The organism is Streptomyces sp. JL2001 (assembly GCF_050917515.1).
In the GTDB taxonomy this organism is placed as follows: Bacteria; Actinomycetota; Actinomycetes; order Streptomycetales; family Streptomycetaceae; genus Streptomyces.
Window position 1 is genome coordinate 558,652 of sequence record NZ_CP169421.1, and the last position, 56,005, is coordinate 614,656.

Consider the following 56,005-nt stretch of genomic DNA (forward strand, 5'->3'; position numbering starts at 1 on the left):
CCCTGATCTCGGACCACGTCCTCGCCCAGGGCTTCGCCTACGCCGCCACCGACAAGGGCAACACCGGACCGGACTTCTTCACCGACGGCAGGCAGCCGGGTGACGCGGTCGCCGAGTGGAACCACCGGGTGACCGAGCTGACCAGGGCCGCCAAGCAGGCCGTCCGGCAGCGCTACGGCCACGCCCCGCGCCGCACCTACATGACCGGGATCTCCAACGCCGGCTACCTGACCCGCTGGCAGCTGGAGAACCGCCCCGAGCTGTACGACGGGGGCGTGGACTGGGAGGGCGTCCTGTGGACGACCCGGGGCCCGAACCTGCTGACGAGCCTGCCGGTGACGGTGGCGCGCTCCTTCGGGCAGGCGACCGACGACGATCTGGTCGAGGCCGGTTTCGCGCCGGGCTCGGCGTTCCTGTGGCCGTACCACGAGAAGGCGTACTGGGGGCTGACCCAGAAGATCTTCCGGGCGGAGTTCGACCCGTCGTACGACCCGGGCTGCCCGGGCACCACCGCCGGGACCACCGTCGAGCAGATCCTGGCGCCCTGCGCGTCGGACGCCGCCTACGACTACGCCACGCGTCCGCGCGCGGTCCAGCGGGCCGTGGCGAAGGTGGCGCTCACCGGACGGATCGGCAAGCCGCTCATCACCCTGCACGGCGACCTGGACACGCTGCTGCCGATCGCGACCGACTCGGACGTGTACGAGGAGATGATCGACGCGCGCGGCCGGGACCGCCTCCACCGGTACTACACGGTGCAGGGCGGCACCCACACGGACGGCCTGTACGACACGTACCCGGACCGGCTGCGGCCCATCCTGCCCTGCTACCGCTCGGCGTTCGCGGCGCTGACCCGGTGGGTGGAGGCGGGCACGGCACCGCCCGCCGACCGCACGATCGCGCGGCCCGCGGGCGGTGACCCGGTCAACTCCTGCGCGCTGCAGGAGTAGGGAGCGGGTTCAGACCATCTCCAGGGGACGGTGCGGCTCGGCCGGGAGCTCGATCGTGATCGGGTCGCCGGGCCGCACCTCCCCGCCGGTCAGCACGATGCTCATGATCCCGGCCTTGCGGACGATCCGACCGTCCTCGTCGCGGCCGAGGACCTGCTTGAGGAGTCCGTGGCGGTAGGTGTCGATCTGCGCGCACGGGTTGCGGAGCCCGGTGACCTCGACCACGGCGTCGGCGCCGAGCCGCAGGCGGGTACCGGTGGGCAGGCCGAGCAGGTCGATCCCCCGCGTCGTGACGTTCTCGCCGAGCGCGCCGGGCGCCACCTCGAAGCCGGCGCCGGCGACCTCGTCGAGGAGTTCGGCGTGGATGAGGTGCACCTGGCGCAGGTTCGGCACGGTCGGGTCCTTCGCGACCCGCGAGCGGTGCTTGACCGTCACACCCGCGTGGACGTCCCCTTCCACGCCGAGCCCGGCCAGCAGCGTGATGCTGTCCCGGTTCGGCTTGGTGAACGCGTACTCGCCGTTGCTGCTGACCGTCGTGACCGTGCCGCTCATGACGCGAAGCTCCCCTCTCCCGAACAGATGATCACTTCTGACCCTACGGGAGGGCCTCCGGCATCAGCGACGGAGTTCCTTGCGGGAGATCCGGCGGAGCCGGCGCCGCTGGCCGGGGTCGAGGGCCAGGTAGGCCACGGCGGGGACGCCGAGGATCACGAGCAGCGACATCCAGAATCCGATGAGGGGGATGAGGAGCAGGCCGACGGCCACTCCCCCGATCACGATCTTCGTGCGTGTCGTCATGGTTCCGACGCCTCCTTCTCAGGCCGCCGCCGACAGCGTTCAGGCTGCCGTGCGAAGCGGCTCGCCGACCTCGTGGAGATGACCGAGCGCCTGCCGGTAGGACTCGACGAAACCGGTCTCCGTGTAGGGGATACCCAGTGTGCGGCAATGGGCACGCACGGCGGGCTGGGCGAGGCGGAGATGCGGCCGGGGCATGCTCGGGAAGAGGTGGTGCTCGATCTGGTAGTTCAGTCCGCCGAGGAACCAGTCGGTGACGGCGCCGCCGCGGATGTTGCGCGAGGTGAGCACCTGCCGGCGCAGATGGCCCCAGCTGTCGCCGTCAGGGTGGGCGTCCGGCCTCTCCATGCCCTTGTGGTTCGGGGCGAAGGCCATGCCGAGGTGGAGGCCGAGGAGCATCTGGTGGATCAGGGCGAAGACCAGGGCCTGGCCGAGGGTGAGGCTGGTCAGGAGCAGCGTGGCGTAGCCGGCGACGTGGGCGCAGAGGAGGGCGCCTTCGACGAGCCGGTCGCGCCGGGTCCGGTAGGGACCGTCCGCGGAGAACAGGGCCTGGAAGCCGTACACCTTGAGGGCGATGCCCTCCAGGGTGGTCAGCGGGAAGAACAGCCAGGCCTGGTGGCGGGTGAGCCAGCCGCGCAGGCCGGTCCGGCCCGCCGTCTGGTGCTGGGCGAAGACGAGGATGTCGGCGGCGACGTCCGGATCCTTCTCCAGGTGGTTGGGGTGGGCGTGGTGGCGGTTGTGCTTGTCGTTCCACCACTCCTGGCTCATGCCGAGCAGGAGGTTGGCGTGGACGAGCTGGACGGCCCGGTTGCGCCTGCGGTGCGCGCTGATCTGGGAGTGTCCGGCGTCGTGTCCGACGAAGGCGGCCCGGGCGGAGAAGAGGGCGAGCGGGACGGCCAGCGGCAGGGCCCACCAGGTCGGGCCGAGCAGGACCAGCCCGACGGCCACCGCGGCGAGGGCGAGGAGGTTGACGGTGATCCCGCGGGCGTACCAGCCGGCCCGGCGGTCGAGCAGCCCCTGCTCCTTGACCGTGCGCAGCAGGGGGCCGAACTCGCTGCCCCCGGCGCCGCGCCGGGAGGCTGCGGCTGGGGCCCTCTCGGGGGCCGTGAGCGTGGCGGTGGCCTGGGGCATGGAGGTCTCCGGTGTCCGTGGCGGGGCCTGGGCGCTGGCTGCGCGGCCTGAGTCGAACGTACGGATCGGCGATCGACCGCGGCCATGGCGGCATCCCCCGGAATCCCGGGGGGATGCCCGGGTGCGGGTAGTAGGGCTGGCCCCACCGTCGGGGGCGGCGGCCGCAGGGGGCGGGCGGGGGTGCTCCGGGAACGGGCGATGTGAGCCGGATCACGGCGTTTCCGTTCCCGGTTCGTCCGTCGGTTCGGGTACCCTCGGCCGCTCTACCCCGGTAGTCAAATTTGAGGAATGCGTTGACGCTGTCGCAGAGCCCCGATGAACTCGCCCGCCGTTCCGCCGTCTTCCTGCCCGCCGACCCCCCGCGCGAAGGCCGGATCGCCTTCTGGTCGCCGGAGGGGAACGAGAACACGCGGGCGGATCGGGAGGCTCAGGGGGCGCAGGAGACGCAGGAGGACCGGAAGGACACGGACCCACGGGTGACCGAGGGCGGGCCGACCGGGGTGACCGAGGTGACTGTGGTCACCGAGGGTCTCGACACCCGCACGGTGCCGGCACTGGTCCTGCCCGTTCGGGAGGCCCTGCCGCTGCTGACCCGGGCCCGGCGGCACGACCACGCCTCGCCGTCCACCGCCTTCTGGGGCGCCGCCGCCCTGCTCGCCCTCGGGTTCGTCGCCCGGGGGCTCGTCCTGCCCGGTCTCACCCCGACCGACCGCGACGCCTGGCGGGCCGGCCCCCTCGGCCCCGAGGAGGTCTCGGCCCTGCGCACGCTGGCCGCCTCGATGCCGCCGTCCGCCCACGCGGTACCGCTGCCCGGGCCGGTGCACACGACGGTGCCGGCGGACGGCCCGGACGCCCTGCGGCTGCCCGAGCCGGAGGGTCTGCTGCGTGCGTTCGTCGACGCCGTCGCCGACACGCTGCCCCGTACGCCGGCCGCGCCGCTCGCCGCCGGCGGCCCCGCCTTCGCCGCTCCCGAGCCGCAGACGCTGCCCGGTCAGCGGGCGTGGGCGGCCGACGTGGCCGCCGGCCACGACGCGGGCGTACGCCTCTCCCTGCGCATCGAACTGCCCGGGCTCGGCGCGCCGGTGGAGGGCTCCGACGCGTCCGACGGCTCGCCGTCCGAGGGGCCGGAGGCGCCGGCCTTCCGGGCGGTGCTGCAGATCCACAGCGTCGCCGATCCCGCGCTCGCCGCCGACGCGGCCGAGATCTGGGCCGGATCGGGCTCGTCCGGCGCCGCGTTCGGCCCGCGCGCCCGGCTGGACGCCCTCCTCGCCCTGCGCCGCGCCGCCCGCGCCTGGCCTCCGCTGGCCCCGCTGCTCTCAGCGGCGGTCCCGGACGCCGTGGAACTGGCGGACGAGGAGGTCACGGAACTCCTCGGTCCGGCCGCCCGGGCCCTCGCCGCCACCGGCGTACGGATCCACTGGCCGCGCGAACTGGCCCACCGGCTCACGACGACCGCGGTGATCGGGCCACCGGACGACCCGGCCCGCGAGGCCGGCCAGGACGCCGCGGGCACGAACGGCGGCGAGCCGGGGGCCGGACTCTCCGGACTCCCGTCGTTCCTGTCCGCCGACGCCCTGCTCGCCTTCAACTGGCGCTTCGCGCTGGGCGACCGGGAGCTGTCCCGCGCGGAGCTGGACCGGCTGGCCGAGTCCGCCCGCCCACTGGTCAGGCTGCGGGACCGGTGGGTCCTGATCGACCCCGCCGAACTCCGGCGTGCGCGCGCCGCGCAGGACCACAAGATCACCCCGGTCGACGCGCTCGGCGCCGTCCTGACCGGCACCACCGAGGTCGCCGGCCGCCGCGTCGAGGTCCGGGCGACCGGCGCGCTGGAACAGCTGCGCGCCCGGCTGGCCGATCCGGAGGGCGGCCGGCAGGAGGTCGCCCAGCCCGCGGCGCTCGCCGCGACGCTCCGCGACTACCAGCTGCGCGGCCTGAACTGGCTCCACCGGATGACCTCCCTGGGTCTCGGCGGCTGCCTCGCCGACGACATGGGACTCGGCAAGACGATCACCCTCATCGCCCTCCACCTGCACCGGCAGACCGACCCTTCCGCCGCCGGACCCACGCTCGTCGTCTGCCCGACCTCGCTCATGGGCAACTGGCAGCGCGAGATCGAACGGTTCGCGCCGGGCACCCCCGTACGCCGCTTCCACGGCGCGGCCCGCGGTCTGGAGGGGCTCGCGGACGGCGAGTTCGTCCTCACCACCTACGGCACCATGCGGCTGGACACGGCGCGACTCGCCGCCCCTGCCTGGGGTCTGGTCGTGGCGGACGAGGCCCAGCACGTCAAGAACCCGTACTCCGCCACCGCGAAGCAGCTCCGCACGATCGGCACCAAGGCGCGCGTCGCACTGTCCGGAACGCCCGTGGAGAACAACCTCTCCGAGCTGTGGGCGATCCTCGACTGGACGACACCCGGCCTCCTCGGCCGGCTCGGCGCCTTCCGGTCCCGGTACGCCTCCGCCGTCGAGGGCGGCCGGGACCCGGCCGCCGCGGAACGGCTCGCTTCGCTGGTCCGCCCGTTCCTGCTGCGCCGGCGGAAGTCGGACCCCGGCATCGCCCCCGAGCTGCCGCCGAAGACCGAGACCGACCGCGCCGTCTCCCTGACGAAGGAACAGGCGGGCCTGTACGAGGCGGTGGTGCGCGAGACCCTCGCGGCGATCGCCCAGGCCGACGGCATGGAACGGCGCGGTCTGGTCGTGAAACTGCTGACCGGCCTCAAACAGATCTGCAACCACCCGGCCCAGTACCTGAAGGAGGAGCGTCCCCTGATCGAGGGCCGCTCGGGGAAGCTGGAGCTGCTGGACGAGCTGCTGGACACGATCCTCGCCGAGGACGCGAGCGTGCTGGTCTTCACCCAGTACGTGCAGATGGCGCGGCTGCTCGAACGGCACCTGGCGGCCCGGGGCGTGCGGACGCAGTTCCTGCACGGCGGAACACCGGTCGCCGAGCGTGAGGCGATGGTCGCCCGCTTCCAGGACGGCGAGGTGCCCGTGTTCCTGCTGTCGCTGAAGGCCGCGGGCACCGGTCTCAACCTCACCCGGGCCGGTCACGTCGTGCACTACGACCGCTGGTGGAATCCCGCGGTGGAGGCGCAGGCGACCGACCGGGCCTACCGCATCGGGCAGACCCAGCCGGTCCAGGTCCACCGGCTGATCGCCGAGGGCACCATCGAGGACCGCATCGCCGACATGCTGGTCCGCAAGCGGGAGTTGGCCGACGCCGTGCTCGGCGCCGGCGAGGCGGCACTGACCGAGCTGACGGACGCCGAACTGGCGGACCTGGTCCAGCTGCGAGGGGACGGACGATGAGCGGGTACGGGACCGACGGCACGGCAGGCCGGCACGACGAGGAGCGGACCTTCGCGGCGCTGCCGCCGGCGCGCGGTTCCGCGTTCGCCCGGACGTGGTGGGGCCGGGCGTGGCTGAAGGCGCTGGAGGACACCGCGCTCGACAACCAGCAGCTGAAGCAGGGGCGCCGCCACGCGCGCGAGGGCGCGGTGGGCGCCGTGTCGGTGCGCCCGGGCCGGATCACCGCGGTGGTCAAGGACCGGGACGGCACCGCCTACCGCAGTGACGTGCTGCTGCAGGAGCTGTCGGAGGAGGGCTGGGACCGGTTGCTGGACCTGGCGGTGGACAGCGCGGGGCACATCGCGGCGCTGCTCGACCGTGACATGCCTCCGCACCTGGTCGAGGACGCGGCGGCGGCCGGGCTCGAACTCCTCCCGGGCATCGGCGACCTGGAGCCGGAGTGCGGCTGCGAGGCCTGGGACCACTGCCCGCACACGGCCGCGCTGTGCTACCAGGTGGCGCGGCTGCTGGACGAGGACCCCTTCGTCCTGCTGCTGATGCGGGGGCGGGGCGAGCGGGCGGTGCTGGACGAGCTCCAGGAGCGCAGCGCGTCACGTGCGACGGGGACGGGGGCCGGGACGGACGGGCCGGATGACCCCTCCGCGGGGGTGTCCGCGCGTGAGGCGTTCGCCGCGCGGGACATCCTGCCGCCGTTGCCGGCGCCGCCCACGCTGCCGTCGGACCCGGGCGAGCCGCCGTCGCTCGACACCGAGACGGACCCGGAACCGGGTGTCGACGCGGCGGCGCTGGAGTTCCTGGCGGCCGACGCGGCCTCCCGGGCCCACCGGATGCTGGCGGCGGCGCTGACGCCGGGGCACGAACGGCAGCCCGTGGAGCCGAACCTGACGCTTGGTCAGGACGCGGTGCGGCTGGTCGCGACCGGGACGCCGACGTCGTCGATCGCGGCTCGGCTGGCCGCCGGGTCCGGGCGCCGGCGGACCGATCTGGAGCCCGCCGCGCGGGCGTGGCGGGTGGGCGGCGCTCCCGCCCTGGCCGCCCTGGAGGAGGAGTGGGAGCCGGAACCGGAGGTGCTCGCCCGGGCGAAGGCGCAGCTCGCGCAGGCGTGGGAGGGTGCCGGACCGAGGCCGGTGCTGCGCCCGGCCGGGGCCGGCCGCTGGACGGTGGTCGGCGCGGAGGCCCAGCTGCGACTCGCCCAGGACGGCCGCTGGTGGGCGTGCCGCAAGGAACGGGACCGGTGGGTTCCGGCGGGTCCGTCGGACTCCGACCCGGCGGCGGCGCTGGCCGCGGTGCTCGCGGCGGGTGACGACTGAGACCGGCGGGCGCCGGCGGCGGGTGAGGGGCGGGGATCAGGGGCGGGCCGTCACAGGAGCGGCGCCGTCAGCTTGCGTACGGCCGCCGTGGCGTCGTCCCCGGTGTCGGTCTCGTCGCCCGTCCCGGACCCGGTACCGGCGTTCACCGCGAGGCTGCAGGTCACGGTGTCGGTGCCGAGCAGGTAGCTGGTGCGGAACGGGTACTGGACGAAGGTGGTCCAGCGGGTGCCGCGCGGCTGGTCGGCGGCCTTGCGGCGCAGGAGGTCGCGGCAGAGCGCCGCGGCCGCGTCGCGCACGGCCTCGTCGGAGTCGTGGTCCCCGGTCAGCCGGAGTACGGCCACGACCTGGGCGTCGTGGGGCCGGACGCAGGAGCGCCGGGTGACGGTGCCGGGCGCGGACCGGTCGATGTCGAAGCACTCCCCCGCCCGGAGCCGGTCGAAGGGCACGGGCGACGCCGCCGGCGACGGGCTGCGGGAGGGCCGCGGGGTGGGCGTGGTGCCGCGCGGCCGGGTTCGTGCCGGTGCGGGTGTGGTGGCGGGGACGCGGGAGGGGCTCCGGGAGGTCGCGATCCCGCCCTGGGGTGCGGGCCGGCGTCCGGCGGCCTGGGTGGTCCGGGCCTCGCCGGGCGCACCGAGCCGGGTGGCGTCCCCCGGTCGCGCGTCACGGCCTCCGTCACGGCTCGCGACCAGGGCCGCCGCCACGAGGGCGACGGCCGACAGGACCAGGAGCGGGACGAGGAGGTACCGGAGGGGTGACGACCGGTCGGCGGAGAGCGGGACCATGGTGACCAGCGTCACCTCCTTTCCGTCATCTCACGCTCATTGAAGGCGAGTTGAAGCACGGCCCGTACGGAACCGTGACAATCCGCGGTTCCGTACGGGCTGTTCGCCGTGGCGGCAAGTGTGCGGGAGGGTGTCCCGTCGATCAAGCCCGGCGGTCCCGGGGATCGGCCCGGGCGGGACCTACAGGCCCAGCTGCCGCTCCGCCGCCTCGACGGTCTGGGCGAGCAGCACGGCGATCGTCATCGGGCCGACGCCGCCCGGTACCGGGGTGATGAGGGAGGCGCGCTCGGCGGCCGACGCGAAGTCGACGTCCCCGACGTTGCCGGGGTTGTAGCCGGCGTCGACCACGACCGCGCCCGGCTTGATGTCCTCGCCCTTGATGAAGTTCGGCTTGCCGACGGCCGCCACGAGGACGTCGGCCTCGCGGACGACCGACGAGAGGTCGGTGGTGCGGGAGTGGCAGTACGTGACGGTGGCATCCCGGCCGAGCAGCAGGAGGCCCGCCGGCTTGCCGAGGATCGCCGAACGGCCGACGACGACCGCCCGCTTGCCGCTGAGGGCCACCTCGTACGCGTCGAGGAGGCGCATGATGCCGCCGGGGGTGCAGGAGACGAAGCCGGGCAGTCCGAAGCCCATCGCGGCGAAGGACGCCATGGTCACGCCGTCCACGTCCTTCTCCGGGGCGATGGCCTCGAAGGCGGCGCGCTCGTCGATGTGCGGCCCGACGGGGTGCTGCAGCAGGATGCCGTGGACCTCGGGGTCGTCGGAGAGCGCGGTGATCGCGGCGACGAGTTCCCCGGTCGTCGTCTCGGCGGGCAGCTCGACGTGGCGGGAGCGGATTCCGGCCTTCGCGCAGCGGTTCTGCTTCATCTTCACGTAGGTGACGGAGGCGGGATCGGCGCCGACGAGCACGGTGGCGAGGCAGGGCGTGACCCCGGTGCGGCGGGTGACCTCCGCGGCACGTGCCGCGGTCTCCTCGACCGTGCGGCGGGCGAGCGTGGTGCCGTCCATGAGGGAGGCGGTGCTGGTGGACATGGGCCACTCCTGGGCGTCGTCGATGACCGGTGTTCGCCCAGGCGCACGGCAGCGCGGTCCGCGCGGGTGCGCGGTGTCCACGGGACCGCTCCCCGGTGGTGATCCACCTCAAGCGCCAGTCACGGCCCGCGCACCACTGTACGTGAGGCCATGGGCCGGGATACGGGGACCGGGGAGGCGGACGGTGCGAGGCACCGGAGGGCGCGGTCCGGTCAGGGCGCATATGCCGGGGCGTCGGGACGCTTGTGGGCGGCCCGCGCACGGACCACGATGACGGCACGGGACCGACGACCTCACCGGGGAGGCCGAGTTGAGCGATGCGTGGGTGGCGGCGGAACCGGACGCCGGAGCGGTGCGCCGGGCGCACGAGGCGTTCACGACGCGCGGCCGGATGGAGCTCCCGCCGGTACGGCCGCTGGTCGCCGAGTCCTGGCGCCGCTCGGCACGGGCCCGGGTCAGTCCGGACGGACTCGCCGGCGTCGAGCTGGACGACGAGGAGCTCGCCGGACACCGGGAGGGCCATCCGCTGGCCGCCGCGATGCCGGTGATCCGGGAGCTGATGGGTGCGTACGCGACGGACGGGGAGCACCTGCTGGCCGTCTGCGACGCGTCGGGCCGGATGCTGTGGGTGGAGGGGCACCCGGGGACGCTGCGCCGGGCCCGGGCGATGAACTTCGTCGCGGGCGCCCGCTGGTCGGAGTCGGCGGCCGGGACGAACGCGCCGGGGACCGCGATCGCCGTGGACCGTCCGGTGCAGGTGTTCACCGCCGAGCACTTCCAGCGGCCGGTGCAGGCCTGGACCTGCGCCGCCGCTCCCGTGCACGATCCGCACACCGGGCGCCTGCTGGGCGCGGTGGACATCACCGGTGGGGACCGGCTGGGCCATCCGCACAGCCTGGCGTTCGTGCAGGCGGTGGCGCGGGCCGCGGAGTCCCAGCTGGCGCTGGCGGGGCCCGCTCCCGCGGCGGACCGGATCCGGCTCGCCGCGCTCGGCCGGGACGAGGCGGTGCTGACGGCGGCGGGCCGCAGGCTGCGGCTGAGCCGCCGCCACAGCGAAATCCTGGTGGTGCTCGCCCACCACCCGGAGGGAGTGAGCGGAGACGAACTCCTGGTGCGGCTGTACGAGGACGAGTCCATCACCCCGGTCACGCTGCGCGCCGAACTGTCGCGGCTGCGCGGACTGCTCGGCCCGGAGCTGCTGCGTTCCCGCCCGTACCGGCTGGCGGCGGCGGTGGACGCGGACTTCGCGACGGTGGACCGGCGGCTGCGTTCGGGCGCGCTCGCGGCGGCGCTCGGCGAGTACGCGGGGCCGCTGCTGCCCGGCTCCCACGCGCCGGGGGTCGTACGGCTGCGGGAGCGGCTGACGGACCGGCTGCGGGCGGCGCTGCTGGACCGGGGCGACCCGGCGCTGCTCGCCGACTGGACGTACAGCGCCTGGGGCGAGGACGACGTGGAGATGTGGCGGGCCCTGTCGGCGGCGGTTCCGGCGGCTCAGCGGCCGCCCGTGCTGGCCCGGCTGACCGCGCTGGACGAGGAACTCTCCCGGGGAGCGGACGGCCTGGCGGGCCCGGCCGGTCTCGCGGGCGGGCCCGTCGGGGGCGCAACGCGGTTGCAACGTCGGGGTCCGCAGACTCGGCGGTGAGCGCCGGCCAGGGACGGCCGGCGCGGTCCGAGGGAGGCCCTGTCCATGACCCGTTACGCCGCACCCGGTACCGAGGGCGCGATCATGTCGTACCAGTCCCGCTACGACCACTGGATCGGCGGTGAGTTCGTCGCCCCGGCCCTCGGCCGGTACTTCGAGAACCCGAGCCCGGTCGACGGCCGTCCCTTCACCGAGGTCGCCCGCGGCACCGCCGAGGACGTCGAGCGGGCCCTGGACGCGGCCCACGCGGCGGCCCCGGCGTGGGGCCGCACGTCCCCGACCGAGCGGTCCAACGTCCTGCTGCGGATCGCCGACCGGATGGAGTCGCACCTGGAGGAACTGGCGGTCGCCGAGAGCTGGGAGAACGGCAAGCCGGTGCGCGAGACGCTGGCGGCGGACATCCCGCTGGCCGTCGACCACTTCCGCTACTTCGCGGGGGCGCTGCGGGGCCAGGAGGGCGCGCTCAGCGAGATCGACGACGACACCGTCGCCTACCACTTCCACGAACCGCTCGGCGTGGTCGCGCAGATCATCCCGTGGAACTTCCCGATCCTGATGGCGGTCTGGAAGCTGGCCCCGGCGCTCGCGGCCGGCAACGCGGTGGTCCTGAAGCCGGCCGAACAGACCCCGGTGTCCGTCCACTTCTGGATGAGCCTGATCGCGGACCTGCTGCCGCCGGGCGTGGTCAACATCGTCAACGGCTTCGGCGCGGAGGCGGGCAAGCCGCTGGCGTCCTCGCCGCGCGTCGCGAAGATCGCCTTCACCGGGGAGACCACGACGGGGCGGCTGATCATGCAGTACGCCTCGGAGAACATCAAGCCGGTGACGCTGGAGCTGGGCGGCAAGTCGCCGAACATCTTCTTCGACGACGTGTGGGCGGCGGACGACGACTTCCGCGACAAGGCCCTCGAAGGGTTCACCATGTTCGCCCTCAACCAGGGCGAGGTGTGCACCTGCCCGTCCCGGGCCCTGGTCCAGCGCGGCCACTACGGGGAGTTCCTGGAGGCGGCGGTCGTCCGCACGGAGAAGATCGTGCCGGGCCACCCCCTGGACACCGACACGATGATCGGCGCCCAGGCCTCCAACGACCAGCTCCAGAAGATCCTCTCGTACCTGGACATCGGCCAGCAGGAGGGCGCCAAGATCCTGACCGGCGGCAGCCGCGTCGAGTACGACGGCGAGCTGGCGGGCGGCTACTACGTGCAGCCGACGATCTTCGAGGGCGACAACCGGATGCGGGTCTTCCAGGAGGAGATCTTCGGCCCGGTCGTCGCGGTCACCTCCTTCACCGACTTCGACGACGCGATCGCCACGGCGAACGACACGCTCTACGGCCTCGGCGCCGGCGTGTGGACGCGCGACGCCAACACCGCGTACCGCGCGGGGCGCGCGATCCAGGCGGGCCGCGTCTGGACGAACTGCTACCACGCCTATCCGGCGCACGCGGCGTTCGGCGGCTACAAGCAGTCGGGCATCGGGCGCGAGACGCACAAGATGATGCTCGACCACTACCAGCAGACGAAGAACCTGCTGGTGAGCTACTCGCCGAAGAAGCTCGGCTTCTTCTAGGGGTACAAGAAAGGGCGCCTGACCTGGGCTTTTACCCAGGCAGGCGCCCACCGGTCCCGTCGGCCAGCGCGAGATGGGTCATGCGGTGCAACTCCCAGTCTTTCCCACCGCCATCCCACTCCTGACCAGCTCTTCCGGTCTATTTCCGGTCCAAGTCCGGTCCGGCTGAGGGGGTGGCACCCCGACTGACACGGTCGGACAAGCCATGACCGAAGCGGCATGCGCGGGCGCTCGGCGAAGCCCTTCGGACGCTCCGCCGTCCCTTGTCGCCGTCCCGTCGCTGAACGCGACTCACAGCAATGTCGTGCTGGCAGACGAAACCCGCAAGGTGGGCTCCCTGCGCCGGCATTGTCCGGATCAGGTGATGGAGGTCGTCTTCCGGTCTCACAGACCTTCCAGCCTCTCAGCCCGACCGTCGACGAACGCCCCGCGCGGAGCCTCCGCCCGTCACCCGGGGCCATCCGGTCGAACTCCCTCGCTTGCCCTGCAGGCCAATTTCCACGGTACTCCCGCCCCCACCCGGCACCAAGGCCGAACGGCCCCGTCGCTGCCCCGACGACCAGGCTGAATCCGCCTCGGCGAATCCGCCATGTCCCCGACTGCCCACTCCCGGTGGCCGCTGTCCCACCGTTCCTTCGCGAGCGGGCGGAACGGGACGGGAGCGCCACTGCCGGGCCACAGCGGACGGCGGCGACCGAGTCGACGGCGCACACGGACCGCGTCCGACCGCCGCCCCGCATTGGGCCGGGCGGCCCATGTCCAACAGTCTCGGCCTCGTTCACGCTGGAGATACGGACCCCGGACGAAGAAGGTGGTTCCCGTCCCCACCAGAGGTCACCGCACCGACGGGCCCTGACAGCGGGCGGCTGTTCCGGCATGACTCGGCCATCCCCCCGGGACGAAAACCTCACCGTCCCCCTCAGAGGACAGGACTGGACATGAACGATGAGACGACGAACACGCCGACGCGTACCAAGACGTGGACCCTGCGCGTGGACCTCTTCGAGGAAGGCGACGTCACGAAGGTGCACGCCGTCCTCGACACCGGTGACAACCGGCTGGAGAGCCGCACCGAAGCCCACCGCAACCCGCACGACCCTCCCGCGCCCGAAATCGGCGACGAATACGCGGCAGGACGCGCCCTGGTCGACCTCGGCCACCAACTGCTGCGCTTCGGCACGGCCGATGCCGCCGCCAACGAACCGCCGCTGCAAGGATGACCGTCATGGCTGCGCCCCTCGGCGGCCGGCTGTCCGCTCATCGCGGCGGCGTCCGGCCCTCAGGGAGGGGAGGGTGCTCATAAAGCACGCAGGCGGCGGGGACTGCCATCACCGCCGGGCCCGGCTCGGAGACATCGGCCGACGAGTGGCCCGGCGCAGGCAACCGCCCGGTCCTACTCGCAGGGACCCGGCAGACCGGGCAGCCATGGCGCCAAGGTGCGTGGAGTCGTCGTCCCGTGCCGTCGACGCCGTGACTCTCGCCCGGCTCTGTCAGGTCATGGGCACCTCCCACGCCTTCCTGTTGGCACTGTTCACCGAGACATACGGCATCCCACTCCGTGTCTCCGCTGGGCAGCCGGCTCGGGCTCCCCGGGCCGGGGGTGGGCCGCCACCCACGACAACCCGCACGGAACACGATCAAGCTGCCGGGGCGGTGAAGCACCCGGACAATGGAAGAGGCGCGTTCCGGTGGTTGACCCGCGGCATCGAGGAAGGCGGTCGCCATGACCAGCATCACCCAACGCATCGCCACCCTGTTCCGGATCAAGGCGAACAAGGCGCTGGACAAGGCCGAGGACCCCCGCGAGGTTCTGGACGACTCCTACGAGCAGCAGCGCGAGATGCTGCAGAGAGTGCGACGTGGCGTGGCCGATGTGGCGACCAGCCGCAAGCGGGTCGAGCTGCAGGTGAACCAGTTGCGGCAGTCCACGGGCAAGCTCCAGGGCCAGGCGGAACAGGCACTTGCCATGGGGCGTGAGGATCTGGCCCGTGAGGCGCTGACCCGGCGTACGGCAGTGGACTCGCAGATCACCGATCTGGAGGGACAGCAGGCGTCGCTGAAGGACCAGGAGGAGAAGCTGACGCTGGCGGCGCAGCGTCTGGAGGCGAAGGTGGAGGCGTTCCGTACCCGTAAGGAGACGATCAAGGCCACCTACACCGCCGCCGAGGCCCAGACCAGCATCACCGAGGCGGTCACCGGCATCGGCGAGGAGATGGGCGATGTGGGCCTGGCAATGCAACGCGCGCAGGACAAGACCGAGCAGCTTCAGGCGCGAGCCGGTGCGCTGGACGAGCTGATCGCCTCCGGCGCGCTGGACGACGCCACGCTGCCGGCCGGCCGTGACGACATCCAGGCCGAACTCGAGCGCGTCAGCGCGGGAAGCGACGTGGAGACCGAGCTGGCCCGGATGAAGGCGGCGCTCCCGGCGTCCACCGGCCCCGCGGCGGTGGAGGGCCCCGAGGGGAAGGAGAGGTCATGATCACGCGGATTCTCGGCGAGGGCCAGTACGAGATCGCCGAAGAACACCTCGATCACCTCAATGAACTGGACTCCGCCCTGCAGGCGGCCGCTACCGCGGGCGACGAGGCGGCGTTCGCCTCCGCCCTGTCGGCCCTGCTGGACGCGGTGCGCAGCCTCGGCACACGGGTGCCGGACGAGCGGATCACTCCGTCGGAACTCGTACTTCCCGATGAGGGCACCAGTCTCGCGCGGGTGAGCGAGTTGCTCTCCGACGAGGGCCTGATCCCGGGATGAGTGTGTGATGCGCAGCCGCTTCGAGCCCGACCGGCAGCTGACCGCCCGCATGGTGGTCACGATGTTCCTGCTCGGGCTGGTGTACGTGGCGTTCATCGCCGCGCTGATCGTGCTGCTCAAGTCCGTCGTCCTGGTGGTCATCATCGCCGCGGCGCTGCTGGGCGTGCAGTTCTGGTACTCCGACCGGATCGCCCTGTACGCCATGCACGGCCGCCTCGTCACACCCGAGGAGCAGCCGCGGTTGCACGGGGTCATCGACCGGCTGTGCGCCACCGCGGACATGCCCAAACCCCGGGTCGCCGTCTCCGACATGGACCTGCCCAACGCGTTCGCCACCGGCCGCAACGCCGACAACGCCGTCGTCTGCGTGACCACCGGCCTCATGCGCCGTCTCGAGACCGAGGAACTCGAAGGCGTCCTCGCCCACGAGCTCTCCCACGTCGCACACCGCGATGTCGCCGTGATCACCATCGCCTCGTTCCTGGGCGTGATCGCCGGACTCGTCGTCCGCTTCGCCTTCTACTCCCAGCTGTTCGGAGGACGCGACCAGCGCGACCAGAACACCGCCGTCGTCTTCATGGCCGTGATGACGGTCTCCGCCCTCGTCTACGCCATCAGCTTCCTGCTCATCCGGGCCCTGTCCCGGTATCGCGAACTGGCCGCCGACCGCGCCGCGGCCAGGCTGACCGGAAAGCCGTCCGTCCTGGCGTCGGCGCTGACCAAGGTCAGCGGCGACATCGCCCGTATCCCCACCCGGGACCTGCGCACCGCGCAGGCGTTCAACGCGTTCTTCTTCACCCCCGCCCTCGGGCCCGGCACGACCGTGGCGCACCTGTTCTCCACCCACCCCACCCTGGAACGCCGTATCGAGGCACTCGCGGACATCTCCGCGCGGCTGGGCGAGGCAGGCGGCGAACCGCACGCCGGGGCGTGAGGAGAAGGAGCTGGTACCCATGGGATTCCTGGACGTCCTGTTCGGCCGGAGCAAGCCAGTGAAGCCTGACCTGGACCAGCTCTTCGGTCTCCCCTCAGCGGCGATCACCCTTCAGGCAGCCGTCGGCTTCACCCCGACCGGAGCGGGCTCGGTCTGCTTCGCCGCCATCGAGGGCGGGGCGTTCGCACAGGTCCAGCAGGAGGTACGTGCCCTCCTCGGTGCGGACTTCGAACGCGGTGACGCGCCGGTGGAGTTCAGCCGCGACACCTACGGATATTCGTGGCTGCTCTCCCGCCGCGACCCCGGCAACCTGACCAGCCTGGTCAACGACCTGCACGCGGTGAACACCGCCCTTCAGGACAGCGGCTTCGGTCCACAGCTGCTCTGCTCCCTGGTCACCTTCCACGACGCCGAGCTGCGTTCCCTCGCGCTCGTCTATCTCTACAAGCGCGGCACCTTCTACCCGTTCGCTCCGCTGCCCGGAGACAGGCGCGACAATCCGCTGGAACTCCAGGTCAAGGCTGTGATCGAGGACGATCTACGGATCGAGCAGGACCTGACCCGCTGGTTCCCGCTCTGGGGCGCCCCCGGCCTATGAGGGGCGAGCCTGTCCGATCGAGGAAGGTTCCCACGTGACAGAGGCCGATGCCCGTCCTGAGGGCTGGCCGCACCCCGACGGTGCAGTGCTGACGGCCGATGTCGCGGACACCACACGACGGCCATGGCTCCGGCCCGGTTCAGGTACGTCAACGGTGGGTCCACAGTGGTTCCACGACGGCCCATTCGCTGTCCCATTCGTCCAGGGTGGCGGCCTCGGTGCGCCGCAGGCGCAGGCCGACCACGCCGGCGGCGGTCAGGGCGAGCGTCCCGGCGACGAGGGTGCCGCCGGCAACGGCGCCGAACTGTCCTTCGGCCGTGCTGCGCGGGGCGCGGGTGGCCGCCCCGGCGTCGTCGACCCAGATCGTCTTCGTGGAGCCTTCGGCGGTATGGGGCTGGACGGGAACCTTGCCGGTGCGCAGTGTGCCGTCGGGGGCGCGCCAGGAGGCGTCGACGAGTACGGGGGGTGTGGCGAAGCGGGCCGCCGTCGACGAGCCGTTGGCGCGGGCGAGGGTGGTCTCGTGGCGGTGGCCTGCCTCGTCGCGGGCGGTTCGTGCCGCGTCGCTCCACATGCGGGCACCCGCAATCACGCCGCAGATCAAGGCGATGAGCGTGGCGAGGGCGAGGCCGACGTGCCAGCGGGTGCGGGTCCGGTCGCAGGGGCGGCGCAGGGAGTTGGCGTCCGGACCGGCAGGGTCGCCGTTGCGGCCGTCGTGCCAGGGCCGCTGCGGCTGCCCGGGGGGCGGTGTCGCTCCGTCGCGCATGACGGGCCTCCAGGTGGGACGGCTCCCACCGGGCCCGCACGGGCTCAGCGGGGTGCGGTGGTTTCGGCCCCGAGGGGTGGATCCGGGACCTGGCCGGGCTTCATGAGGCGGATTCCGCTTCGTCGGCTCCCCTTGCACGGGTCACGGGAACGGTGCGGGAGCGGCTCTCCTGGGGCTGCCGGAGGGCGAGGCTGACGGTGAGGACGCCGTCGGCGTACTCGGCCTTCACGTCCTCGGGGTCGATCACCTCCGGCAGGCGCACCGCGCGCTCGAAGGAGCCGTAGTGGATCTCGGAGTGGTCCTTCGTCTCGCTGCTCTCCTCGTGCTCGGCGCTGACCCTGAGCACGTCGCCGTCCACCGTGATCGTGATGTCCTCGTCCGGGTCCACGCCGGGCAGCTCCGCCTTGAGCACGTACCGTCCCTCGCCGCTCGTCACCTCGGTAGGGATGGCGTGCCATCGTTCGCTCCTTGCGTCGTGGATCCACCTGTCATCCCCACCCTGGCGCCCGTCGGCGCGCTCTCCGAGTGCCGGACGGGCCCGAGATGGGGCCGAACGGGCACGGCTTCCAGGGACCTACCGGCCCCTCCGGCGCACAGCTGCAACGTCACAGCGTTCCCGAGTCGGGTCACGTCGCGGCCCACATGCGCGGCAGGACGATCTGGGGTACTCCTCGAAGGAGAGGAAGGGGCGTGCTTCGGCCCTCGGTCGCCGACGCTTGCGCGTCCCTTCCTGCCGCGTCGTTCGAGAGAGTGAGGCAGTTGCCATGGAGCCAGTCGTCACGGTCGGCCTGGACGGCTCGCCCGAGAGCATGGCGGCCGCTCATTGGGCCGCCGACGAGGCGGAGCGGCGCAAGGTCACTCTGCGCCTGATGCATGCCTGGCCCATGCTCGCGCCCGAGCCGGTCCGCGCCGCATCAGAGATTGATCAGAACTACTGGGCGAAGCGGCTCGTGCACCAGGCGCAGGCGGAACTCCAGGCCCGCCACCCGGGCCTCCTGATCGTCGGCAACCTGGTCGCCGACGACGCGCAGGACGCCCTGCTGAAGGCGGCGGCCGAGTCCGAGCTGACTGTGCTGGGTTCGCGCGGCCTGACTTCCTCCGAGAGCTACTTCCTCGGCTCCGTCAGCATGGCCGTCGTGGCCCGGGCCACGCGGCCCGTTGTCCTGGTCCGTCCCGAGGCCCGCGAGCGGGGCTCGTCCCCCGACCCTCGTAGCGTCGTGGTCGCGCTGAAGCTGCACGGCCCCTGCGACGACCTGCTCGCCTTCGCCTTCGAGGCCGCCGCGGCCCGCGGGGTGCCCCTCCAGGTCGTCCACGGCCGAAGTCTGCCGCTCCACGCGCACACCCCTTGGGGCGTGGATCATGACGTCGCCAAGGAGATCACGGAGGAAGCGCGGAAGCAGCTGGCTCAGGTCCTTCGCCGCTGGCGCGAGAAGTTCCCCGGCGTGGAGCCGGTCGACGCGATCCGCCTCGCAAGCCCTGCCGAGGCTGTCGTGCGCGCTGCCGAGGGAGCCGATCTGCTGGTCGTCGGCCGGCGCACGCACCGTCCCGCCCTCGCACCACGCCTCGGTCCTGTAGCCCATGCCGCCCTGCACCACGCGCGCTGCCCTGTCGCCGTCGTCCCCCATGACTGAGCCGACCCCGCTGAAGGAGCTGATCGCGACGGTGCGCCAAGAGCACACTGCCACGCTCCGGCCCGGCGCCTCTGAGCCCGGCGTACTCCCACGGGCGGAGGTGCGCGAGACCCATACCGCGGTCGTGCTGTTCGTCGGCGATCATGCCTACAAGCTCAAGAAGCCGGTCGACCTGAAGTTCCTGGACTACACCACCGTGGAGGCCCGGCGGGAGGCGTGCGAGCGGGAAGTCGCTCTCAACCGCCGCTTCGCCCCGGACGTCTACCTGGGCGTGGGCGAGATCCGGGTCCCGGACACCGAGGCGCCCGAGCCGCTGGTGGCGATGCGCCGCATGCCGGCCGAGCGTTGCCTGTCACGGCTCGTACGGGAGGGCGCGGCTGTCGACGATGCCCTGCGGGCCGTCGCCCGACTGCTCGCCACCCGCCATGCGAGCGCCCCCCACACGCCGGAGGTGGACGCGCAGGGCACCCGGGGCGCCCTGTCCTCACGCTGGGAAGCGAGCTTCGCGCAGGTCCGTGCGATGGCCGGAGAAGGCCGCGTGCCCGAGGGTGTGGAGGAGGTCGAGCGGCTGGTCCGCCGCTATCTCGCCGGACGTGAGCGGTTGTTCGACATGCGCATCGAGCAGGGCCGGATCGTCGACGGCCACGGCGACCTGCTCGCCGAGGACATCTTCTGCCTCGACGACGGCCCCCGCGTCCTGGACTGCCTGGAGTTCGACGACCAGCTGCGCTTCGTCGACGGTATCGACGACGCCGCCTTCCTCGCCATGGACCTGGAACAACTCGACGCCCCGGAGCAGGCGGCATTCTTCCTCGCCCGGTACAGCGAGTACTCCGGCGATCCCGCACCCCCCTCTCTGCGGCACCACTACGTCGCCTACCGCGCCTTCGTCCGCGCCAAGGTCTCCCTGATCCAGGCCCACCAGGGCGCGCCCGACGCCGACCTCGCCGCACGGCGGCTGATCACGTCGACCCTGCGGCACCTGCGCGCCTCCGCCATCGGACTCACTCTGGTGGGTGGACTCCCCGGCAGCGGGAAGTCCACGCTCTCCGGTGCGCTGGCCGATCGTCTGGGCGTCACCCTGCTCAGCAGCGACCGGCTCCGCAAGGAACTCGCCGGCATCCCGGCGGACCGGCCCGCTGCCGCCCCCTACGGCGAGGGCCTGTACACACCCGAGTGGACCGCCACGACCTACGCGGCCCTGCTGGAACGCGCAGCCACCCTGCTGTCCCGCGGCGAGTCCGTCGTCCTGGACGCCACCTGGTCGAGCGCCGAACAGCGCGAAGCCGCCCGGCGCGTGGCTGAACGCACCAGCGCAGACCTCGTGGCCCTGCATTGCCGGGTCCCGGACGAGATGACGGCGGCTCGCCTGGAACACCGCGCCGCCGGACCGTCCGACGCCGACCTCGACGTGGCCACCGCCATCGCGGCGCGAGAGCCTCCGTGGACAGAAGCCGTCGTGATCGACACCAGCGGTCCCCTGGAGGCCACGGTCTCCCGAGCGCTGACAGCCGTACGCCCGCACGACACCGGCCCCCTCGTCTTCCGGCGCCCCTACATGGAGCCGGGCTAGCAGCGGAAGACACCGATGGGACCGACCCAGCACGAGTCACCCCATCGACCGGGAGAGCCCGCTCCCGTTCACCGCAAGAAGGAGACGTCATGACCGAGAACATCACCCCGAACGAGCACGGGAGGCTGCGCACCCTGGAGGCCCAGGTGCAGGTCCTGGCTCAGGCCGTCAAAGCGCTCGCGGAAGGGCTGGAGGAGATCCCCTCGGAGGACACCGACAGGGAGAAGCAGGCGGCTCGCGGCGCCCGGCTGGCACACGAGCTGCTCCTGTCCCAGGGACTGTAGGAACCAGGCCGATGAAGGTCTCCGAAGCGATGAGCCATCCGGCGGTGTCCGTGCCCACAAGGACACCGCTGAGACAGGTCGCCCGAGAGATGGCCGAGTACGGGGTCGGTTCCGTGATCGTCACCGAGGGCGACACCCTCCGAGGCATCGTCACCGACCGCGACCTCGCGCTGGCCGCTCTCGCAAGAAGTCTCGACGCGGACGAGATGATCGATTCGGTGATGACCTCGCCCGTGATCACGGTTGACGTCACCGAGGACATCCACGTGGCCTACCGAACCTTCCGCAGGTCCGGGTTCCGTCGCCTCCCCGTCCTGGACGGTCACCGGGTCGTGGGCGTCCTGACTGTGGACGACATGCTCATCGACGTCTTCCAACGGTTGGCCGACCTCCTGGGCCCGGTCGCCTGGAGCGTCCTGGAGGAACCACCCGGGCCGCCCTCCGCGGACCCCCGCTCGCGCGGGGCCTGACAGCGGGACGCCTGGTTGCTCATCCCTTGACGACCCCGAGCGGTACCAACCGGGCGACCAGCCGGGCGAGCCCCGCGCCCTCCGTGGCGACGGCCACGGTGTCGACGTCCTTGGAGGCGTCAGGCGCCTCCTCGGCAAGCGCACGCCGGCTTCGGCCGTACAGCGATGCCGTGCGATTCCAGCTCCTCGTGCAGTTGCTCGCCGCGGACGCGGCGCAGCGCCCGGTGGCGGCTCCAGACGCTGCCGGCACCGTGGGCGGAGGACCAGAAGGCGGCGTTGCCGACGACGCCGGCCATCACGTACGAGGCCGTGCCCATGGTGCCGGGCACAAGCACGGGCTGCCCCACCTCCGCCAGGTCGTCCGGCAGCTCCGGGTGTCCGGGCGGCAGAGCCCGGGTGGCACCCTTGCGGTGGACGCACAACCGGCGCCGTACCCCGTCCACATCGTGCGTCTCGATCTTCGCCATGGTGCGGGAGACGTCGTGGACGAGGTCGTGGCGCGCCCCTGCGACGACGGTGAAGGCGTGGCGCGCGGCCTCGGTGAGCAACTGGCGGTTGGCGCGTCCGTAGTTGGCGGCGGCCATCGCCCCCAGATAGGCGCTGCCCGGCGTGGAGACGGCGGGCGCGCAGGCCAACTGCCGGTCCGGCAGCTCGATGCCGAAGGAGCGCAGGGACCGGTCCATGGCATGGACGTGGTCGCTGCACACCTGGTGCCCCAGGCCGCGTGAACGGCAGTGGATCATGACGGACACCTTCAGGAGCCGCATCCGTGGGGCCAGCGGGCCGCGGTCGATGCCGGCGGCGAGCAGCCGTACGCCGCACGAGATGTCGAAGCCGACGCCGCCGGGCGAGATCACCCCGTCGGCATCCATGTCCGGGGCGGCCACCCCGCCGATCGGGAAGCCGTACCCCCAGTGCACATCGGGCATGGCGTACGACGCGCGGACAATGCCCGGCAGCGTCGCCACGTTCACGACCTGTTCCAGAGCCTTGTCCCCCGCCGCCTGCGGCAGCAGCTCCCGCGTCGCGAAGACGACCCCGGGCACGCGCATCGGTACCTGCCGCTCGATGCGGAACCGGAACGGGGTCTCCTCGACCAGGGTGATGTCCATGCCCGCCACCTTCTCTTCGCGCCACGCGGGCGGCCCCGGACGCCGCCCCTGAGTGCGCATCCACACGTCGAGCGTCACCGAGCAGGTCCAGCCGTCCTGCCCCCGGTTCAGCGCCGGTCCCTGCAGCGTGACGGCCTTCGGGGCGGCACCCGTCACCGGAAGCGACCCGGCGTCGGCCATCTGGAAGACGCCCTTCACGCCGCCGTCGACGGGGGCGAGTTCCACGTCGACCGGGACCTCGCCCTCCGTGTCCAGCCGGTAGACGGCCTCGTCCAAGAGCGCGACCAGCACGTCCTCGTCCCGCTCCGCCCGTATTTCCACGTCCCGCCGGCGGACTCCCGCCGCCCCCGTCAAGTCCGGGAATGACGCGCAGACGCCTCGTACGGCCTGCACCAGGCACTCCTCCCGGGTGGGGGCCCGTGCCTCCACCCGGGAATCCGCCGTATGCGGCACATCGCGAAACCCACTGCGGCCAGCTGCGGGGTCCGGTCCCTTCACGCGCCTGTCTCCCTCGCGCGTCGCGTCCAGCAGTCAGGGAAAGGCCGTGCCACGGTAGCCCCGCCGGGGCGGCAGCCCGGGCAACACCGTGCCGGCCTGGGGACGCCGGTCCGCCGGCTCCTCCCGCACCGGGTGACCGGCCAGGGCCGCGACGATGTCGGCCGCCGTCAGCACCCCGGCAAGATGCCCGTCCTCGGCCAGCACCGGAAGGGCATCCGCGCCGGTGTACGTCATCATGTCGACCGCGTGGCGTACGGTCTGCTCCACGTGCACGAGCACCGGCCCGTGGCCCCGAAGGAGTTCATCCACCCGCGCCTCCGACAGCGAAACGGCGGGAGCACCACACGCGACCGCCACATCAGCCCTCTCCAGCAAACCGGCACAGCGACCGTCCGGACGCACCACCGGAAGGCGACGGCACCCCGACCGTTCCAACAGCTCCCACGCCACGAGCACCGTCTCACCGACGTCGACCGTGACCACGGCGGAGCGCATCACCGCGCCCACCGTCCGCGCCAGGACCTCCTCCTGCTCTTCCACGATCGCCTCCTCGGTCACAGGGGCCGGACTGCGGCTGCCCGCCTCCGCAGGGCTCGCCCGGAGGCGGGCAAGTCACCCCGAGTGGGGTTCAAGCGGTTCGGACTTCCGCACAGTTGACGCCATGCCAGCAGGCGCGACCCCGCAGCACCGATCAGCCGGTCGGCTGGAGAAAAATTGCTTGGATGTCGTGTGGGAGTCGCTCCTGTGCAGCCTCCAGGTGTCCGGGCGAGACGTGCTCGCGTACGACGCCGGTGACGACAGGAGCGATCCGGGGCACTTCCTCGGCAGTGACCTTGACCTCCTGGACGGAGCGGTAGACGCAGCCTTCGCGGTCGTACTTGACCGGTACGGTGCTGGGATCCCAGCCGTCGTAGTACGCGCCCCGCAACAGGTCGGGGAGCTGGGCGGCGAAGTGGGCGGCCACGTCGCCGGTGAGTCGGTCGCGGAGCGTGTGCAGCACGGGTCGAACTCGGCGGCCTTCCTCTGCCTGCCTACGGGCTCCATGCTATGGCGGCCGGAACGGGTCGGCAGCCGCAGCACCACACGGCGGCGCAGGCGCCTGGGTGCATCGGGGCCGGTGGGCGAGGCGGGGCTGGGTGGCGCCGCCCGAGCATGGTCTTGTGCCTGTCCCTATGGACGGACGACCTCCTGATGGTCCGTGCTCGGTGGCCCGTACCGCACACGGCGGGGTCACCCCACGGTGCAGGGAGGGAGAACCGCGCGCGGCGAACCGGACGTGCGGGTGATGACGGCCCTCCCGATGCAGAGCTTCGCCGGGCCGTTCATCCGGCTGCGTACGGACCGGCACCTGGGGCGCGGCCGGATCGTGCTGCTGGCCGGAGGCACCGGACAGCCGTAAGTCACGGCCGACTACGCAACGGTGCATCGATCCCTGGAGCTGTCGGCCGATGCGCTGCTGGTCGCCAAGCGCGGCGCCGAAGGCGTCCACGACAGCGATCCGAAGACGCATCCGGACGCGAAACGGTCGGCGAGGGCTCCGACGGCCTGGGCGGCTCACGCAGCGGGCCGATCGGCCCTTCCCGGGGGCTGACAGGTCCGCCTAGTGGATCGGCGCGACGACGCAGCATGAGCAGTCCTGAGAATCATCGTTTCGCGGAGGTGAACCGCGACCCGCACATCGCTGGTCCGCCGGCGGGGAAGGCGTGCGGCGGCGGTCCGGCGCATCGAAAGCGGCAGCGCCGGACCACGCCGTACGCCACCGATGTACAGCGCCCCTGTCGAGTCCGCGTACAGGCAGGGGGCGAACAGAAGAGCCGGAGCGAACCGCATTGCCACCGCCGGGGTGGTTCGCCTCCGGAGGAGTGCGGTCAGGGCATCATGCTGTTGGTCGCGGCCCGGCCCGAGCCGCCCGTATAGCAGCACGACGACCGGGGCCGGATACGTGCCGACGAGGTCGTCATCATCGGAACAGTGAGGTGGAGAGAATGCCGTACGACCGCACCGTCAAGCCGGCGGGGACCTTCGAGGCGACCGTGGAGGCCGTTCGCCGTGCGCTGGCGGAGCAGGGCTTCGGCATCCTGACCGAGATCGACGTCCAGGCCACGCTCAAGGCGAAGCTCGACCACGACATGGAGCCCTACCTGATCCTCGGGGCGTGCAATCCCCCGCTCGCCCGACAGGCGCTGGACGCCGACCGCTCGGTCGGGCTGCTCCTGCCCTGCAATGTCGTGGTCCGCACCGACGGCGACCAGGTGGTCGTGCAGGCGATCGACCCCTCCACCATGGTCGCTCTCACCGGCGTCGACGCCATGACCCCGGTCGCGGACGAGGCTACCCGCCGCCTCGACGCCGCACTCGCCTCCCTCGCGGAAGGCGGTGCGTGAGCGGGCGAACACCGTGCCGGCCGACCTGCCCCCCCGAGGGCCGGTCGGCCGTGGGAGGCCTTCAGTCTGCGGGGCCGCGTGCGGGCAGGGCCGTGAGCTGCCTTGCGATGTCGTCCGCCCATGCCTCGACCGCCGCCCAGTCCCGGTGGTCTCCGTAACGACAGCCGAGCAGACGGAAGAGCACAGCCCCCTTGCGGTCCAGGTGTTCGCGCCGGATCACGCCCGAGAAGCGCCGATGCTCCCGGGGACGGACGACGTCGACGAGCGCGGCGACACGCGGCTGTCGCCGCGAAGGTGGCGGCACCAAGCGGAAGAAGTAGGACTCGGGAAGTCCTCTCCGGAGGGCCGCGCAGGCGGCCGCCGCAAATCAGACCGGACTGCCTGCGGCTCTTCCGTGATCGCCTCCTAGGTCGCATGAGTCCGGACACGCAGAGGCGGACGTCCCACGTGCAGGATCGGCGTTTCCTGATCCATCGGCAGGACAGTGCATGCGTTCGCCGGACCTCTGCACGCCGACGTAGGGGCATTACGCACCCCGGCCTCCACCGCGGCCGCGGTGGACGCTCGTCATCAGCCACGTGACCGTGCGGCTGACGTCCGACGCGGAGACGATGCCGACCAGCCTCTTCCGGTCGAGCACCCCAGGCACTGAGTACGGCGCCGAGCAGGCGCCGGTGGGTCGCGATCCAGCCGGCCGGTAGGTCCATCGGCACCCGAACGGTCACCATAGAGACGAGATCGTCTACAACCACCACCTCAGGACAGTCACGCTCGCCGCTGAGGTGGATGAAGATGGACGGTCCACGCTGGACGTACAACCAGGCGATGTCCTCGCCGGCCTCAAGACGATCCAGGGCCTCGCCCCACGAAGTCAGCCGTGACCGCCACAGCGAGAGATTCACGCGTCCGGCGACGAACGGCGTGTCAACGACAATCTCCGCGGCAAGCCCTCCAGCCACACTCTGCAGAGCGCCGAGCACCGTGATGCGAACGCTGTTGCCCTCGTCATCACAGAACAGAGCCAGATTGAGCTGCACTGCTGATTCCAAGTCGCCTCCCGCGAGCATGAGGTTCGGACCTGCGCCAACTCATTTCGTTAGGAGTTCTAAGAGGGCATCTGATCAACGTTCACGCCGGTGTGGGTGGCATGTCCGTTTCGATTCGCCAGGTTGGTGCGGATTCTCCGGTTATTTCGCGGCTCATTTTGTTAGCCATGGCCCAATGGATCATCGTTCGGGATCTCTGCGGCAGGGCTTCGTAGTCACGTGCCAGGCGGCGGTGCTGCATCAGCCAGCCGAAGGTCCGCTCGATCACCCACCGTTTGGGCAGCGGCTGGAAGCCCTTCTCTTTCGGTCGCTGCACTACCTCCACATCGATCCCGAGGCTGGCGCCGTGCTGGATGACGCTGGTCTGGTAGCCGCCGTCGGCCCACACCTTGGTCACACTCGGATGGGTCGCCGCCAGTTCGGTCAGTGCCTGCTTGCCGCCGGCGGAGTCGTGGACGGAGGCGGCGGTGACGAGGACGGTCAGGACCAGGCCGAGGGTGTCGGTGATCAGGTGGCGCTTGCGCCCTTTGATCTTCTTGCCGGCGTCGATGCCCTGACTGGCCTCGGCGACATTGCCCGAGGTCTTCACACTCTGCGCGTCCACCACGGCGGCGGACGGCTCCCCATTTCGGGCGTTCGCCCGACGGGTCCTGTCCCGCAACAGGTCGTGGACCTGCTCGGTGGTTCCGTCCTCTTCCCACTTGGCGTAATAGTCGTAGACGGTCTTGAACGGCGGGAAGTCGTGTGGCAGGTACTCCCACGGGATCCCGGTGCGGTTGACGTAGAGGATCGCGTTCACGATCTCTCTCAACTCATGCACCCGCGCTGCTGTCCCGGGCCCCGAGCGGGCGTCTCGCCAGGCGGTGAACACGGGTTCGATCAACGCCCAGCGGGCATCGGAGACGTCACTGCGATACGCCCGTCGAGAGGTCATGCCCCGGACAACGAGCACTGCGGCCTACAGTCACAAAACCATCCCAAACACCAGCTACCTAGATCAGATGCCCTCTAAGACGGCCCCTTACGGCCCCCAGATCGTCGCCCTGCTCGCCACCCAGGAAGCCGCCCGCCCCACGGTCACCAACCGCGTCACCGACATCGCCCCGCTCAGACGTCTCCAATGAGCTTCGGCTGACCGTCACCCGATCACCGGGCCCGCCGACCTGACGGTCGGCGGGCCCGAAGCGTCAGACCACCGAGCGCAGGCGGTCCAGTTCGCCGCTGATCGCATCCCGCAGCACGTCATGCTGCGGACCGAGCCTGGACTTCTCGTCGCTCCACCGCTCACACGGATAGAGCCACACCGGCTTGCCCACCACATCGGCAGGCTCCCACTCGAACCGCGGCCAGACATGCGCATGCAAGAACGGGTCCGTGTTCCCCAGGATCTCCAGGTTGACCCGCCGGAAGGCCGGGTCCAGCCGCCGACAGACACGCTCGACCGCTTCGCCGAGTTGGTCCATGTCAGACAGGAACGACAGCCGCTTCGCCCTCGGCAGGTCCGACAGCCGCTGCACATCCGGCTCATCCACGAGCAGAACCGAGTAGCCAGGCAGGAACTGAACGTCCCCGATCACCGCGAACCCCGACGTGAGCCGACGCAGCACAGTCGGGTTCTCGCCTCTCAGCGCAGTCCCGATCCGGTCCATCCGCCAGTCACCAGTCATGGCCAAAACCTACATTCCGGTGATCAAGGACCGCTCTTCGATCCCCATCCTCCTCACACAGTTCAAAGACCAAGGAAGTGAGGCGAGGAGCGACCCCGGCCGTTCTCAAAGATTCCCATCAATGGCAGCAAGAGCGTCCAGGAACGGGCCGCCCAACTGACCGACGCTGCTGAGTGGCGAGAACAGGCCTTGAGCTGGATCGACGAGTACCGCAACTCGCACCAGCACGGTCCAAGCTGGCGGACGTTCTGGCGCACGCCGTCCCTGTGGCCAGCCGACACCACGCTGTCCGTGAAGCAAGTAGTGATGTGTCAGCTCAGCAAGGCGGGTCATCTCGACGGGGCTCGCACTCCGTTCGGCCTGTCCCGACGGGAGACCTCGCGCTGAGGTGCGAACACCGTCGGTTCCCTGCACGCTGAGAGCGGAGCCCGCCCGGGAGCCCTTCGCACGTCAACCGGGCGGGCCGTACAGACCCGATGCCTAGTCGATGCCGTACACGTCGAGAACAGGATCCGCGGACTGCGACATCAGGTAGTGGTAGTTAGCCGGGGGCGTCGCCGGGACGTTGTTCCGCGAAGCCCTGGGCGAGGATGATGTCGGCCGGAATCTCCGCCGTGACGTACACCAGCAGACCGTTCCGGCGGCGCGCGCACCAGCCTCTCCTGCGCCATCGCGTCGAGAACCGGGTCCGCCTCGCCGAGCGTGCGGCAGAAGGGGATCATGACGACGACGTCGCTCAGCCCCGCCGTCTCGCGCACTCGGCGTGACGCCCGGCATAAGAGGGCGAATCCCTCGCGACAGCCCTCGTCGTAGTAGCGGCTCGCCCCGCGCCGGCCGATCATCGGGTTCGTCACCCGTGTACGGGGGGGGTGGCGGGGTCTCCAGGTCCGTCTCCGACTCCGTACGGGAGTAGGCCGCCGCAGACACAGCCCCGCTCTCCCGGCGCACGAGACCGTCACCTCACGCACGCAGGACGCGGCTGGCGTCTCCGGTGCCGGCGACGGCGGGAACACCGAGCTCACGGACGACGACCGCGGCGTGCGAGGTGCGTCCGCCGTGGTCGGTGGCGATAGCGGCGGCCGGCTTCATCTCGATGTCGTTCAGGAACCGCTGGTCGCGCTCGTTGTCGAGGGTGTCGGCAGGTCAGACCGGTGTCCGCCTACACGCTCTTGATGTGCTTGTTGCCGATCCGGACGTCGATCATGGGGCCCGGTGCTGGATCCTTCATGCTCGGCTTGAAGACCATGTACTCGTCGGGTCCACCCGCCGCTGACGACGGTCTCGCCCAGGCCCCAGGCGGCACTCACCACGATCACGTCAGGGAAGTCGGCCTCGGGATCGAGGATGAAGATCACTCCGGCGCCGGCGAGGTCGGCGCGGACCATGAACCGGACGCCGACGGACAGGGCGACCGTGGTGGTCGACGCCCGTACGCTGCCGGTAGTCGATGGCGCGATCGGTGAAAGGGGACGCGTGGCAGCACCTGCACGCGTCGAGAAGCTGGTCGGGGCCGCTGTCATCGGCGCCCGGTCGCATACGGCCGCAGCCAAGGTTGCCGAGGGAGAGTGCAGGCGCCGCCACGAGGAGCACCGCCACTCCTCCCGCCGTACAGACGATGCCGGTCACCTCGGAACGGCTCAGGCGTTCCCCCCGCGGCGCAGGCCAGGGCGGCAGGGCGACATTCCATTCGGGGAAGCCGTCGAGCGGCTCTGCGCGAACGGCCGGTGGCCTCTGCCCACGGACAGCCCCATCCTGCCGCTCGGCGCAGCGGTGAGCGAGGTCGACTCTCTCGGCATCTGGCTCGGCAAGGAGCCCGAAGGCGAGGAGGACATCGAGGCCGTGCGTGAGCCGCCATCGCCCTCTCCACCGTCTGCTACCCGCCCCGTACCAGTGACGTCGGCGACGCGGATGAGGAAGACGTCGAGCGAGTGGGAACGCCACCGCGCCCGTGACGTCCGCTCCGGACGCCACTCACACCGGCGCCGACTGCACTCCCACCTGACACGGAGCGACGAAGCGCTTCCTCGGCGCGTTCGCGGGTGGGGTAGGCACCTTCGTAGCGCACGCGTTCCAGCATCCGTTCGAACGTCATGGCGGGCTGTGCCCGGTGCGGTCGAGGCTGGTCGTACATGGTGCTGCGGTTGCCTCTCTCGTCGTTGGTTCGGTGTCCGGCCGGTGGTGCCGGCCGGTCAGGTGGGCTGGGTTTGACCGAAGAGGAGGTCGTAGCCGGGCGGGAGCCGGAGCAGGGCTTCGCGGGTGAGGACGTCTCCGGCTGCGGCGGCCACGGTGGACAGGACCGCTCCGATGTCCCACAGGGCCGTTTTCTCGGTGGCGCCTTCGATCCAGGCCGGGGTGGCCCGGACGAAGCGTTCGGGGGAGAGCGGCTCCGCGGCCTGCAGGGGGTTGAGCAGGATCAGGGCGCAGGTCTCGGGGAGCCGGGGGGCGAGCTCGGCCCGCACGGTGCCGATCAGGTGTGCGCCCAGCAGGGCCAGGACGACGCGGGCCGCACGTTCGGCTTCCTCCTGGGTCTGGTAGTCGCCACGTTCCTGGACATGAGCCAGGAACGACTCCCGGCGCATCGACATCTCACGTCACCTCCATGGAGGGGCGAAAGCGGCGAGGAATGCGGAGGAGGGGGTACCGGAGGGGGGATCGCGTTCCCCGTCCCCTGCCGCTGCCGGTTGGGCCGACCTCGCAGGCCCTCTCGGAGTCGCCAGCCGCCCGGTCGCGGAACGCCGCTACCTGCGTCTGCGGCCGGGGAAGGCAGGAGCACGGGCGAGGAACGCGTCCAGGCCACCCGCGATACCCGCGCCGCCGACCGCAGCGTGGACGCCTGGGCCCGCGACAACGCCGCCGACCTGCGACGTCCCGCCGGCCAGATCACCGCCCTGGCCGGCCTGCCTGCCGACGCCGAGGGCGCCATCGCGACCTGAACCAGGCCCTCGCCGACAACGACACCGCCCGCCTCGTGGGCCCGCCGGCCGACACCCGGCCCCACCTCCGCAATCGATACGGCGTGGCCCCGGCCCTGACGTGAGTCACCGCCCGCTCTCCGTGCGCCTGCTCTGCCCTTGCGCGGCGGTCGCGACGGCCACAGGCTGCTGGTAGGAGCCCTGGCCGAGTGGACCCGCTGTCGGATCGGGGAGGTGAACGGGCATGCGGCACCCGCGGAAGCCCGAGCCGCGCGACGGGGGAAAGGAGCGCAGCACGGTGGTCCTGGACGTGCGGGGCATGATCCGGGCCACTCAGCAGAACACTGTCGCTGCTGTGCTGGGCCGCCGGGCGGGTGTGCTGGACGTCGAGGTGAACGCGGTCGCGCAGTCGGCCACGGTCGTCTTCGACCCCCGCCGGACCTCCCTGGCCGAGCTGCGAGGCTGGGTCACCGAGTGCGGCTACCACTGCACGGGCCAGTCGGTGCCGTCCCACATCTGCGACCCGATGGACGAGCCGGATCCGCCCGGAGTGGTGGAAGCGGCCGAAGTCGTACCGCCGTCGCACGCGGGGCACGTGCCGGAGAGCGGGGAGCCGTCGCCCGACGAGGAGGCGGGCCACGGTGGCCATGCGGGGATGTCGATGGCAGCCATGGTGGCCGACATGCGCAACCGCTTCCTCGTCGCGGCGGTCTTCTCGATTCCGATCGTGGTCTGGTCCCCGATCGGCGAGGAGGTCTTCGGATGGCACGCACCCGTGCCGTTCGGACTCCGGCAGGACGTGTGGGCGCTCTTGCTGAGCCTGCCGGTGATCTTCTACTCGTGCTCGATCTTCTTCGTCGGCGCCGTCCGGGCCCTGCGCGCCCGGACCCTGGACATGATGGTGCTGGTCGCGGTCGCCATCGGCGCGGGCTGGCTGTACTCCCTGGTCATCACCCTCACGGGCGGCGGAGAGGTGTTCTACGAGGCCGCCACTGTGCTGGCTTCCTTCGTGCTGCTCGGCCACTGGTTCGAGATGCGCGCCCGCGGCGGCGCCAACGACGCCGTACGTGCCCTGCTGGACCTCGCCCCGCCCAAGGCGCTCGTCCTGCGCGACGGGGAAGCGGTCGAAGTCGCTACCTCCGAGGTGGTCGTCGGGGACCTGCTGCTCGTCCGCCCAGGGGCGAAGATCGCCGCGGACGGGGTCGTGGAGGACGGCGAGAGCGAGGTCGACGAGTCGACGGTGACCGGGGAGAGCCTGCCGGCGCACAAGGCCCCGGGCGCCGCCGTGGTCGGTGCCACCCTCAATACGAACGGGACGCTGCGGGTACGGGCGGCCAAGGTGGGTGCGGACACCGCGCTGGCCCAGATCGTCAAGCTGGTCCAGGAGGCTCAGAACTCCAAGGCCCCCGGCCAGCGGCTCGCCGACCGTGCCGCGTTCTGGCTGGTCTTCGTCGCCCTCGTCGGCGGCGGACTCACGCTTGCCGTCTGGCTGCTGGCCACCGACCGGCCCTTCAGCAGCGCGATGCTGTTCGCGATCACCGTGGTCGTCATCACCTGCCCCGACGCGCTCGGCCTGGCCACTCCCACCGCGATCATGGTCGGCACCGGCCTGGGGGCCAAGCGTGGGGTCCTGTTCAAGAATGCTATGGCTCTGGAAGCGTCCGCCGGGATTCAGACCGTGGTCATGGACAAGACCGGCACCCTCACCAAGGGCGAACCGGAGGTCACCGAGATCATCATCGCACCCGACCGCCACGAGGACGAGGTCCTGCGGCTGGTCGCGGCGGTCGAGCGGGAATCCGAGCACCCGCTGGCCGAGGCGGTCGTACGCTACGCCGATTCGCGCGGCGTGAGCCCGGTGCTTGCCCGTCAGTTCGAGAACGTGCCCGGCCACGGGGCGACCGCGGTGGTGGACGGCCACCGGGTCGCCGTGGGCAACCGCCGGCTGGCCGAACGCGAGGGCGTGTACCTCGGTCCGCTCGCCGTCCGGCGGGACGAGCTGGCCGCCACCGGCCGTACCGTGGTCGTCGCCGCCGTCGACGGCCTGGTCGCCGCGCTCATCGCCATCGCTGACGCGCCGCGGGAGACCTCCGCGGCCGCCGTACGCGAACTCCACGCACTCGGTGTCGAGGTCGTCATGCTCACCGGCGACAACCGGGCCACCGCCGAGCGGATCGCACAACGCCTGGGCATCGACACCGTCATCGCAGAGGTCCTCCCCGGCGACAAGGCAGCCACCGTCGCCGAACTCCAGCGCGGAGGCCGCAAGGTCGCCATGGTCGGCGACGGAGTCAACGATGCACCCGCCCTCGCCCAGGCCGACCTCGGGATCGCCATCGGCGCCGGCACCGACGTCGCCATCGAGACCGCCGACCTCGTCCTGATGCGCTCCGACCCCCTGGACGTCCCCACCGCCCTGCGTATCGGCCGGGGCACCCTGCGCAAGATGCGCCAGAACCTCGGCTGGGCCATCGGCTACAACGCCATCGCCCTGCCCATCGCCGCCGGCGTCTTCGAGCCCGCCACGGGCCTGATCCTCCGCCCCGAGATCGCCGCCCTGTCCATGTCCGGATCCAGCGTGATCGTCGCCGTCAACGCCCTCGCCCTCAAGCGCCTCCGCCTGCCCGGCCCGGTCCCTGCGGTCTCCGGGGACGGAGACGACGGCCATGGCGGGTGAGCGTGCCGAGGCCGTGGTGCCCCACGCGCAGGTGCGTCCTACGGTGGCAGATGTGGCCGGTCACGATCCCCGCACGCAGCCGCAGCCCTTCGGCTGACACGGGCTGTGCCCGGGGTCGTGGACGCGGCCGCGGAGTTCACGACCGCGTAGCGGCCTTCGTGTCATGCGGCGGAAAATGCTGGACCCGCGCGTCCGGGCCCGGGAACACCAGAGTGACCCGGCCCGTGTCCGACCACCGGACGTCGAAGGGGGGAGTGCCGTCCGCGTGGTGCAGCGCGACGATCTCACCGTCACGTCCCTCGTCCCCGACCGTGGCACCGCCCACGATCAGCCGGTCGCCGACGCGGGCCCACAACCCGGCGCGGGGCTTCTCCTGGCCTTGCCGAGTTCCGGTCGCAGTCATTGTTCTCGCCTCCCGGCCCGCGCGCCCGGCCGCGGCCCTCCCGAGACCGGCGCTCTCACCTTCCACCGTGCGTCCCGGTCGGCCGACGGTCATAGGGGCGAACAGTCCCGGAAGGGGACCATTCGGCACTGCCCGCGGGTGGGCTTCTCGCAGCAGGGTGAGATCCACCGGGGCCGCCGCGCCCCGTGAAGGAGGACCGTCATGCAGCACCGCACGGTTTTCGAGGTGATGACCCACGACGTGGTCACTGCCGCCCCAGAGACCTCGTTCAAGGGGATCGCCCGTCTCCTCGCCGAGAACGACGTCTCGGCGGTCCCCGTCGTCGACCCGGACCGAAGTCTGCTCGGCGTGGTCTCGGAGGCCGACCTGCTGCGGACCACCGCCGAGCTCCCCGATCTGGAGGGCCGCCCGGCGGGCGTCCGATTGCTGTCCCAGGAGCGACGGCTGCCCGATGCGGAGACGGCCGCCCAGCTGATGACCTCGCCCGCCATCGCGGCACAGCCGAACTGGAATCTCGTCGAGACGGCCCGGACGATGCACCGCGAGGGGGTGAAGCGGCTTCCCGTCACCGACGAGACCGGTCGGCTTGTCGGGATCATCAGCCGCAGCGACCTGCTCCGGCCTTTCCTGCGCGGTGACACCGCGATCCGTGACGAGATCGAGCACGACGTCCTGGCCGGCACTCTGCGCCTCGCCCCCGACACGATCCGTGTGACCGTCGACGACGGAGTCGTCAGGCTGACGGGCCGGGTCGACGAGCGCGCCGACATCCCCGTGATCGTGCGGCTCTGCCGCTCGGTCGACGGAGTCGTCGCCCTGCACGAATCGATCGAATACTCCTACGACAACCTCGCGCTCGACGCGGAGCCACCGCGATGAACGCCCTGTGGGTGGCACCTGTCATGCCCGACTACGACAGCGCCCGGGCCACGTTCTCCTGGCGACGCGAGCGGTCCCGGCTCGCCGGGCTGCCGGACGGCGGCATCAACATCGGGTACGAGGCGGTCGATCGGCACCTGCACGAGGGCCACGGCGAACGCGTCGCGCTGCGCTGCATTGCCCGCGACGGATCGATGCAGACGGTGACTTTCACCCGGCTCGCGGCCGAGAGCTCCCGCTTCGCGCACGTGCTGGAGATGCTGGGCACGGAACGCGGCGGGCGGGTGTTCACCCTGCTCGGCCGTCGGTTCGAGCTGTACAGCACCGTCCTCGGGACGCTGCGTGCCGGAAGAGTCCTGTGCCCTCTGTTCACCGCCTTCGGACCCGAACCCGTCGCACTGCGCATGGAACTTGGCAACGCCAGGGCTCTGGTCACGACCCGGGAGCTGTACGAGCGCAAGGTGGCCCCGGTACGGTCCCGTCTTCCGCACCTGCGCCACGTACTGCTTCTCGACCCCGGGACCGACCCGCCCCCGGACACGCTCTCCTTCCCCGCTCTCACGTCCGCCGCGCCGGACGAGTACACCGTGGGACCGACCGATCCGGCAGAGCCGGCCCTGCTGCACTTCACCAGCGGCACGACGGGCACGCCCAAGGGCGCGATACACGTGCACGAGGCAGTCCTCGCCCATCGCGTCACCGCCGCCTACGCCCTCGACCTGCATGAGGGCGACGTGTTCTGGTGCACGGCCGACCCCGGCTGGGTCACCGGCATGTCTTACGGCATCATCGCCCCGCTCACCCACGGGGTGACGACCGTCGTCGACGAAGGGGACTTCGCCCCCGCTCGCTGGTACGGGACCCTCGCCGACCAGCACGTTACCGTCTGGTACACGGCTCCCACCGCGCTGCGTATGCTCATGCGGGCCGCACCGCGCAGCGGCGACCCGACGCCTGCCGCGCGCCACGACCTCTCCGCGCTCCGGTTCGTCGCGAGCGTCGGCGAGCCGCTCAATCCCGAGGCCGTGCACTGGGGCCGGGAGGCACTCGGGCTACCGGTCCACGACACCTGGTGGCAGACCGAGACGGGGGCGATCATGATCGCCAACTTCGCGGCCGATCCCGTGCGGCCCGGTTCGATGGGCCGACCGCTTCCCGGTGTCGAGGCCGCCGTGTTGGCGTGCGGCGAGGACGGCCGGGCCGCGGTCGCCGGCGGGCACGTCCGGATCCTCCACGATCCGGGTGCTCAGGGCGAGCTCGCCTTGCGGGCGGGTTGGCCGTCGATGTTCCGCGGCTACCTCCACGAGCCGCGCCGTTACGAGGCGTGCTTCGCAGACGGGTGGTACATGACCGGCGACCTGGTCAGCCGCGACGCCGACGGCTGGTACTGGTTCGTGGGCCGGGCCGACGACGTCATCAAGTCCGCGGGGCACCTCGTCGGGCCGTTCGAGGTGGAGAGCGCGCTCATGGAGCATCCGGCCGTCGCCGAGGCCGGTGTCATCGGACGCCCCGACCCGCTGGCCGGGACGATCGTCAAGGCGTTCGTGCTGCCGCGCCCCGAGTATCCGCCCGACACCGAACTGCGGCGCGACGTGATGGCGTTCGCCCGTCGGCGCCTCGGCCCGGCCATCGCCCCCCGGGAGATCGAGTTCGTCGAGGATCTGCCCCACACCCGCAGCGGAAAAGTGATGCGCCGCCTGCTCCGGGCCCGCGAACTGGGCCTGCCCGAGGGCGATGTGTCGACGCTGGAGTCACCCGAACCGGCCGACATGTCCGGGAAGGAGCCGTGATGGCCACCGCACACGGCGGCACGTCCGCCAAGGCATCGCCAACAAAGCGCCCCCGTCGCTCCCGCACTCCTGCGGCGGCCCACGACCTGGACCTCCTGCGGCAGATGCTGCTCATCCGGAGGTTCGAGGAACGGTGCGTCGAGCTGTACAGCACGGCGGCGATCCGGGGCTTCGTCCACCTGTACATCGGCGAGGAGGCGGTGGCGGTCGGCGTCCACCAGGCGCTCGATGAGGCGGACGCGGTCGTCTCCACGTACCGCGAACACGGCCACGCGCTGGCCCGAGGGGTACCGCCCGAAGCCGTGATGGCGGAGATGTACGGGAAGACCACCGGCTGCAGTCACGGCCGCGGTGGCTCCATGCACCTCTTCGACGCGGGCCGTCGCTTCTACGGCGGCAACGCGATCGTCGGAGGCGGGCTGCCGCTCGCGGCCGGTCTGGCGCTCGCCGACCGGATGCGCGGCGAGTCACGGGTGACCTGCTGCTTCTTCGGTGACGGGGCCTTCGCCGAGGGCGAGTTCCACGAGACCGCCAACCTGGCGGCGCTCTGGGGACTGCCCGTGCTTTTCGTCTGTGAGAACAACCTGTACGCGATGGGGACGGCTCTCGCCCGCGAGCACGCCCAGACGGACCTCGCGATGCGGGCCGCCTCGTACGGCATGGCGGCCTGGGCCGTGGACGGCATGGACGTACACGCCGTGGAGAAGGCGGCGCGCGGGGCGGTCGAGTCCATCCGCGCCGGCAACGGACCGCACTTCCTGGAGATGCGGACGTATCGGTTCCGTGCGCACTCGATGTACGACCCGGACCGATACCGGCCGAAGGACGAGATCGAGGAGTGGAAGCGGCACGACCCTGTCACGAGCCTCGCCGGTGGCATGCATGCGGCCGGTCTCCTCGACACGGACGCCCAAGAGGCCCTGGACCACGAGGTCGTGGAGGAGATCGACCGAGCCGTCCGGACGGCCGAACGGGCTCCCGAGGAGCCGGCTGAAGACCTGCTGCTCCATGTCACCGGCCGGCACGAGGGGGCTCCGTCATGAGCGCGCGAACGCGACCGCGGGCGCATCCCGACGACGGCACCACCACATACAGGGAGGCCCTGCGGGAGGGTCTGCGCGAGGCCCTGGCCTCGGATGACCGGGTCTTCCTCATGGGCGAGGACGTGGGCCGCTACGGCGGCTGCTTCGGGGTGAGCCTCGGCCTCCTGGAAGAGTTCGGACCCGATCGTGTCCGGGACACGCCCCTGTCGGAGTCCGCGTTCGTCGGAGCCGGTATCGGCGCCGCCCTGGCCGGGATGAGACCTGTCGTCGAGATCATGACGGTCAACTTCAGCCTGCTGGCCCTCGACCAGATCCTCAACAACGCAGCCACCCTGCGGCACATGTCCGGCGGACAGCTCGGTGTGCCGCTGGTGATCCGCATGACGACGGGCGCGGGTCGGCAGCTGGCCGCCCAGCACTCCCACAGCCTCGAAGGCTGGTATGCCCACATCCCCGGCCTCCGTGTCCTGGCGCCGGCCACGGTCGACGACGCCCGCCACGTGCTGTCGGCCGCGCTGGCCGACCCCGATCCGGTGCTGCTCTTCGAGCACGGCAGCCTCTACAACACGGCCGGCATGCTCGATCCGGCGGTCCATGGTGTCGACCTGGACCGCGCGGCCGTCCGCCGCGAGGGCGCCGACGTCACGGTCGTCGCGTACGGCGGTTGTGTGTCCAAAGCTCTCGAAGCCGCAGAGGCAATGGCTGGGGAGGGGATCAGCGCGGAGGTCGTCGACCTGCGGACGCTGCGGCCCCTGGACGACGCCACGATCGTCGGCTCGATCAGGCGGACCCACCGGGCCGTCGTGGTCGACGAAGGCTGGCGCAGCGGCAGTCTGTCCGCCGAGATCGAGTCGCGCATCTACGAGCAGGCGTTCTTCGAACTCGACGCGCCTGTCGAACGAGTGTGCAGCGCGGAGGTCCCGATCCCCTATGCCCGTCGTCTGGAGGAGGCGGCACTCCCCCAGCCGACCGGAATCGTGGCGGCGGCGCGCCGGGTGGTGAGCTGAGATGGCCGAGTTCACGATGCCGTCGCTCGGCGCCGACATGGACGAGGGCACGCTCTCCCAGTGGTTGGTGCGCCCGGGGGACGAGGTGACGCGGGGCGACGTCATCGCCGTGGTCGAGACCGCCAAGTCCGCGATCGAGGTGGAGTGCTTCCAGAGCGGTACGGTCGACGCCCTCCTCGTCGACGAGGGCACCACCGTGCCGGTGGGCACCCCGCTGGCACGTATCGGCACGACCGCCGAAAGCCTGCCCACCGAAAGCAGGCCCGCCCAAAGACCGCCCGTCGAAAGCCCGCCGACGTCGACGCCCCTGGTCCGCAGACTCGCCGAGGACCGGCACGTCGACCTCACCGCCGTCCATGGCTCGGGCCCGGGAGGGAGGATCACACGCGCAGACGTGGAGCACGCGGAACCGGAGCCGGAAACTGCACCAGCGCCCGAACGCGACAGGACCGCGCCGACGACACGGCCGAAGCCGGTGCGCAGCGACGACTCGACCGGGGCGCGTCCCGCTCCGGTGCGCGTTCGGTCCTCACCGCTCGCGCGGAGGCTGGCCACAGAACTCGGCGTCGACCTCGCCGAGGTGACCGGCACGGGCCGGGACGGCACAGTCCGTGCAGAGGATGTCCGTTCCGCCGCAGCCGCCGAGAGCACACCGCGGCCGGCCGTCCCGGATCCGGCACGGGCGGCCACAGCCCGGCTCATGAGTCGATCCAAGCGGGAGATCCCGCACTTCTACCTGTCCACCACGGTGGACATGGCAGCGGCCCTGGAGTGGATGCACGCCCGCAATCGCGAACTGCCGCTGTCCGCCCGCCTGGTGCCCGCCGCACTCACCTTTAAGGCCGTCGCGATGGCGGCGCGCAAGGTGCCCGAGCTCAACGGGCACTGGGGCGACGACGGCTTCGTCCCGGCGGAGGACGTACGGCTGGGCGTTGCCGTTTCCTTGCGGGGCGGTGGCCTTGTCGCCCCTGCCCTCGCCCATGCCGACACTCTCTCCGTGGCCGAGGTGATGGCCGCGCTCAAGGACCTGGTGGCACGGGCACGGGGCGGTCGGCTCCGAGCGTCGCAGACCGCCGATCCCAGTCTCACCGTCACGAACCTCGGCGACCAGGGCGTCGAGGCCGTGTTCGGGGTCGTCTACCCGCCGCAGGTCGCGCTCGTCGGCCTCGGCAGGATCGTCGAGCGGCCGGTGGCCGTGAACGGCCTACTGGGAGTACGTCCCGTGCTGACGGCGACGCTGTCCGCCGATCACCGAGCTGCCGACGGCGCCACCGGCGCGCGCCTCCTGATCGCCATGGACCGGCTCCTGCAACGACCGGAGGAACTGTGAACCACGATCAGGCGAAGGCGTTCGTTCGGCAAGCCGTGCAACGTGTCGTACCCGGCGCCGAGTTCACCGGGCTCGATCCCGGCGTGTCCCTGCGGGACACGTTCGAGATGGATTCGCTGGACTTCCTCGAATTCGTCGAGGCGCTCGCCGAACTCAGCGGGACGGAACTCACCGAGGACGACTATCCGGCCCTCGACAGCTGGGACGGCTGCGCCGCTCGCCTGGTGGGCGAGGCCGGTGCATCCGCACAGGGAAGGAGCTCACCGCAGGATCGAGCAGCTGATGACCCGTGAGGTGGTGAGCGCCTTCAGTTCCGGAACGGCAGGCGGATCACCCGGTGTGGCGGCCTGGTCGGCGGTCTTGCGCAGCAGATCCCCCTTCGACACCACCCCGACCATGCGGCCCCCGCCGCGGCGACGCCCCGTTCAAGGAGATCGCCCGCGCACTCTCACAACACCAAGTGTCCGCTGTTCCCGTGGTGGACCGGTGGGCCGGCGTGCTCGCCGTTCGACGCTCGGCGCACACATCGGCAGCGTGGCCCACGCCGTCCTGCATCACAGCCCGGTGCCCGTCGCCCTCGTTCCCCACGACTGATCGCCGCCGCTCACTTCCCGGGCGTCGCGGGACGCAGACGTACCGCCGTGACCTTGTACTCCGGACACGAGGTCACGGTGTCCGCGTGCTCCGAGGTGAGGGAGTTGACGCCGCTGGCCGGGAAGTGGAACGCGCAGAAGACCTGCCCGGGGGCGAGTTCCGTGCCGACGCGGGCGACGAGTCGTGCCTGTCCGTGGCGGCTCTCGACGGTGACCGGAGTGCCGTCCCGTACACCGAACCGAAAGGCGTCCTCGGCGGTCAGGTCCAGGTGGTCGGAGGCGTCGAGGAGCAGGTTGCCGCCTCGCCGGGTCATGCTCCCGGAGTTGTAGTGGGCCCATCGGCGCCCCGTGACGAGCACCAGCGGATAGTCCTGGTCCGGTTCCTCGCCGGGCGGCAGATAGGGAGCAGCCGACAGGTGGGCGCGCCCGTCGGGCGTGGCGAACTCGTCGGCGTACAAAGTGCGTTCGCCAGGCAGGCCCGGCGCGGGACAGGGCCAGGGCACAGCCCCCTCCTGGTCGATCCGCTCATGTGAGAGACCGGCGAAGAGGGGTGTCACACGTCCGCACTCTGCGAGAGCCGCCGCTGGGGTGGGGCAGTCCAGGTCGGCACCGAGGGCATCGGCGACGGCATGCACGACCTCGAAGTCGGAGCGCGCCGCACCGGGCGGAGCCACCGCTGGTCGTACGCGCTGGAAGCGGCGGTCGAAGTTGACGAAGGTCCCGTCCTTCTCCAGCCAGGAGGCCACGGGCAGGACGACATCGGCGTGGTGGGCGGTCTCGCCGAGGAAGAGCTCGTTGACCACGACGAGCGGGCAGGCGTCGAGGGCCTCCGCGACCCGCCGGCTGTCGGGATCGGTCGCGCACACGTCCTCACCGATGATCCACAGGGCCCGCAGCCGTCCCTCCCGAGCGGCCGCGAACATCTCGGGGATGCGCATGCCGGGCCGCTCGGGTACCGGCCGGCCCCACACCGCCTCGGCGCGAGCGCGGACCTCAGCGTCGGTGACACGGCCGTAGCCCGGAAGCAGGTCGGGCAGGGCGCCCATGTCGGAGGCGCCCTGGACGTTGTTCTGGCCGCGCAGGGGGCTGATGCCGAACCCGCGGCCGGTGGCGCCGACGGCGCCGCGCAGGACGGGGAGGTTCGCCAGGGTCCGGACGCCGTCGGTGCCGTGCAGGTGCTCGGTGACCCCGAGTCCGTACAGGACGGCCGGCCGCTCCGCGCGGCCGTAGAGCCGGGCGGCCTTCCTGATGTCGTCGGCGGGGACGCCGGTGATCTCGGCGACCCGCTCGGGCGGGTAGTCGGCCAGCAGGTCGGAGAGTTCGTCCAGCCCGGTCGCGCGATCGCGGAGGAAGCCCGAATCGGTCATGCCTCCGTCGACGAGAACGTGGGCGAGGCCGTGGAAGAGGGCGACGTTGGTGCCGGGGCGCGGACGCAGGTGCACGTCGGCATGGTGCGCGAGGCCCACGGCGCGGGGGTCGGCCACGATCAGGGCGGCCCCTGCGAGGGCCCGCTGAAGGAGGCGGGCACCGACGACGGGGTGGGCCTCGACGGGATTGGCGCCTACGACCATGAGGCAGTCGGCGGTCTCGACGTCGTCGAAGGGGTCGGTGCCGCCGGCGCGTCCGAAGGATGCGGTGAGTCCTGCGGCTGACGGGGCGTGGCAGAGGCGGGAGCAGTTGTCGACGTTGTTGGTGCCGATGACGGTCCGCAGGAACTTCTGGACGAGGTAGTTCTCCTCGTTGGTGGCACGGGCGGAGGAGATCGCGGCCACCGAGTCGGGGCCGCCGTCAAGGACGGCCGCGCGCAGGCCGTCGGCGATCCGGGTCACCGCCTCGTCCCATGTCGCCGGTCGCAGTTCGCCGCTCTCACGGACCAGGGGCTCGGTGAGACGTTCGGCGGAGCTGAGATATCCGTACGCGAAACGGCCCTTGACGCAGGCATGGCCCCGGTTGACCGACCCGTCCGGGGCGGGGAGCACAGCGGCGACACGGCCCTCGCGGACGACGACGTCGAGGGTGCAGCCTACTCCGCAGTAGCCGCAGGTGGTGCGCACCCGGTCGTTGGGGGTCTGCCGCGAGGTGAGGCCCTGACCGGGTCCGGTCTGGGTGATCGCCCCCGTCGGGCAGGTGTCGACGCAGCCGCCGCAGGACACGCAGTCGGAGTCGGCCCAGTGGCCGCCGGTTCCCGGTGCGACGACCGTGTCGGCACCGCGTCCGGTGAGGGTGAGCGCGAAGGTGCCCTGGACGTCCGCGCACATGCGGACGCAGCGCCCGCACGCGATGCACAGGTCGCGGTCGAGATGGACGTACGGGTGGCTCTCGTCCCGCCCGCGCGTCGAAGCACCGGCCGCCGTGTCCGGCGGGATCCCCAGGGCCCGGCACGCCTCGGCCAGTTCACTGTGCGCGCGGTCGGCGAGCGCGTGCGGCGGGAGCGCCGAGGCGATCAGGGCGACCGCGTCCCGGCGCAGGTTCCGCACGTTCTCGTCGGCCGTGTCGACGGTGAGGTCCGACGTCGCGGGGGTGACGCACGCGGCGACGGTCCGCCCGTCGGCGCGGACCAGGCAGGTCCGGCAGGAGCCGACCGGCCGGAGACGGTCGTCGTGGCAGAGGGTGGGCAGTTCGGCTCCGGCGGCACGTACCGCGTCGAGCAGTGAGGCCCCCGCGGGCAGATCGACCGACACGCCGTCGACCTGGAGCCGGGTCATCGGTCCCATCCTTCCAGGGCCTGCCCGTAGGCGCGGGCCAGACTGCGGACGGCGGCGGGGACACGGCGGCCGAAGGCGCAGAGACTCGCCTCGCCCATCAGCCGTGCCAGTCGTTCGTAGGTCTCCCCCGGCCCGCGCCGGCCCTGGGCGAGTTCGAGCCCTCGCCGGGTGCCGACCCTGCAGGGCGAGCAGGCTCCGCAGCTCTCATCGGCGGCGAACTCCCAGACGTGCCGGAGGAGTTCGTTTGGATCGGTGTCGGCGTCGAAGGCGACCGTGCCGGCGTGACCGAGCGCGGCGCCGTGCTCGCCGAGCGCTGCCGTGGTGAGCGGGACGTCGAGCGCGGTCCCGGCGAGGAAGCCGCCGAGGGGCCCGCCGATCTGGAGGGCGACGAGCTCGCGGTCGCCCTTGAGGCCGCCGCCGAACCGGGTGACGATCTCGCCCACAGGAGTGCCGAGCTCGACCTCGTAGGCGCCGGGCCGGGTGAAGCGCTCGGACAGGCAGACCAGTTTGGTGCCGGTCTCGTCCGGTACGCCGCGCCGGGCGTAGGACGCTCCGCCGTGGGCGACGATCCAGGGCACGGCCGCGAGGGTCTCCACGTTGTTGACCACGGTCGGCGCGTCCCACAGACCGTGGTCCGTGGGGTAGGGGGGCCGAGGGCGCGCGCAGCCGCGAGCGCCTTCGAGGCGGGCGATGAGGGCGGTCTCCTCGCCGGCGACATAGGAACCGGCTCCTTCGACGATCTCGACGAACGGCCGCGGACCGGCTGTCTCGACCGACGGGGCCAGGTGCCCCGCCTGCGTCGCGCGCTCCACCGCCCGACGCAGCCGGGCCATGGCTCTCGGATACTCGGAGCGGACCAGGACCGTCCCACGCCGGGCGCCGCAGGCGAAGCAGGCCAGGGCGAGTCCCGTGAGGACGCGCTCGGGGTCCTCCTCCATGAGCAGCCGGTCGGCGTACGAGCCGGGGTCGCCCTCGTCCCCGTTGGCGACGACGACCGTGTCCGGCTTCCCCGCCGCTGCGGCCCACTTGTCGGCCACGGGAAATCCGGCTCCCCCGCGCCCGCGCAGTCCTGAGACGGCGGTCTCCTCCCGTACGTCCTCGGGCCGCAGCCCGGCCACCGCCTCGCGCCACACGTCCCAGGCGGAGTGGCCTCCCACGATCCCGGCGAGCAGGACGGGCGCCCCGGTGGTGTCGGCCGCCGGGATGCCCGGCGCGCGTGGTTCCGTCCGCCCGCCGAGTTGGTCGGCCAGGTCCGGGCCCGTACGGGGCAGGGTGCCGTCGAGGGCGGCGGGACCCGCGTAGCAGTAGCCGAGACAGTGCACGGTCTGCAGCGAGGTGGAACCCGCCTCGTCGACCGTGCCCGCCACCACGCCTAGAGCGCGCTCGACCTCCGCCAGATGCTCCCCGCCCCGCGCGGCGAAGCATGCCGTCGCGGTGCACACCCGCACATGGCGCTCGCCGCGCGGGGCGGCGAGATCAGCGAAGAAGGTGGCGGGGCCGAGCCCCGCGGCGGCCGGGAGTCCGGCTGCCCCCGCGGCTTGGGGTGCCCATGCCTCGGGCCCTTCAGCAGTACCCGACCTGGCACGCTCCAGCGCGGCCGGCAACAGTCCCCCGCGCCCTCCGTGCCGAGCGGTCAGCTCGCGGAGCGCGTCTGGGCGTCGGCCCGGCTCCTCGGGCATCCGACCGGTCATGCTCCCAGCGTGACCGGCCGCGCCGCCGCCCGCATCCCGGCCGGTCACGGGCTTCACGGTTTCGCGTTGCGCAGGGCGGCCAGGCGCCGGCGGTACTCCTTCTCGTCGATCTCACCGCGCGCCAGTCGCTCGCCCAGGATCTCCTCGGCCGAGGAGGCCGGACCGAAACCCCGAGGCCGTTCCGCGGCGCGGTCCAGTGTGTGGAAGAGCATCGCCGCGACAGTGATGAGAAGGCCCCAGAACAGCACCATCCCAGCCGACATGGCGAACCAGCCCCATCCGTTCATGCCGTCGCCGTACCAGAACATCATCGCCACTCACGCTCCCGGCGGCCTGGCCTGCAGGAGCGGAACACCCCTGCCTCCGGTCTGTCCGACACCCCCACCGTGCCCGGCCAGGACGCACCCGCACAGGGCCGACCGGGCCCCTGGCGGGGGGCCGGTCGGTCGCGGAAGGGAACGAGCGGCCCCTGTAGCCGGGGCCCCGGCGGCCGGAGGGTGGGGAACAGCGGGGCTCACGCCGCTCCTACGGATCACTGCCGGGAGGCCACCATGGTCCGGAACTCGGGGAGCCCGCCGGCCGCGGATGTGCGACCGGGACAAATGCTGCTCCTCGCCACCATCGGGTTCACCCTCTGCTTCTGGGCGTGGGCGCTGCTGGCCCCCCTCGGCCCTCGGCTCCGGGACGACCTCGACCTCAGCTCCTTCGAGCAGTCACTGGTGGTAGCCGTGCCCGTGGTGGTCGGCGCGCTCGGCCGGATCCCAGCGGGGGCGCTGACGGACCGCTGGGGGGCACGCCGAGTCTTCCCCCTCGTCGCGACCCTGACGATCCTCCCCGTGCTGTACCTGGGTCACCTGGCAGACTCGTTGGCCGAGGTGCTCGCAGGCGGCTTCCTTCTCGGGCTCGGGGGAACGGCCTTCGCCGTCGGAGTGCCATTCGTCAACGCCTGGTACCCACCCGCACGGCGGGGCGTCGCCCTCGGAATCTTCGGCATCGGCACCGGTGGAACGGCCCTGTCGGCGTTCACCACCGTCCAGCTCGCCGACGCCGTCGGACGTGCCTTCCCCTTCGATCTCGTCGCCGCCGGCCTCGCGGCGTACGCCGCGGTGGCCTGGTTCCTCCTGCGCGACAGGCCAGGGCGGGCGACGGCGGCCGAGTCGCTGTTCTCGCGCACTGCCCTGGCCGTGCGTACGCCGGCCACCTGGCAGCTGGCGTTCCTGTACGCCGTGTCCTTCGGCGGCTTCGTCGCGTTCAGCGTCTACCTGCCGACCTATCTCACCCGGGCTTACGAGCTCGACCGCTCCGACGCAGCACTGAGGACCGCAGGATTCGTCGTCCTCGCCGTGGCGATGCGGCCCGTGGGCGGCTGGCTGTCGGACCGTACCCATCCCGTACCTGTACTGACGGTTTCGTACGGGCTCGTCACCGTGTGCGCCCTCGTCGCGTCGTTCGAGACGGACCTGGTCCCCGTGGGAACGGCGGCCTTCCTGGGCATGGCCGCCGGCCTGGGCGCCGGGTCCGGGGCGGTCTTCGCGCTCGTCGCACGTCTGGTCCCGGCCGAGCGGGTCGGCTCGGTGACGGGAGTGGTCGGGGCGGCGGGCGGCCTCGGAGGCTTCTTCCCACCCCTGGTGATGGGCGCGGTCGACAGCGTCGCGCACGACTACACGTGGGGGTTCGTCCTCCTCGCCGTCACCGCGGCGGGCGCGGGAACCCTGGCCGCCACCGCCGTCCGGCGACGCGCCCGGGCGCCCGCGGACACCTGGCCGCGGAAGCGAAGCCGCTCGAGCAGGGCCTCACGGTGATCCGGCGATTAGGCCCTTCGGCCCCTGTTCCGGGCCTGGGTGGCCGTAGCCTCACGTTCCTTCCGGGGGTTGGTATGGAAAGCATGAACACAGACCGGGCACTCCTTGTCGCCACCGGGGTACGGAAGATCTACCGGACGGGCTCCGTGGAGGTCACCGCCCTGCTCGACCTGGATCTCCTCGTGCGCCACGGGGAGATGGTGGGCGTCATGGGACCGTCCGGCTCCGGAAAGACCACGCTGTTGAACTGTCTTTCGGGGCTCGACGACATCGACGGCGGCCGGGTGGAGGTCGACGGCCACGACCTGTTCGCCATGTCGGACGCGGCGCGCACGGAGCACCGGGCACACACCATGGGCTTCGTGTTCCAGGCGTTCAACCTCATACCGGTCTTCTCCGCGGTGGAGAACGTCGAACTGCCCCTGCTGCTCGTGGGCACCCAGCCGCGTGAAGCGCGTCGCAGGGCGCTGGACATGCTCGACCGGGTGGGCCTCGGCCACCGGGTCGAGCACCGGCCGAGCGAGATGTCCGGCGGTGAACAACAGCGGGTGACCATCGCCCGTGCCCTGGCCGGACGCCCGGCCATCGTGTGGGCGGACGAACCCACCGGCAACCTCGACAGCTCGATGGCCGACCAGGTCATGGACCTGCTGTGCGAGCTCAACCAGGACGAGGGCCAGACGATCGTCCTGGTCACCCATGACAGCGCCATCGGCGCCCGCGTCCCCCGACTGATCCGGATGCGTGACGGGCAACTGGTCGACGACGTCCGCCAGACCGTCACCGCCCCGGCCGCAACCCGCGACGTCCCCATGGGCTGACCATGTACCCGAACCTCCTCATCCCGCTGCTCACCGCCCTCGCGCTCGCCCTCACGGCCCTCGTGGTGGTCGCCGTCCGGCAGCCGGTGTCACGGCGGCTGGCCTTCCGGCAGGTCGCTCGTCGACGCACCGAGGCGGCGTTGGTGATCGGCGGATCGATGCTCGGTACGGCCATCGTCATCGGAGCCCTGGTCGTGGGCGACACGCTGAACTTCTCTGTACGGCAGGAGGCGTACCGAACGCTGGGACCGGTGGACGAGCGCGTCGTCGCACCCCCTGGGCCGACCGGGCGCGGGGTCACCGAGCGGCTGGCCGCCCTGGCCGGCGATCCCGACGTCGACGGAGTCCTGAGCGTCCGGGCCACCCAGGCATCGGCCGTCACCACCGCCGACGGCCGCACAGCCGCCGAACCGCGCGTCCTGGCCTGGCAGATGGACTTCGACGAGGCGTCACGCTTCGGCGCGGCAGGTGGCGACTCCGGTCTCGGCGGACCGAACCCGAAACCCGGCCAGATCGTGGTCAACGAGCCGCTTGCCCAGTCCCTGGGCGTGGGCGCCGGTGACCCGGTCACGGTGTATCTGTTCGGGACACCGCAGACCTATCGGGTCGAACGCGTGGTGCCGGAGCAGGGCCTGGCCGGTGTGGGACTGGGCGGCAGGCTGAACCGCGACGTGTTCCTGCCACCGGAGGCCCTGGACTCCGCCGCCCGGACCGCCGGAGCGGAGCCGCGCTCGGTCACCTTCGTGTCCAATCGAGGCGGCGTCGAAAGCGGCGAAGCCCTGACCGACCGGGTGACCGCCGACATCCGGAAGACTCTGGGCCCGCTCGCCGGCCAGACAGCGATCGAGACGCCGAAACACACGGTGCTGCGGGACGCCAAACAAGCCGGGGACTCCCTCGGAGCCCTGTTCCTCATGATCGGCAGTTTCAGCATCATCGCGGGCGCCCTGCTCCTGGTGAACATCTTCGTGATGCTCGGCGAGGAGCGGAAGTCCCAGATGGGCATGGTGCGGGCCGTGGGAATGAAGCGCTCGCGGCTCGTCGGGTCCTTCACCCTCGAAGGCGCGACCTACGCGTTGCTGTCCGCGCTGCCCGGCGTTGCCATCGGGGTCGCCGTCGGCTGGGGCGTCGCCGTGGTGGCCGCGGAGATCTTCCAGGGCTGGTCGGTCGGCGGCAGCAGCATCCGCATCGCGTTCGCCATCACCCCCACCAGCATCCTCAACGGACTGGCCATGGGTCTGCTCATCGCCTTCGCCGCGATCCTCGCGACCAGCGTGCGCATCAGCAGGTTCAACATCATCGCCGCGATCCGCGACCTCCCCGCCACGCCCGGACAAGGGCCACGCCGCCGGCTGCTCGTGGTGTCCACCACCCTGGCCGCCCTTTGCGCGCTCGTGGCCGTCCCGGCCGTGGCGCGCAGCCAGCCCGACGCGACGTACCTCATGCCGGCACTCGCGCTCGCCTTCGCCGCTCCGGCGCTGCTCCGGGTCCTCCCGCGCCACACGGTCACCACCTCGGTCGCGGGAGCCGTTCTCGCCTGGACGCTCCTGGCGCCCGTCCTGCGGCCCCGTATCTTCGACGCCCCCTCCATGTCCGTGTACGTCATCCAGGGCGCCTTGGCCGCCTTCTCCGCCGTGGTGCTCGTCAGCGACAACCAGAAGACGCTGCTGCGCCCCGCGCGGCGCCTGCTCCAGCGCCCGACGGAGGGCGGCCTCGCGGCCCGGCTCGCGATCGCCTACCCGCTGGCCAAGCGATTCAGGACCGGCGCGACACTGGTGATGTACACCCTCATCGTGTTCGTCCTCGTGCTCCTGACCGAGATCTCGGGCACTCTGCGTGCCGGCGTCGACGGCGTCGTGGCCGATGCCACCGCCGGATACTCCCTGCGGCTGGACTACAACCCCCAGGTCGCCGGCGAGCGACTCGTCGCCGAGCTGCGGGCCGGTCCCTCGGCTGCCAGGTTCTCCGCCGTGACACCTCTGATCAACGCCACGGGCAGGGCCACCGACCCGGGGCACCGCAGCGCCCAGCCTCTCGACATCGCGGCCGTCGGGGTGCCCGACGGGGCGATCACCGGCATCACGTTCAGGGAGCGTCTGCCCGGCCTGGCGGACGACGCGGCGGTGTGGCGGGCTCTCGCGTCCGACCCGCGCTACGTCGTGCTCGACGCCTTCTTCGGCAGCACCGGCGGTCCGGCCGGCGACTACTACGACCCCGGCGCCACCCTCACCCTGACGGATCCCCGGACGGGCCGCAGCGAACAGAAGGTCATCGCCGGCGTGCTCAGCAACGGACTGGTCTTCTACCCGGGCACCGGCGCCAGTTCGACCACCTACCCCGTCGTGATGAGCGAGCAGGCGACGCGCGAGCTCTTCGGAGCCCAGGCACAGAACGCCTCCGCTCTGGTGAGAACCAGCCCCGGAACCTCCCCCGACGCCCTGGCGACCCGACTGCAGGGCGAGCAACTCTCGGCCAGCCTGGTCGCCACCCCCATCGAGTCGGACATCCGCCAACAGTTCGACTCCAGCACCGCCTTCTTCCGCCTCATGCAGGGCTTCCTCGCCCTGGGCCTCGGCGTCGGCATCACCGGCCTCGGCGTCGTCATGGTCCGAGCCGTACGCGAACGCCGCCGCACCATCGGCATCCTGCGAGCCCTCGGCTTCCGGGCACGGACTGTCCAACGATCCTTCCTGTGGGAGAGCAGCTTCGTCGCCGTGGAGGGCATCGTGCTCGGCTCACTGCTGGGCGTACTCACCACCTGGCTGATGTACAGCAACAGCGCCGCCTTCGAGGGCCTCGAAGGAGGTTTCCCGGTCGAATGGACGAGTATCGGCGGCCTGGCGGCAGCCACCTTCGCCGCGTCGCTCCTGGCCACGATCGGGCCGGCCCGGCGCGCGGCCGCCGTCCGCCCGGCACTCGCGGTCCGCGTCACCGAATGACGAACAGCCCAGGACGGCCCAGAGCCGACCCTGGTGGTGAGGCACCGTCGTCGCGAGATCCACTTCCCCGCGCACGGCCCTCGTCACGCGTCGAGGTCCCGTGCGATGTCGTGCGCCCAGGCGTCGATCGCCGCCCAATCCCGGTGCTCCCCGTAGCGGCAGCCGAGCAAGGGGTCCGCAGAAACCCCGAGGACCGGCGGAGGCTCTGCTGCCGCCAGCGCGGCCGCCGAACCCCTGCGCCCGTCACCGGCCCGCCTCCCGCCACCAAAGCAGCCCCGCCGGCTCCCCGCGCCCCAGCTCCCCGTCCACGTGGCGCGTACACGCTGACGGCGGTGCCCCGCTTCTTCGTTGTCATCTTCTTCGTGAGCAAGGATCACTTTCCCACATTCCGTTGATCCAAGATCCGGGCCATACCCGGACCAAGTCCCAAGGAAAGATCACCAAGGCAATCGTTTTGCCTGGTCATCACAGGTATGGGCCGTGCACCACCAGCACTCGAAGAACCTGCTGGTGAGCTACTCGCCGAAGAAGCTCGGCTTCTTCCAGGGGCCGCGTCCGGGTGACGGCCCCGGCCATCCGGTGGGTCCGCTCCCGGAGCGAGCGCGGCTGGTTCCGTGGCGCAGGCCGCGTGGCCGTCGCGGTACTGCCCGGCGCCGCCCCCGCGGGGTGGCGCCGGGCAGCGTCCGGGTCAGGCGACGGCCGCCTGGACGCGGTCGATGTTCGGCGGCCAGAAGACCATCGAGGCGTGCCCGACGCAGCCGGACCAGATGTTGTTCGCCCCGTCGAGGAGCGCGGTCCAGTCGGGGTTGAGGAACTCGTCGCAGCTGGACCAGAGCGCGGTGTACGTGGTGGGACCGGGGGTCTCGTCGCCGGAGTTGAGGGCCTTGAGGAACGGGCTGTACATCAGCATGTCCTGGCAGGACGGCTGGACGGGGGCGCAGAGCTCCGTGCCGATGCCGCCGTGGTTGCCGCCGGCGATCGAGACGAAGTCGTCGACGTACTGGGTGCCGCCGAGGAACTTCAGGTACCACCGCGCCATCGGCGCGCCCATGGAGTGGGTGACGATGTCGACCTTGGCCGCCCCGGTCTTCGCCCGCAGCGCGGCGACCTCCTGGACCACCTCGGCGGCGCTGGCCTCCAGGCCCTGGAAGGTGTTGTAGTCCATGACCTGGAGCGCGTCGGGGTCCCAGCCCGCGGCCTCGAACCTGTTGACCATGTCGGTCCAGGAGATGGTGCCGTCCGTCCAGACGCCGTGGATGAAGAGGACCGGGTCGTGGGTGGCGGCCTGCGCCGGGGCGGCGGGCAGCACCGCGGCGGCCAGTGCGCACACGGCGGCCACGACGGCCGTCCGTGCTCTGACGAGGAGCTTGCGCATGCTACGGCTCTCCTTCGTGAGGGAAAGGGGGGCGGGCACCCGGCCCGGGAACCGGCGCTGTCGGTGCCGCCGCGAAGAAGGCTGGCACGCCGCGGCCGCCGGTCCAAGGTGTCGGGCACGGCTCCGGGCGAGCGCGCGGAGGGTCTGTTTTCCGTCACACGGTCATCCCCGTCACGAGTGTGGGCGCGCCCCTTGACCGGTGGGCCGCGGAGGGGGCACGCCCGCGCCCGGGCGGTCGTGGGACCGACCCGGGCACGGGGTTGCTCCGTCCCCGGCGGGTCAGCGGATCAGGGCCGCGTCGATGACGGTCTGGTCGACCTTGTTGCCCCGGGCCTCCTCACCGCTGTGGCGCAGCGACAGGCTCCGCGCGTCGGCGACCGAGGGACAGCGTCGCGCCGAGCGTGCCGTGGCGCAGTGCGGCGGTGGCCGGGACGGACCAGGTCGCGCCTCCGTCGAAGGACACCTCCAGCTTCGCCGTGGCCGGCTCGACGGGCCGTCCGTCGGTGTCGCGGAAGGAGATCGCCACGGGGACGGCCGTGCCCGCGCGGACCGTGCCGTACAGCGAGATGCCCTTCAGGGTCACGTCCGGGATCGGCATCGGCAGCCGCTCCGTGGTCGGCGTGGCCGACGAGCGGAACGTCCAGGCCGCGTGGACCGTCGTGCTCAGCGCCCCATGTGCCGAGGCGCGACGCCGCGAGTCCGGGGCCGGCAGTGACGCTGCCGGGGAACCCCCTGGGTGGGCCCGGGCCGGCTTCCCCGCCCGGCGCCGGGTGGGCCACAGCACACGGAGGATGCCTTGACCGGTCCTGCGCTCCGACGGCTAGAGTCCTTAAAACTTGCACTGCTAGTTTTAAGGAACGAGTTGTGGACCTCCAGCTTTCGGAAGAACAGACCGCCGTCCGCGCCCTCGCCGCGGACTTCGTGAACCGCGAGATCGTCCCCCACGCCACCGCGTGGGACCGCGCCGAGGAGGTCGACCCCGGCATCGTGAAGAAGCTGGGCGCGCTGGGCTTCCTCGGCCTGACCCTTCCCGAGGAGTACGGGGGCTCCGGCGGCGACCACCTCGCCTACGCCCTGGTCCTGGAGGAACTGGGGCGCGGCGACTCCGCCGTGCGCGGCCTGGTCTCGGTCTCCCTCGGGCTCGTGGCCAAGTCGGTCCATCACTGGGGCACCGAGGAGCAGAAGCGGCGCTGGCTGCCCCGGCTGACGTCCGGCGAGGCGCTCGGCTGCTTCGCGCTCACCGAGCCCGGCACCGGGTCGGACGCCGGGAACCTCACCACCCGGGCGGTCCGCGACGGCGACGACTACGTCATCGACGGCTCCAAGATGTTCATCACCAACGGCACCTGGGCCGAGGTCGCCCTGGTCTTCGCCCGCACCGGCGAGCCGGGTCACCGGGGCGTGAGCGCCTTCCTCGTGCCCACGGACTCCCCCGGCCTGACACGCACCCCGGTCCACGGGAAGCTGGGCCTGCGCGGACAGCCCACGGCCGAGCTGGTCTTCGAGGGCGTCCGCGTGGCCGCCTCCGCGCTGCTCGGACCCGAGGGGAAGGGCTTCGCGGTGGCCATGTCGGCGCTCGCCAAGGGACGGATGTCGGTGGCGGCCGGCTGCGTCGGCATCGTCCAGGCGTCGCTGGACGCGGCGGTCGCGTACGCCGGGCAGCGCGAGCAGTTCGGCACGCCGATCGCCGCGCACCAGCTGGTCCAGGAGATGCTCACCGACATCAAGGTCGAGCTCGACGCCGCCCGGCTGCTGGTGTGGCGCGTGGCCGACCTGATCGACCGGGGCGAGTCGTTCCAGACCGAGTCCTCCGTCGCCAAGCTGTACGCCTCCGAGGCCGCGGTCAAGGCCGCCAACACCGCCCTCCAGGTCTTCGGCGGCTACGGCTTCGTCGACGAGTACCCCGTCGGCAAGTACGTGCGCGACGCGCGCGTGATGACTCTCTACGAAGGCACCAGCCAGATCCAGAAGCTGCTCATCGGCCGCGCCCTGACCGGCGTCAACGCCTTCTGACCCCTCCCTCCCCCGCCCTCTCGCCTCCTGGAGTCCTGACCGTGCGACCCGTGTACTTCGCCGCCGCCCGGCGCACCCCCATCGGCCGCCTGCGCGGCGCGCTGTCCTCCGTACGCCCCGACGACCTCGCCGCCACCGCCGTCCGCGCCGTCCTCGACGCCGTCCCCGCGCTCGACCCCGCCCGCGTCGACGACGTCTACTGGGGCGCCGCCAACCAGTCGGGCGAGGACAACCGCAACGTGGCCCGGATGGCCCTGCTGCTCGCCGGGCTGCCCGACACCGTCCCCGGCGCCACCCTCAACCGGCTCTGCGCCTCCGGTCTGGAGGCCGTCACCACCGCCGCCCGCGCCATCGCCTCCGGCGAGGCCGACGTCGTCCTGGCGGGCGGTTCCGAGTCCATGAGCCGCGCCCCCTTCGTGCTCCCCCGCCCCGACCAGGAGCAGGAGATCCACGACACCAAGCTCGGCTGGCGCATGACCAACCCGCGGATGAAGGGACTCCACGGCGTGCTTTCCATGGGGGAGACCGCCGAGGAGGTCGCCGCCCGGTACGGCGTCAGCCGCGAGGACCAGGACGCCTTCGCCCTGCGCAGCCACCGGCTCGCCGCCGCCGCGCGGAAGGACGGCCTCTTCGACGCCGAGATCGTGCCCGTCGCCCTCGCCGACGGCACCGTCGTCGCCCACGACGAGTCGATCCGGCCCGACACCACCGCGGTGAAGCTGGCCGCCCTCAAGCCCGTCTTCCGGCCCGACGGCACCGTCACCGCCGGCAACGCCTCCCCCATGAACGACGGAGCCGCCGCCCTCCTCCTCGTGAGCGAGGAGGTGCTGCGCGAGCTGGACCTGGAACCCCTCGGCCGGTACGTGGCCGGCGCCAGCGCCGGCGTCCACCCCGACGTCATGGGCATCGGCCCCGTCCCCGCCGTCCAGCGCGTCCTCACCCGCAACCGGCGCGCCCTCGACGCCATCGACACCGCCGAGTTCAACGAGGCGTTCGCCGCCCAGGCCCTCGCCTGCGTCCGAGAACTCGGCATCGACCCGGAGCGGGTGAACCCCCAGGGCGGCGCGATCGCCCTCGGCCACCCCCTCGGCGGCTCCGGCGCCCGCCTCCTGACCACCCTCCTCCACCGCATGCGGCGCACCGGCGACCGGCACGGCCTCGCCACCATGTGCGTCGGCGTCGGCCAGGGCACCGCCGTGCTCGTCGACCGCGACTGACCTCCCTCCCTCACCGCAACCCCCTTCAGGAGAAGCACAGATGAGCCGTTTCACCGACAAGGTCGCCGTGGTCACCGGCGCCGCGCGGGGCATCGGCGCCGCCACCGCGCTGCGCCTCGCCGCGGAGGGCGCCGCCGTCGCCGTCGTCGACCTGAGCGCGGACCGGGCGCGTGCCACCGTCGACGCCATCACCGCCCAGGGCGGCACGGCGCGCGCCTACGGCTGCGACGTGGCCGACCTCGACGCCGTCGAGGCGGTCTTCGCCCAGGTCGCCTCCGACTTCGGCACCGTCCACATCCTCGTCAACAACGCCGGCGTCACCCGCGACAACCTCTTCTTCAAGATGCCCAAGGACGACTGGGACACCGTCCTCGCGGTCAATCTGACCAGCGCCTACAACTGCTCCCGGGCCGCCCAGACGTACATGGTCCGGCAGCGGTACGGAAAGATCGTCTCCCTGAGCTCCCGCTCCGCGCTCGGCAACCGCGGCCAGGCCAACTACGCGGCGGCCAAGGCCGGCATCCAGGGGCTCACCGCGACGCTCGCCATCGAACTCGGGCCCTACGACG

General features: G+C 71.9%; 49 protein-coding genes, 6 pseudogenes and 1 riboswitch (2 of these 56 running past the window's edge). Of the genes and pseudogenes, 31 read left to right on the forward strand and 24 right to left on the reverse strand.

Annotated features, from left to right (window positions below):
- Nucleotides 1-950, forward strand: partial view of a tannase/feruloyl esterase family alpha/beta hydrolase gene (locus tag ACE1OA_RS02575; RefSeq protein ID WP_432752152.1) — the 3' portion only. The gene continues 424 nt to the left of window position 1, outside the view; the window shows 950 of its 1,374 coding nt (coding positions 425-1,374); the start codon falls outside the window, past its left edge; it ends in the stop codon at nt 948-950.
- Nucleotides 951-959: 9 nt separating this feature from the next.
- Here ACE1OA_RS02575 and ACE1OA_RS02580 read toward each other — a convergent pair whose 3' ends face one another.
- The 3 genes from ACE1OA_RS02580 to ACE1OA_RS02590 all read right to left on the reverse strand — a co-directional run bounded on the left by ACE1OA_RS02580 (nt 960) and on the right by ACE1OA_RS02590 (nt 2,876).
- A complete protein-coding gene (locus tag ACE1OA_RS02580; RefSeq protein WP_384868959.1) occupies nt 960-1,502 on the reverse strand; it encodes an MOSC domain-containing protein in 543 nt (180 codons plus the stop codon).
- A gap of 63 nt (nt 1,503-1,565) precedes the next feature.
- Entirely contained in the window at nt 1,566-1,748 is a 183-nt protein-coding gene (locus ACE1OA_RS02585; RefSeq protein ID WP_147976450.1) for a hypothetical protein, read from the reverse strand.
- Nucleotides 1,749-1,787: 39 nt separating this feature from the next.
- A complete protein-coding gene (locus ACE1OA_RS02590; protein WP_356774536.1) occupies nt 1,788-2,876 on the reverse strand; it encodes a fatty acid desaturase family protein in 1,089 nt (362 codons plus the stop codon).
- A gap of 293 nt (nt 2,877-3,169) precedes the next feature.
- Between ACE1OA_RS02590 and ACE1OA_RS02595 the strand changes: the two genes are divergently transcribed.
- Both ACE1OA_RS02595 and ACE1OA_RS02600 read left to right on the forward strand, forming a co-directional pair.
- Nucleotides 3,170-6,187 carry a DEAD/DEAH box helicase gene (locus ACE1OA_RS02595; protein WP_432752153.1) on the forward strand — a complete coding sequence of 1,006 codons (3,018 nt, stop codon included), beginning with the start codon at nt 3,170-3,172 and terminating at the stop codon, nt 6,185-6,187.
- A complete protein-coding gene (locus tag ACE1OA_RS02600) occupies nt 6,184-7,497 on the forward strand; it encodes an SWF or SNF family helicase (RefSeq protein ID WP_432752154.1) in 1,314 nt (437 codons plus the stop codon). Before ACE1OA_RS02595 ends, ACE1OA_RS02600 begins: the two co-directional genes overlap by 4 nt.
- Before the next feature lie 50 nt (nt 7,498-7,547).
- Here ACE1OA_RS02600 and ACE1OA_RS02605 read toward each other — a convergent pair whose 3' ends face one another.
- A complete protein-coding gene (locus tag ACE1OA_RS02605; RefSeq protein ID WP_432752155.1) occupies nt 7,548-8,294 on the reverse strand; it encodes a hypothetical protein in 747 nt (248 codons plus the stop codon).
- A 165-nt stretch (nt 8,295-8,459) separates the two neighbouring features.
- Entirely contained in the window at nt 8,460-9,314 is an 855-nt protein-coding gene (locus ACE1OA_RS02610; RefSeq protein WP_356605176.1) for a bifunctional 5,10-methylenetetrahydrofolate dehydrogenase/5,10-methenyltetrahydrofolate cyclohydrolase, read from the reverse strand.
- 28 nt (nt 9,315-9,342) lie between these two features.
- Nucleotides 9,343-9,447: riboswitch (ZMP/ZTP riboswitch) on the reverse strand.
- A gap of 177 nt (nt 9,448-9,624) precedes the next feature.
- Here ACE1OA_RS02610 and ACE1OA_RS02615 point away from each other — a divergent pair.
- From ACE1OA_RS02615 to pspAB, 7 genes are all read left to right on the forward strand, one after another.
- Nucleotides 9,625-10,956, forward strand: a complete 1,332-nt coding sequence (locus tag ACE1OA_RS02615; protein WP_432752156.1) for a GAF domain-containing protein — start codon at nt 9,625-9,627, stop codon at nt 10,954-10,956.
- Nucleotides 10,957-11,001: 45 nt separating this feature from the next.
- The gene (gene exaC / locus ACE1OA_RS02620) at nt 11,002-12,525 is read left to right on the forward strand and encodes an acetaldehyde dehydrogenase ExaC (protein ID WP_361309942.1); all 1,524 of its coding nucleotides are present in this window, start codon (nt 11,002-11,004) and stop codon (nt 12,523-12,525) included.
- Nucleotides 12,526-13,463: 938 nt separating this feature from the next.
- Nucleotides 13,464-13,745, forward strand: a complete 282-nt coding sequence (locus tag ACE1OA_RS02625; RefSeq protein ID WP_141297010.1) for a dsRBD fold-containing protein — start codon at nt 13,464-13,466, stop codon at nt 13,743-13,745.
- 503 nt (nt 13,746-14,248) lie between these two features.
- Nucleotides 14,249-15,004 (forward strand): PspA/IM30 family protein, encoded by a 756-nt coding sequence (locus ACE1OA_RS02630; protein ID WP_432752157.1) that lies wholly within the window; start codon nt 14,249-14,251, stop codon nt 15,002-15,004.
- The gene (gene pspAA / locus ACE1OA_RS02635) at nt 15,001-15,279 is read left to right on the forward strand and encodes a PspA-associated protein PspAA (protein WP_432752158.1); all 279 of its coding nucleotides are present in this window, start codon (nt 15,001-15,003) and stop codon (nt 15,277-15,279) included. Before ACE1OA_RS02630 ends, pspAA begins: the two co-directional genes overlap by 4 nt.
- A gap of 7 nt (nt 15,280-15,286) precedes the next feature.
- On the forward strand, nt 15,287-16,213 hold the full coding sequence (gene htpX / locus ACE1OA_RS02640; protein ID WP_432752159.1) for a zinc metalloprotease HtpX: 927 nt from the start codon (nt 15,287-15,289) through the stop codon (nt 16,211-16,213).
- Nucleotides 16,214-16,232: 19 nt separating this feature from the next.
- Nucleotides 16,233-16,811, forward strand: a complete 579-nt coding sequence (gene pspAB, locus ACE1OA_RS02645) for a PspA-associated protein PspAB (protein WP_432752160.1) — start codon at nt 16,233-16,235, stop codon at nt 16,809-16,811.
- A 148-nt stretch (nt 16,812-16,959) separates the two neighbouring features.
- On the opposite strand, the gene ACE1OA_RS02650 is transcribed toward pspAB, so the two are convergent.
- On the reverse strand, nt 16,960-17,574 hold the full coding sequence (locus tag ACE1OA_RS02650; RefSeq protein ID WP_432752161.1) for an Rv1733c family protein: 615 nt from the start codon (nt 17,572-17,574) through the stop codon (nt 16,960-16,962).
- 100 nt (nt 17,575-17,674) lie between these two features.
- Entirely contained in the window at nt 17,675-18,010 is a 336-nt protein-coding gene (locus ACE1OA_RS02655) for an Hsp20/alpha crystallin family protein (RefSeq protein WP_386540337.1), read from the reverse strand.
- Nucleotides 18,011-18,338: 328 nt separating this feature from the next.
- Between ACE1OA_RS02655 and ACE1OA_RS02660 the strand changes: the two genes are divergently transcribed.
- From ACE1OA_RS02660 to ACE1OA_RS02675, 4 genes are all read left to right on the forward strand, one after another.
- Nucleotides 18,339-19,205 (forward strand): universal stress protein, encoded by an 867-nt coding sequence (locus tag ACE1OA_RS02660; RefSeq protein WP_384868922.1) that lies wholly within the window; start codon nt 18,339-18,341, stop codon nt 19,203-19,205.
- A gap of 100 nt (nt 19,206-19,305) precedes the next feature.
- Nucleotides 19,306-20,778, forward strand: coding sequence for an AAA family ATPase (locus tag ACE1OA_RS02665; protein ID WP_432754026.1), 1,473 nt, complete (start codon nt 19,306-19,308; stop codon nt 20,776-20,778).
- Nucleotides 20,779-20,867: 89 nt separating this feature from the next.
- Complete coding sequence (locus ACE1OA_RS02670; RefSeq protein ID WP_384868919.1) at nt 20,868-21,062, forward strand: hypothetical protein; 195 nt, start codon at nt 20,868-20,870, stop codon at nt 21,060-21,062.
- 11 nt (nt 21,063-21,073) lie between these two features.
- The gene (locus ACE1OA_RS02675) at nt 21,074-21,532 is read left to right on the forward strand and encodes a CBS domain-containing protein (protein WP_384868916.1); all 459 of its coding nucleotides are present in this window, start codon (nt 21,074-21,076) and stop codon (nt 21,530-21,532) included.
- 19 nt (nt 21,533-21,551) lie between these two features.
- Here ACE1OA_RS02675 and ACE1OA_RS02680 read toward each other — a convergent pair.
- From ACE1OA_RS02680 to ACE1OA_RS02690, 3 genes and pseudogenes are all read right to left on the reverse strand, one after another.
- A pseudogene (locus tag ACE1OA_RS02680) lies at nt 21,552-23,142 on the reverse strand (archease).
- A gap of 33 nt (nt 23,143-23,175) precedes the next feature.
- Nucleotides 23,176-23,700, reverse strand: a complete 525-nt coding sequence (locus ACE1OA_RS02685) for a CBS domain-containing protein (RefSeq protein WP_432752162.1) — start codon at nt 23,698-23,700, stop codon at nt 23,176-23,178.
- A 133-nt stretch (nt 23,701-23,833) separates the two neighbouring features.
- Nucleotides 23,834-24,148, reverse strand: a pseudogene (locus ACE1OA_RS02690) (DUF2267 domain-containing protein); the annotation flags it as partial.
- Nucleotides 24,149-25,127: 979 nt separating this feature from the next.
- Between ACE1OA_RS02690 and ACE1OA_RS02695 the strand changes: the two are divergent.
- On the forward strand, nt 25,128-25,526 hold the full coding sequence (locus ACE1OA_RS02695; protein WP_432752163.1) for a DUF302 domain-containing protein: 399 nt from the start codon (nt 25,128-25,130) through the stop codon (nt 25,524-25,526).
- A 653-nt stretch (nt 25,527-26,179) separates the two neighbouring features.
- Here the strand turns inward: ACE1OA_RS02695 and ACE1OA_RS02700 are convergent.
- Both ACE1OA_RS02700 and ACE1OA_RS02705 read right to left on the reverse strand, forming a co-directional pair.
- Nucleotides 26,180-26,593 (reverse strand): annotated as a pseudogene (locus ACE1OA_RS02700) (DUF5959 family protein); the annotation flags it as partial.
- 61 nt (nt 26,594-26,654) lie between these two features.
- A complete protein-coding gene (locus ACE1OA_RS02705; protein WP_432752164.1) occupies nt 26,655-27,506 on the reverse strand; it encodes an IS5 family transposase in 852 nt (283 codons plus the stop codon).
- Nucleotides 27,507-27,573: 67 nt separating this feature from the next.
- Here ACE1OA_RS02705 and ACE1OA_RS02710 point away from each other — a divergent pair, with 67 nt between their 5' ends.
- Nucleotides 27,574-27,696, forward strand: coding sequence for a hypothetical protein (locus ACE1OA_RS02710; protein ID WP_432752165.1), 123 nt, complete (start codon nt 27,574-27,576; stop codon nt 27,694-27,696).
- Between the two features lie 63 nt (nt 27,697-27,759).
- Here the strand turns inward: ACE1OA_RS02710 and ACE1OA_RS02715 are convergent, their stop codons facing one another.
- The 5 genes and pseudogenes from ACE1OA_RS02715 to ACE1OA_RS02735 form a co-directional block, all read right to left on the reverse strand.
- Nucleotides 27,760-28,239 (reverse strand): diadenosine tetraphosphate hydrolase, encoded by a 480-nt coding sequence (locus tag ACE1OA_RS02715; protein WP_384868892.1) that lies wholly within the window; start codon nt 28,237-28,239, stop codon nt 27,760-27,762.
- Nucleotides 28,240-29,199: 960 nt separating this feature from the next.
- Nucleotides 29,200-29,328: a PEP-utilizing enzyme gene (locus ACE1OA_RS02720; protein WP_384868887.1), complete on the reverse strand. Its 129-nt coding sequence runs from the start codon at nt 29,326-29,328 to the stop codon at nt 29,200-29,202.
- Nucleotides 29,329-29,339: 11 nt separating this feature from the next.
- The gene (locus ACE1OA_RS02725; protein ID WP_432752166.1) at nt 29,340-29,759 is read right to left on the reverse strand and encodes a PEP/pyruvate-binding domain-containing protein; all 420 of its coding nucleotides are present in this window, start codon (nt 29,757-29,759) and stop codon (nt 29,340-29,342) included.
- 476 nt (nt 29,760-30,235) lie between these two features.
- A pseudogene (locus tag ACE1OA_RS02730) lies at nt 30,236-30,370 on the reverse strand (DUF2267 domain-containing protein); the annotation flags it as partial.
- 58 nt (nt 30,371-30,428) lie between these two features.
- Nucleotides 30,429-30,824, reverse strand: coding sequence for a DUF2267 domain-containing protein (locus ACE1OA_RS02735; RefSeq protein ID WP_432752167.1), 396 nt, complete (start codon nt 30,822-30,824; stop codon nt 30,429-30,431).
- 85 nt (nt 30,825-30,909) lie between these two features.
- Between ACE1OA_RS02735 and ACE1OA_RS02740 the strand changes: the two are divergent.
- Both ACE1OA_RS02740 and ACE1OA_RS02745 read left to right on the forward strand, forming a co-directional pair.
- Nucleotides 30,910-31,276, forward strand: a pseudogene (locus tag ACE1OA_RS02740) (HSP18 transcriptional regulator); the annotation flags it as partial.
- Between the two features lie 119 nt (nt 31,277-31,395).
- On the forward strand, nt 31,396-33,828 hold the full coding sequence (locus ACE1OA_RS02745) for a heavy metal translocating P-type ATPase (protein ID WP_432752168.1): 2,433 nt from the start codon (nt 31,396-31,398) through the stop codon (nt 33,826-33,828).
- 175 nt (nt 33,829-34,003) lie between these two features.
- Here the strand turns inward: ACE1OA_RS02745 and ACE1OA_RS02750 are convergent.
- Nucleotides 34,004-34,183, reverse strand: a pseudogene (locus ACE1OA_RS02750) (DUF1918 domain-containing protein); the annotation flags it as partial.
- Between the two features lie 249 nt (nt 34,184-34,432).
- On the opposite strand from ACE1OA_RS02750, the gene ACE1OA_RS02755 reads away from it, so the two are divergent.
- The 6 genes from ACE1OA_RS02755 (at nt 34,433) to ACE1OA_RS02780 (ending at nt 40,573) form a co-directional block, all read left to right on the forward strand.
- Nucleotides 34,433-35,110, forward strand: coding sequence for a CBS domain-containing protein (locus ACE1OA_RS02755; protein WP_432752169.1), 678 nt, complete (start codon nt 34,433-34,435; stop codon nt 35,108-35,110).
- Nucleotides 35,107-36,900, forward strand: coding sequence for an acetate--CoA ligase (gene acsA / locus ACE1OA_RS02760; RefSeq protein WP_432752170.1), 1,794 nt, complete (start codon nt 35,107-35,109; stop codon nt 36,898-36,900). The genes ACE1OA_RS02755 and acsA overlap by 4 nt, the downstream gene beginning before the upstream one ends.
- A 104-nt stretch (nt 36,901-37,004) precedes the next feature.
- Complete coding sequence (gene pdhA, locus ACE1OA_RS02765) at nt 37,005-37,943, forward strand: pyruvate dehydrogenase (acetyl-transferring) E1 component subunit alpha (protein ID WP_432752171.1); 939 nt, start codon at nt 37,005-37,007, stop codon at nt 37,941-37,943.
- The gene (locus tag ACE1OA_RS02770) at nt 37,940-38,950 is read left to right on the forward strand and encodes an alpha-ketoacid dehydrogenase subunit beta (RefSeq protein ID WP_432752172.1); all 1,011 of its coding nucleotides are present in this window, start codon (nt 37,940-37,942) and stop codon (nt 38,948-38,950) included. The genes pdhA and ACE1OA_RS02770 overlap by 4 nt, the downstream gene beginning before the upstream one ends.
- Nucleotide 38,951: 1 nt before the next feature.
- Nucleotides 38,952-40,280 (forward strand): 2-oxo acid dehydrogenase subunit E2, encoded by a 1,329-nt coding sequence (locus tag ACE1OA_RS02775; protein ID WP_432752173.1) that lies wholly within the window; start codon nt 38,952-38,954, stop codon nt 40,278-40,280.
- The gene (locus ACE1OA_RS02780; protein ID WP_432752174.1) at nt 40,277-40,573 is read left to right on the forward strand and encodes a phosphopantetheine-binding protein; all 297 of its coding nucleotides are present in this window, start codon (nt 40,277-40,279) and stop codon (nt 40,571-40,573) included. The genes ACE1OA_RS02775 and ACE1OA_RS02780 overlap by 4 nt, the downstream gene beginning before the upstream one ends.
- On the opposite strand, the gene ACE1OA_RS02785 is transcribed toward ACE1OA_RS02780, so the two are convergent.
- On the reverse strand, nt 40,541-40,666 hold the full coding sequence (locus ACE1OA_RS02785; protein ID WP_432754130.1) for a hypothetical protein: 126 nt from the start codon (nt 40,664-40,666) through the stop codon (nt 40,541-40,543). The genes ACE1OA_RS02780 and ACE1OA_RS02785 overlap by 33 nt on opposite strands.
- A 10-nt stretch (nt 40,667-40,676) precedes the next feature.
- Between ACE1OA_RS02785 and ACE1OA_RS02790 the strand changes: the two genes are divergently transcribed.
- The gene (locus ACE1OA_RS02790) at nt 40,677-40,874 is read left to right on the forward strand and encodes a universal stress protein (protein ID WP_432754027.1); all 198 of its coding nucleotides are present in this window, start codon (nt 40,677-40,679) and stop codon (nt 40,872-40,874) included.
- A gap of 10 nt (nt 40,875-40,884) precedes the next feature.
- Here the strand turns inward: ACE1OA_RS02790 and fdhF are convergent, their stop codons facing one another.
- From fdhF to ACE1OA_RS02805, 3 genes are read right to left on the reverse strand one after another with little or no spacing between them, the layout of a single operon-like run.
- Nucleotides 40,885-43,578: a formate dehydrogenase subunit alpha gene (fdhF, locus tag ACE1OA_RS02795; protein ID WP_386540312.1), complete on the reverse strand. Its 2,694-nt coding sequence runs from the start codon at nt 43,576-43,578 to the stop codon at nt 40,885-40,887.
- The gene (locus ACE1OA_RS02800; RefSeq protein WP_384868522.1) at nt 43,575-45,269 is read right to left on the reverse strand and encodes an NADH-ubiquinone oxidoreductase-F iron-sulfur binding region domain-containing protein; all 1,695 of its coding nucleotides are present in this window, start codon (nt 45,267-45,269) and stop codon (nt 43,575-43,577) included. Before ACE1OA_RS02800 ends, fdhF begins: the two co-directional genes overlap by 4 nt.
- Nucleotides 45,270-45,322: 53 nt before the next feature.
- Complete coding sequence (locus ACE1OA_RS02805; RefSeq protein ID WP_384868543.1) at nt 45,323-45,580, reverse strand: SHOCT domain-containing protein; 258 nt, start codon at nt 45,578-45,580, stop codon at nt 45,323-45,325.
- Nucleotides 45,581-45,871: 291 nt separating this feature from the next.
- Here ACE1OA_RS02805 and ACE1OA_RS02810 point away from each other — a divergent pair, with 291 nt between their 5' ends.
- The 3 genes from ACE1OA_RS02810 (at nt 45,872) to ACE1OA_RS02820 (ending at nt 50,831) form a co-directional block, all read left to right on the forward strand.
- Entirely contained in the window at nt 45,872-47,071 is a 1,200-nt protein-coding gene (locus ACE1OA_RS02810; protein ID WP_432752175.1) for an MFS transporter, read from the forward strand.
- A gap of 83 nt (nt 47,072-47,154) precedes the next feature.
- Nucleotides 47,155-47,892, forward strand: a complete 738-nt coding sequence (locus tag ACE1OA_RS02815; RefSeq protein WP_432752176.1) for an ABC transporter ATP-binding protein — start codon at nt 47,155-47,157, stop codon at nt 47,890-47,892.
- Between the two features lie 2 nt (nt 47,893-47,894).
- On the forward strand, nt 47,895-50,831 hold the full coding sequence (locus ACE1OA_RS02820; RefSeq protein WP_432752177.1) for an ABC transporter permease: 2,937 nt from the start codon (nt 47,895-47,897) through the stop codon (nt 50,829-50,831).
- Between the two features lie 688 nt (nt 50,832-51,519).
- Here the strand turns inward: ACE1OA_RS02820 and ACE1OA_RS02825 are convergent.
- Nucleotides 51,520-52,206 (reverse strand): esterase/lipase family protein, encoded by a 687-nt coding sequence (locus ACE1OA_RS02825; RefSeq protein WP_386540306.1) that lies wholly within the window; start codon nt 52,204-52,206, stop codon nt 51,520-51,522.
- A gap of 337 nt (nt 52,207-52,543) precedes the next feature.
- Nucleotides 52,544-52,804, reverse strand: a complete 261-nt coding sequence (locus tag ACE1OA_RS02830; RefSeq protein WP_432752178.1) for a hypothetical protein — start codon at nt 52,802-52,804, stop codon at nt 52,544-52,546.
- Nucleotides 52,805-53,070: 266 nt separating this feature from the next.
- On the opposite strand from ACE1OA_RS02830, the gene ACE1OA_RS02835 reads away from it, so the two are divergent.
- The 3 genes in view from ACE1OA_RS02835 to fabG are tightly spaced (at most 41 nt apart) and all read left to right on the forward strand, a layout consistent with a single transcriptional unit that may run on beyond the window.
- Nucleotides 53,071-54,219 carry an acyl-CoA dehydrogenase family protein gene (locus tag ACE1OA_RS02835; RefSeq protein WP_432752179.1) on the forward strand — a complete coding sequence of 383 codons (1,149 nt, stop codon included), beginning with the start codon at nt 53,071-53,073 and terminating at the stop codon, nt 54,217-54,219.
- Between the two features lie 41 nt (nt 54,220-54,260).
- Nucleotides 54,261-55,436: a thiolase family protein gene (locus ACE1OA_RS02840; protein ID WP_432752180.1), complete on the forward strand. Its 1,176-nt coding sequence runs from the start codon at nt 54,261-54,263 to the stop codon at nt 55,434-55,436.
- A gap of 40 nt (nt 55,437-55,476) precedes the next feature.
- Nucleotides 55,477-56,005: the 5' portion of a 3-oxoacyl-ACP reductase FabG gene (gene fabG / locus ACE1OA_RS02845; RefSeq protein ID WP_432752181.1), read on the forward strand. It continues 230 nt past the right edge of the window; 529 of the gene's 759 nt are visible here — the first part of the coding sequence; it begins with the start codon at nt 55,477-55,479; its stop codon lies beyond the right edge, outside the window.

Coding starts and splice junctions, on each gene's coding strand:
- htpX (WP_432752159.1), top strand. CDS start 15,287: ATGCGCAGCCGCTTCGAGCCCGACCGGCAGCTGACCGCCCGCATGGTG.
- ACE1OA_RS02660 (WP_384868922.1), top strand. CDS start 18,339: ATGGAGCCAGTCGTCACGGTCGGCCTGGACGGCTCGCCCGAGAGCATG.
- ACE1OA_RS02830 (WP_432752178.1), bottom strand. CDS start 52,804: ATGCCGATCCCGGACGTGACCCTGAAGGGCATCTCGCTGTACGGCACG.
- exaC (WP_361309942.1), top strand. CDS start 11,002: ATGACCCGTTACGCCGCACCCGGTACCGAGGGCGCGATCATGTCGTAC.
- pspAB (WP_432752160.1), top strand. CDS start 16,233: ATGGGATTCCTGGACGTCCTGTTCGGCCGGAGCAAGCCAGTGAAGCCT.
- ACE1OA_RS02745 (WP_432752168.1), top strand. CDS start 31,396: ATGCGGCACCCGCGGAAGCCCGAGCCGCGCGACGGGGGAAAGGAGCGC.
- ACE1OA_RS02710 (WP_432752165.1), top strand. CDS start 27,574: ATGCCCTCTAAGACGGCCCCTTACGGCCCCCAGATCGTCGCCCTGCTC.
- ACE1OA_RS02735 (WP_432752167.1), bottom strand. CDS start 30,824: ATGTCGATGCGCCGGGAGTCGTTCCTGGCTCATGTCCAGGAACGTGGC.
- fdhF (WP_386540312.1), bottom strand. CDS start 43,578: ATGACCCGGCTCCAGGTCGACGGCGTGTCGGTCGATCTGCCCGCGGGG.
- ACE1OA_RS02770 (WP_432752172.1), top strand. CDS start 37,940: ATGAGCGCGCGAACGCGACCGCGGGCGCATCCCGACGACGGCACCACC.
- ACE1OA_RS02670 (WP_384868919.1), top strand. CDS start 20,868: ATGACCGAGAACATCACCCCGAACGAGCACGGGAGGCTGCGCACCCTG.
- ACE1OA_RS02695 (WP_432752163.1), top strand. CDS start 25,128: ATGCCGTACGACCGCACCGTCAAGCCGGCGGGGACCTTCGAGGCGACC.
- ACE1OA_RS02705 (WP_432752164.1), bottom strand. CDS start 27,506: ATGACCTCTCGACGGGCGTATCGCAGTGACGTCTCCGATGCCCGCTGG.
- ACE1OA_RS02820 (WP_432752177.1), top strand. CDS start 47,895: ATGTACCCGAACCTCCTCATCCCGCTGCTCACCGCCCTCGCGCTCGCC.
- acsA (WP_432752170.1), top strand. CDS start 35,107: ATGAACGCCCTGTGGGTGGCACCTGTCATGCCCGACTACGACAGCGCC.
- ACE1OA_RS02790 (WP_432754027.1), top strand. CDS start 40,677: ATGCGGCCCCCGCCGCGGCGACGCCCCGTTCAAGGAGATCGCCCGCGC.
- ACE1OA_RS02725 (WP_432752166.1), bottom strand. CDS start 29,759: ATGACAGCGGCCCCGACCAGCTTCTCGACGCGTGCAGGTGCTGCCACG.
- ACE1OA_RS02625 (WP_141297010.1), top strand. CDS start 13,464: ATGAACGATGAGACGACGAACACGCCGACGCGTACCAAGACGTGGACC.
- ACE1OA_RS02585 (WP_147976450.1), bottom strand. CDS start 1,748: ATGACGACACGCACGAAGATCGTGATCGGGGGAGTGGCCGTCGGCCTG.
- ACE1OA_RS02825 (WP_386540306.1), bottom strand. CDS start 52,206: ATGCGCAAGCTCCTCGTCAGAGCACGGACGGCCGTCGTGGCCGCCGTG.
- ACE1OA_RS02720 (WP_384868887.1), bottom strand. CDS start 29,328: ATGAAGCCGGCCGCCGCTATCGCCACCGACCACGGCGGACGCACCTCG.
- ACE1OA_RS02580 (WP_384868959.1), bottom strand. CDS start 1,502: ATGAGCGGCACGGTCACGACGGTCAGCAGCAACGGCGAGTACGCGTTC.
- ACE1OA_RS02600 (WP_432752154.1), top strand. CDS start 6,184: ATGAGCGGGTACGGGACCGACGGCACGGCAGGCCGGCACGACGAGGAG.
- ACE1OA_RS02805 (WP_384868543.1), bottom strand. CDS start 45,580: ATGATGTTCTGGTACGGCGACGGCATGAACGGATGGGGCTGGTTCGCC.
- ACE1OA_RS02755 (WP_432752169.1), top strand. CDS start 34,433: ATGCAGCACCGCACGGTTTTCGAGGTGATGACCCACGACGTGGTCACT.
- pdhA (WP_432752171.1), top strand. CDS start 37,005: ATGCTGCTCATCCGGAGGTTCGAGGAACGGTGCGTCGAGCTGTACAGC.
- ACE1OA_RS02590 (WP_356774536.1), bottom strand. CDS start 2,876: ATGCCCCAGGCCACCGCCACGCTCACGGCCCCCGAGAGGGCCCCAGCC.
- ACE1OA_RS02715 (WP_384868892.1), bottom strand. CDS start 28,239: ATGACTGGTGACTGGCGGATGGACCGGATCGGGACTGCGCTGAGAGGC.
- ACE1OA_RS02815 (WP_432752176.1), top strand. CDS start 47,155: ATGAACACAGACCGGGCACTCCTTGTCGCCACCGGGGTACGGAAGATC.
- ACE1OA_RS02610 (WP_356605176.1), bottom strand. CDS start 9,314: ATGTCCACCAGCACCGCCTCCCTCATGGACGGCACCACGCTCGCCCGC.
- ACE1OA_RS02630 (WP_432752157.1), top strand. CDS start 14,249: ATGACCAGCATCACCCAACGCATCGCCACCCTGTTCCGGATCAAGGCG.
- ACE1OA_RS02650 (WP_432752161.1), bottom strand. CDS start 17,574: ATGCGCGACGGAGCGACACCGCCCCCCGGGCAGCCGCAGCGGCCCTGG.
- ACE1OA_RS02775 (WP_432752173.1), top strand. CDS start 38,952: ATGGCCGAGTTCACGATGCCGTCGCTCGGCGCCGACATGGACGAGGGC.
- ACE1OA_RS02810 (WP_432752175.1), top strand. CDS start 45,872: ATGCTGCTCCTCGCCACCATCGGGTTCACCCTCTGCTTCTGGGCGTGG.
- pspAA (WP_432752158.1), top strand. CDS start 15,001: ATGATCACGCGGATTCTCGGCGAGGGCCAGTACGAGATCGCCGAAGAA.
- ACE1OA_RS02675 (WP_384868916.1), top strand. CDS start 21,074: ATGAAGGTCTCCGAAGCGATGAGCCATCCGGCGGTGTCCGTGCCCACA.
- ACE1OA_RS02800 (WP_384868522.1), bottom strand. CDS start 45,269: ATGACCGGTCGGATGCCCGAGGAGCCGGGCCGACGCCCAGACGCGCTC.